The following is a 55,938-nucleotide window of genomic DNA, read 5'->3' as shown; positions in this document are numbered from 1 at the left end:
AGCTCCCGCAGATCCCCGGCCTCGACTCCTTCGCCGGTACGACGTTCCACTCCGCGCAATGGGATCACTCGGCGGACCTGCGCGGGCGGAACGTGGCGGTGATCGGGACCGGCGCGTCGGCGATCCAGTTCGTACCGCAGATCGCGCCGCAGGTGGCCCAGCTGGACGTGTACCAGCGGTCGGCCCCGTGGGTGACGCCGAAGCCGGACCGTTCGATCGGCAGCTGGGAACGCAAGTTGCACGAGCGATTCCCGGCCGGGCAGCGGACGATACGCAACGTCATCTACTGGGGTCTCGAAGGCCGCGGCGCCGGTTTCGCGGGCAACCCGAAGCTGATGAAAGGCCTCGAACTGCAGGCGCGACGGCACCTCCACAAGCAGGTCACCGATCCGGAGCTCTGCGCGAAGCTGACCCCGGACTACCAAATCGGCTGCAAGCGGGTGCTGATCTCGAACGACTACTACCCGGCACTCACCCGGCCGAACGTCAGCGTCGTCACCACCCCGATCGCACGAGTCACCCCGACCGGCGTGGTCACCACCGACGGCACCGAGCGGTCCTGCGACACGCTCGTCCTCGGCACCGGGTTCGCGGTCTCGGCCAACCTGACCCGGATGCCGATCCTCGGCAAGGACGGTGTCGACCTCGCCGAGCACTGGAAGCGCGACGGCATCGGCGCGCATCTCGGCATCACCGTCGCCGGGTACCCGAACCTGTTCCTGCTGGTCGGCCCGAACACGGTCCTCGGCCACTCCTCGATGGTGTTCATGATCGAGGCCCAGGTCCGCTACGTGATGCAGGCCCTGCACCTGCTCCGGCGCCGCGCCGCGACGTACGTCGAGGTCCGCGAGGAGGCGCAGGAACGGTTCGTGGACTCGATCCAGGGCGAGCTGGGCGACACCGTCTGGCAGTCCGGCTGCACCAGCTGGTACCTGGATGCGGCCGGGCGCAACTCGACGATCTGGCCGGAGTGGACCTGGTCGTACTGGCGCCGTACCCGACGACTCGATCCGGCGGACTTCGCCGTCGTCCATTAGGGGAAGCCCGGACTCCTCTAGTAGGAGTCCGGACCCTCGGATGTACGACCTTGGGATGAAGGAAAGACCGATCCGGAGGCCGATGTCCGGCAGGCTCCGGCGGAGCACTCTTGAGACATGGACATTCTTCAGATCGCAGGAGCGGCAGTCGTGGTGATCGGCATCGTCCTCACCGCACTGATCGCCATCATCCCGTCAGTCGTCGACCGCTAACCGACTCAGTCGGCGGAAAGATGGACCAGCAGGTCCTGCCGGGTCAGTACGCCCACCGGCTTTCCGTCGTCCAGGACCATCAGGGCGTCCCGACCCTCGAGCAGCTCGACCGCCTTGGTCACCGGTTCGCCGGCGCCCAGGGACGGCAGCGCCGGGTCCATGTGCTGCTCGACGATGTCCGCCAGCCGCGCCTTGCCGGAGTACAGGGCATCCATCAGCGTCCGCTCCGACACCGCGCCGGCCACCTCGGCCGCCATCACCGGCGGCTCCGCGCGGACGACCGGCATCTGGGAGACGCCGTACTCGCGCAGGATGGCGACCGCCTCGGCGATCGTCTCGTGCGGGTGGGTGTGCACCAGCGGCGGCAGGCTGCCGTCCTTGCCGGCCAGCACGTCACCGAGCGTGGTGCCCTGCTTGGCGTGCGCGAGGAAGCCGTACTGCGCCAGCCAGTCGTCGTTGAAGACCTTGGTCAGATAGCCGCGGCCGCCGTCCGGCAGCAGGACCACGATGACGGCTTCGGGGTCGTCGAGCTCGTGCGCGAGCCGGATCGCGGCCGCGGCCGCCATCCCGGCCGAACCGCCGACCAGCATGGCCTCCTCGCGGGCCAGCCGCCGGGTGAGCGCGAACGAGTCCGCGTCCGACACCTCGATGACGCGGTCGCAGATGTTCCGGTCGTAGGTCTCCGGCCAGAAGTCCTCGCCGACACCCTCGACCAGGTACGGCCGGCCGGTGCCGCCGGAGTACACCGAGCCCTCCGGGTCGGCGCCGACGATCTGGACGCGGCCGCCGGACACCTCCTTCAGGTACTTGCCGGTGCCGCTGATCGTGCCGCCGGTGCCGACGCCCGCGACGAAGTGGGTGATCTTGCCCTCGGTCTGCTCCCAGATCTCGGGCCCGGTGGTCTCGTAGTGCGAGCGCGGGTTGTTCTGGTTCGCGTACTGGTTCGGCTTCCAGGCGCCCTCGATCTCGCGGACCAGGCGGTCGGACACGTTGTAGTACGAGTCCGGGTGCTCAGGGGCGACCGCGGTCGGGCAGACCACCACCTCCGCGCCGTACGCCTTGAGCACGTTCCGCTTGTCCTCGCTGACCTTGTCCGGGCAGACGAAGACGCACTTGTAGCCCTTCTGCTGCGCGACCATTGCGAGCCCGACGCCGGTGTTGCCGGACGTCGGCTCGACGATCGTGCCGCCGGGCTTGAGCTCACCGGAGGCCTCCGCGGCCTCGATCATCCGGACCGCGATCCGGTCCTTCACGGAGCCGCCCGGATTGAAGTACTCGACCTTGGCGAGCACGAGGGACTTGGCACCGTCGGTGGTCTTGGACAGCCTCACCAGCGGTGTGTTGCCGACGAGGTCCAGGAGAGAGTCTGCGTAGCGCACGGTCTTAACTGTAGTGATATGCGTGGCATTCGGTAATTTGGCTTGCTTGTCCGTGACTGCGTGTAATGCTTGTACTTGTGAGTAGAGCCAGGGCAGCGAAGAAGCTGGCCCAGGCCGCAGCCTTCGGGGGCGGGGGACTCGGACTCATCGGTGCCACGTTGTACGGCGTACTGACCGCTGAGGCCGAGTACGCGAAGCGCGTGATCGGACCGATGCGCTACTACCCCACTCCGGGCGACGGTCTGTACGGCCGGCATCCAGGACATCCGATCACGTTCGCCATGCTCGGCGACTCGAGTGCGGCGGGGTACGGCACCGACTCGCCGGACGAGACGCCGGGGGTGTTGCTCGCCTCCGGGCTGGCCGACCTGGCCGACCGCTCGGTCCGGCTGGTCGACGTCTCCAAGACCGGAGCGAAGTCGACCGATCTCGCCGCGCAGGTGGACACCGCGCTGCTGGCCGGTCCGCACGTCGCCGTGATCCTGATCGGCGCGAACGACGTGAAGGCGAAGATGTCGCCGTCGACCTCGGTCCGCCTGCTCTCCAACGCCGTACGCCGGTTGCGCGCCGCGAACTGTGAGGTCGTGGTGGGCACCTGCCCGGACCTCGGGGTGGTTCCGCCGATCGTGCCGCCGCTGCGGTGGGTCGCCCGGTCCATGAGCCACCGGCTCGCCGCCGGCCAGACCATCGCGGTGGTCGAGGCGGGCGGCCGGTCCGTCTCGCTCGGCTCGCTGCTCGGCGAGGTGTTCCGTACCAACCCGTCGATGTGGGGCCGGGACAACTTCCACCCGTCAGCCACCGGGTACGCCGCCGCGTCCGCCGCACTGCTGCCGTCGGTGGCGGCCGCGATGGGTGTCGGGCCGGAGTCGTTCGTGCACCCGGAGCCGTTCCGTGGCGAGGCGATCCTGCCGATCGCGGAGGCCGCCGTCCAAGCGGTCCGCCGCGCCGGGACCGAGGTCGCGGCCACTGAGGTGGCCGGTCGCGAGCGTGGGCCACGGGGCCGTTGGGCCGCGTTGCGGCACCGCCGGCGGCACCCGAAGGCCGAGGTCGATCGCGTCGACGAGCCCGCGGAGGCGTCCCCCGAGACGGTGCCCGTCGGCCAGTAACTCTCGCAGTAGTGGGGGATTCGCCGGAGTGCCGTGGTTGTTGCTGAACTTGAGCGTCCGCTGAGCGGGGACTTTCATGTCGGGAGTCTTGCCTCCGGGCTGCCAGGTGGTGCACAGTCGATAACTACGCGGTACCCCGATGACGGGAGGCGAAGATGGGCTTGAACCACTCTGAGGAGACGCATCAGCGTTTGGTGGAGGCTGTGCCCAGATGCACCGGACGCGCAATGACCGAGTGGTTCCAGCTGATGAACGACGGACCGTCGTTCCTGCGCTTCGACGACAGAGTGCGATGGCTCTCCAGCGAGTACGCACTCGCTCATGGGCACGCGACCGCCATCGTCCACGAGTACGACCTGGTCAGAGCGCACCGGCGAATGGGCTGAGCCGCTAAGGAGACGAACTCAGAAGACCTGCCCTTTCAGGTGGAGGGGCAGGTCTTCTGCGTTCAGCCCGCCGTGATCGCCACCTCGTTCCCCTCCGGATCCGCCACCAGGTAAGGGTTTTCGGCCAGCACCCGCCCGCCCGCTGACAACGCTGCCTCGACCCGCGCCGTCACCAGCTCCTCCGGTACGACGAGTTCGAAGCGCACCCGATTCCGCTGCGACCGCGGTTCGTTCAGCTGTTGAAAGAAGAGCACCGGGTTCAGCCAGCGCGGGTCGTAGATGTCGGTGACATGCGGCCGCGTGTCCTGCTCGTAGCCCAGGAACTCCGTCCAGAACCGCCGTACCGCGGGGACGTCCATCGCGTCCAGCCCGAACTGCACGAACCGCAGCGGCGCCGGATCCGCCCGCAACCCCAGCTCCCGCGCCGCCTCCTCGACCGCCTGTGCCAACGCGACGAACTTCGGGTCGGCCCCGTCCTCGCCCTCCCACCGATCCTTCGCGCTGTCGACGGTCACGCCCTCCGGCCGTACGTCGATGCGCAGCGCGATGCCCGCGGCGTCGGCCAGCTCCGCCGCCTTCGTGACGAACGGCGCCGGCGTGGCGGTCGGGTAGAACACCATCGCCGCGAACAGCGCCTGCCAGTCGCTCGTCCCCGGGAGCGGATCGCCCGGGACCAGGTCGATCTCGTTCCCCTCGTCGTCGGCCACCATCACGCCGAACGCACCGGACGGCTCACGCCCCGTCGCCTCGTAGGCCTGCTGGACCACGTCCGACGGACGCACCACGTCGACGTGGATCCGGTTCCGCAGCGGCCGCGGCGTGTCCAGTCGCCGTACCGCGAAGCTCGGAGTGCGGTGCAGAGGGTCCTCGAGGGTCGCTGGGTAGCCGAGCGCGAGTTGCCAGAAGGACTGCACGGCGGGCGGATCCGTGGCCTCAAGGACGACGTTGAGCGTCTCCGCGGGCGATGGCGTCAGACCGAGTTCGCGGGCCGCTCGGGCGATCTCGTCGGTGACGTCGCGCACCTGGACTCCGTCGGCGCGGATGTCGAGGGCGGACGTCGTGGTGATCAGCGCGGCGCCCGCGGTGTGCGAGGGAGCGTCGTACCAAACGGTGGTCATGGAGACACCGTAGAACCGGAACCGGACGAACGGAGTCCGGAAAAGCCGGAAGGGCCGGCCCACCTGGACCGGCCCTTCCGTAGATCTGCTTCCGCGGGGTCAGTCGCCACCGCGGAGGATCGCGAGGATCCGCAGGATGTTCCAGTACAGCCAGACCAGCGTGACGGTCAGGCCGAACGCGGCCCGCCAGGCCTCGCTCTGCGGGGCGCCCTCGCGGACCCCGCGCTCGACCAGGTCGAAGTCGAGGATCAGGTTGAACACCGCCAGTCCGGCGCCGAGCGCGGCGAACAGCAGGCCCATCGGGCCCATTCCGGAGATCCCGGTGTTCAGGCCGAACAGGCTGAGGAGCAGGTTGACCACGAGCACACCGGCGAAGCCCATCGTGCCGATAATGACCATCTTGGTGAACTTCGGCGTCACCTTGATCGCGAAGTACTTGTACGTCGCCAGGGTCAGACCGGCCGTGATCATCGTGGCCAATACGGCCTGCACGATGATGCCGGAGTCACCGACCCAGCCGGCGATGAACTTGCTGCCGATCCCAAGGAACACGCCCTCGGCGACGGCGTACGCCATCAGCAGCGCCGGGTTCACCTTGCGGGAGAACGACAGCACCATGGCGATCGCGAACGCGACCAGCGCGCCGGCCAGGAACACCGGCGAGACCAGGGTGTCCGGGACCTTGTACCAGGCGAGCGCGGCGGCTGCCACGACCACACCGAGGGTGATCGCGGTCTTGACGATCACGTCGTCCAGCGTCATGGGGCGGCTCGCGGCCGGAGCCCCCTGGTACTGCTGCTGCGGCGGCATACCCGATCCGCCAGAGCCGTAGGGGCCCGACTGACCGTACGGAGCGGCCCCCGGATAGGCCTGGCCCTGGCCAGGCGCGAACGCACTCGACCGGTTCAGCACCGGGTTACTGCTCTGCATGTCTTCCTCCTGATGGCCCACATCCGGGGCCGTAGCGAGATACTACGGTCCCATCCTGAACAACATCTGAGAATCCCGTAGACATTCCGCACCGAAAATCAATCGCTTTCCGATGTATTTCCCGGCAATACAAAGGCGGGATCAGGCGTGCCGGTTGATGGGCTCCTGGGTGGACAGGGCGGCACCGACCTGGTCGGCCAGGGCGACCGCGACCAGGCGTTGTTCCAGGTCCGGGCGGGCCACCCGGGTGGCGGCAGTCAGCAGGAACCGGCCGCGGGTCTCACCGGCGTGCTGGACGGTGAGCTCGATCTCGGCGTTCGTCGGCAGGCCGTCACGCTCGACCTTCAGGACGTGTGCGCCGCGCGTCACCGAACCGTCCGGGTTCAGCCGCGGGACGTGGGTCTGATTGCTACCGGCAATGAACTTCACGCCGTCGATTCCAAGGACAGCGGTCAGCTCGGCGCGCACCTGCTCGATCAGGTCGTCGGCCGAGGCGCCGGTCGCGACCGCCTGCGAGGTGGTGATCACGCCGTCCAGGTAACCCCGCCGCCGGGACGCCTCAGCTTGTTGCCTGCGGCCCCAGATCGCGATCTGCGTGACCGCGAGGCCGATCACCAGCAGCAGCACGGCCTGCTCCACGTCGTTGCTGTTGTCGATCGCAAAGCTGTCGTACGGAACGGTCAGGAAGAAGTCGAACCACACCGCGCTGGAGATCGCCGCCACCACGCCCGCCAGCCGGATCCCGAACGCCGCGACGCCGACGATCACGACCACCAGCAACAGCGCGGCGTTCGCGTTGTCGAAATGTTCCCGGAACGGGATCAGCAGCGCGCAGACCGCCGGGGGCACGAGCAACGAGGCCGCCAGGACCGGGGCGCGGTAGTTCTCCACACCCCTATTGACGCGCACTATCCGACCCGGATCAACAGTTCTCACAAAGGTCTGACGTCCAAAACCCGGTGGTCGGTCGCGTGGCATCGACCTAGGTTGAAGTACGACCGCCTCGGGCTCGTGCGGGGCGGCGGTGACGACGAGGAGGACTTGATGGAGTTGTCGAAGGCCGCGGAGCAGAACCGGCTGTGGAACGCGGACGTCGCCGCCCGGTACGACACGCCGGGCAGCGGGATGTTGCGGCCGACGTGCTGAGGCCGACCGTGGATCGGTTGACCGAGCTCGCCGGCGGTGGGCGCGCGCTCGAGCTGGCGATCGGAACCGGGCGGGTCGCCGTACCGCTGTCGGAACGCGGGGTGCCGGTGAGCGGGATCGAGCTGTCGACCGCGATGCTCGACCAGCTGCGGACGAAGGCCGACGCGGAGACGATCCCGGTCGTCGTCGGGGACATGTCGACGGCCCGGGCGCCGGGTGAGTTCACGCTCGTCTACCTGGTGTTCAACACGATCTCGAACCTGCTCACGCAGTCCGAACAGGTCGCCTGCTTCCGGAACGCCGCCCGCCACCTCTCCCCCGGCGGGCGCTTCGTGATCGAGCTCTGGGTCCCCGAACTCCGCCGTCTCCCGCCCGGCATCCCCGCGACGGTCGGCATCGCCGATCCCGGCTACATCCTGCTGGACACGTACGACGTACTGCAGCAGCACGTCGTCTCGCACCACTTCCACTTCGGCGAGGGCACCGAGGCACAGCTCGACCGCACCCCGCACCGCTACATCTGGCCCGCCGAACTCGACCTGATGGCCCAACTGGCCGGCTTCACCCGCGAGTCCCGCCACGCCGACTGGAGCGGTTCCCCCTTCACCGCCGACTCGCCGTCCCACGTCACCACCTACCGACTCCCCACCACATAACGCAGGCTGGTGGGCATGATGTTCACTCATCTCGCCCCCGTCCTGAACGTCTCCGACCTGGCCGCCGAGCGAGCGTTCTACGAACGACTCGGACTGCCGGTGATCTACGAGGGTGAGGAATACCCGGACTTCATCGCGTTCGGAACCGACACGGTGCACTTCGGCATCCAGCAGGCGCCGGCGCCGAACGATCCGCCCAGCGTGCTCACCTGGCAGATCGCGGTCGCCGACGTCGATGCTGCCGCCGCACACTGCCGCGCGGCCGGGCTCGACTTCGAGGTCGAGCAGAACGACCCGGCGCCCGGCTGGAGGTACCGGCGCCTGTTGCTCCGCACGCCGAGTGGGTACCGGCTGGCCCTGGAGGGGCCGACCGAGTAGTTCTTGCGGTTGTGTCTCGGCCCTGGTGGGCACGGGGTCTGGGGTCGACTATGAGGGGATGGTGGGTCCCTCGGGTGGGGGATGTTCGGTGGGTGAGATCACCCGCTAGGGGGTTTGTGAAATCTTTCACGAGCCCTTAGCGTTGAAGTGAACATGAAGTCGGAGAACCACTCAGGGAGAGTGAACCGCATGACAGCCCAGGTGCCGCACATCCTCGTCGTCGGAGGCGGTTACGTCGGGATGTACACCGCGTACGGCCTGCGCCGCGCGGCCCGGAAAGGCAAGATCCGGGTCACCGTCGTGGACCCGCGGTCGGTGATGACCTACCAGCCGTTCCTGCCCGAGGCGGCAGCCGGTTCGGTGGAGCCGCGGCACGTCGTGGTGCCGCTGCGCAAGACCCTCAAGGGCTGCCGCGTGGTGACCGGCCGGGTGACCGGTATCGACCACGCCCACAAGGTCGCCAAGGTGCTGCCCGAGGAGGGCCCGGAGTACGAGCTCGCCTACGACCAGATCGTCGTCGCGCTCGGCTCGATCGCCCGGACCCTGCCGATCCCCGGCCTGGCCGACGAGGCGACCGGGTTCAAGAACGTCGAAGAGGCCATCGCGCTGCGCAACAAGGTCCTGGACCGGCTCGACGTCGCGTCGTCCCAGCCCGACCCGGCGCTGCGCAAGTCCGCGCTCACCTTCGTCTTCGTCGGCGGCGGGTACGCCGGTGTGGAGGCGTTCGCCGAGCTCGAGGACATGGCCCGCTACGCCACCCGCTACTACGACAACATCAACCCCGAGGACATGCGCTGGGTGCTCGTCGAGGCCACCGGGCGGATCCTGCCCGAGGTGGGTGAGGACCTCGGCAAGTACACCGTCGATGAGCTGCGCAAGCGGAACATGGACGTCAAGCTGGAGACCCGGCTGGAGTCCTGCGAGAAGGGTCACGTGATCCTCAGCGACGGCGACGAGTTCGACGCCGACACGATCGTCTGGACCGCCGGCGTGAAGGCGAACCCGGCGCTCGCCGCGACGGACTTCCCGCTGGACGAGAAGGGCCGGATCAAGACCCTGCCGAACCTGCGGATCGAGGATGTCGACGACGCCTGGACCGCCGGTGACAACGCCGCCGTACCGGACCTGACCAGCGAGACCGGTGCGTTCTGCGCCCCGAACGCGCAGCACGCGGTCCGCCAGGCGCGCCAGCTCGCGGCGAACATCCTCCGGGTCGTCGACGGGGAACCGCCGCAGGACTACAAGCACAAGTACGTCGGCTCGGTCGCGAGCCTCGGCCTGCACAAGGGCGTCGCCCAGCTGTACGGCGTGAAGGTGAAGGGCTGGCTCGCCTGGTTCCTGCACCGGACGTACCACGTGTCCCGCGTGCCTACTCTGAACCGGAAGGCCCGCGTCATCCTCGACTGGACGCTGGCGCTGTTCTTCCGCCGCGAGGTGACCAGCCTCGGCAGCCTGCAGACGCCGAACGAGGAGTTCCGCCGGGCAACGCAGTCCTGACCCACCACTGATCAGCCGGGCCCCCAACTCGCCGGGGGCCCGGCTCTTTTTCGTTGTGTCACCCTTGATTCCAGGAGTGTCTGGAGGGGGACATGAGTACTGCGGACCGTGGGGCATGGGTGCCGCCGCACTGGGTGAAATGGCTGGCCTGGAAGATCCATCGCGGCATCTACAAGATCAGCGGAGGCCGAGTCGGCCTGTCACGGCCCCGGGACCAGCGGTACGGCATGCTGCGTCTCACCGTCACGGGCCGCCGCACCGGCCAACCGCGCAGCGTCATGCTCGGGTACTACGAGGACGGACCGAACCTGGTCACGCTCGCGATGAACGGCTGGGAGGAACCCGAGCCCGCCTGGTGGCTGAACCTGCGCGCTCATCCCGAGGCGGAGGTCGTGCTCACCGACGGGACTCGGGCGGTGCTCGGCCGTGCGGCCGAGGGCGAGGAGCGGGTGCGGTTGTGGGAGCGCTGGCGGGAGATCGACCAGCACCTCGACGCCTGGGCGGCGCGACGCTCCAAGCCGACCGCGGTCGTCGTTCTCGAACCGCGCTGATTCCTGAGGGCTAGCCGTGTAGCAGGTCGGCGTCGTGGACCAGGAGGGCGACCTGGACGCGGTTGTTCAGGTCGAGTTTGGTGAGGATCCGGGAGACGTGGGTCTTCACGGTCGGGACGCTGAGATAGAGCGTGGCGCTGATCTCCGCGTTCGACTTCCCCTCGCCGACCGCGACGGCGATCTCGCGTTCGCGGTCGTTCAGGGCCGCGAGCCGCTCGAGGGCCTTGGTCTTGCGGTTGTCCTGACCGGAGTCGGCGACGCGGGTGATCAGGCGTTTGGTGACCGCGGGTGAGAGGACGGGCTGGCCGGCCGCGACCCGGCGTACCGACTCGACGATCTCGGCGGGTGGGGTGTCCTTGAGGACGAACCCGGCCGCGCCGGCGCGGAGCGCGCGCAGGACGTGTTCGTCGGCGTCGAAGGTGGTCAGGATGACGACCTCGGGCGCGCTCGGACGACGGCGTACCGTCTCGGTCGCGGTCAGACCGTCGGTTCCGGGCATCCGGATGTCCATCAGGATCACGTCCGGCGCGAGCTTGTCGATCAGCCCCTGAACGCCGGACCCGTCCCCGGCCTCGCCCACCACGCGGATCTCCTCGGCCCCACCCAACATCAACTTCAACCCGGCCCGCAGCAGAGGATCGTCGTCAACAATCAGCACCCGAATGGTCACGGCGCCCACGGTAACCAAGCGAAGAGGCGGAAGTCGCCTTCGGGGGTGCGGCCGTGTTCGACGCGACCTTCTACCAGGGAGGCGCGTTCGCGTAAGCCCTTCAAACCTTGGCCGTCTCCTCGTCTGCGGTCGGGAGCCGGGTTGCGCAGCTCCACGGACAATCCGTTGCCCGGGGCACCGGTCACGCTGATCGTGACCGGCTCGCCCGGCGCGTGCTTGACCGCGTTGGTCAGCCCCTCCTGGACGATCCGGTACGCCGTCCGCCCGACGTGCTCCGGCAACGCCCCAGGCGCGTCGAGCGTCAACTCGACCGGAATACCCGCCGCGCGCGACCCCTCCACGAGCGCGGGCAGATCCGCGAACGCCGGCTGCGGCAGCTCCCCGACCGGCGCCCGCAGTACGCCGATGACCTCGCGAAGGTCCTGCAGCGCCTGATGAGCACTCGCCCGGATGATCTCCGCGGCCCCCGCCACCTCTTCCGTCGACGCGTCCGACCGGTACGCCAGCGCACCGGCGTGCACGGTGAGCAACGACAACCGATGCCCGAGTACGTCGTGCATCTCGCGAGCGATCTCTTCCCGGGCCCGGAGCTGCGCCTGCTCCGCCTGCAGCGTCGCCACGGTCTCGGCGCGATCCGCCCGGTCCCGCAACGTCTGCAGGAGCTGGCGGCGGGACCGGATGTACAGCCCCCAGCCGGCGACGGCGACGTACATCGCCACCGCAGCGATGAGGATCGCCATCGGGTCGTCCTGCTTGTTGCGGACGTCGATGTAGATCAGCAGTGCGACGGCGTTGATCGCGAAGATGAACAGCGTGGTCTTGAGCGGCCGGTAGATGGCGACGCTCAGGATCAGGATCATCCCGGCGGCACCGGCGGCGTCCGAGAAGGTCGCGATCACGGCTCCGGCGACCGCCAGTTGCACCGGCCAGCGGCGACGGAACCAGAGGCTCAGGCACAACGCCATACCCGCGATGAAGTCGAGCGCGAGTAGTCCGGAGCTGACCGGGTCCTTCTCGCCGTCGTCGTACAGCAGCAGGCTGAACAGCACCGCGACGACGAAGACGAGGCTGTCGACGATCCAGTCGCGGGTACTGCGGCGACGGTTCGTGGACTCGGTCATGGATCGAATGTAGCGGTGCGTAAGCGTTCTCCGGGCCGATCCCGGGTGTCCGGATACCGAAGTCGGTGCGGTCGGCTACTTAGGTCGGCGGTAGGTTGCCGGGCATGAGTCAGCTCGCTGTCACCGTCATCGGCCCGGATCGCCCGGGGATCATCGCGGACGTCACCGAGGCCCTGGTCGGTACCGGGGTCAACCTCGAGGACTCCACGATGACGCTGCTGCGCGGTCATTTCGCGATGATGATCGTCTGCGCCGGGCCGGTCGACGAGGTGGAGACGGCCCTCGAGCCGTTGCAGGGCGAGCTGGTCATCACGGTGCGCGCGATCGGTCCCGAGCACGAGCACGCTCCGATCGGGGCGCCGTACATGCTGAGCGTGCACGGAGCGGACCGGCCGGGGATCGTGGCGGCGGTGACGCGGATGATCGCGTCCGCCGGCGGTACCGTCACGGACCTGTCGACGCGGCTGAGCGGCGGGCTGTACGTGCTGACCGCGGAGGTCGAGCTACCGCCGAGCGCCGACCTGGAGACGCTGAACCGGGCGCTCGAGATCACCGCCGAGGAGCTCGGCGTCGGAGTGACCCTGCGCGCGACGGAGAGCGACGAGCTGTGATCACCGACTGGTCCCCTGCCCGGCTGGACGTCGAGGGGCAGGTGCTGAAGGTTGTCCAGGCTCCGCACCCGGTGCTGGCCACCGAGGGTGCGCTCGTGGATCCGCTCGACCCGGAGATGATCCAACTCGCCGCGGACCTGGTCGCGACGATGCGAGTCTCCCCCGGCTGCGTCGGCCTCGCCGCGCCACAGGTCGGCGTCGCCGCGCAGATGTTCTCGCTGGACGTTTCCGAGCACCCGAAGACCCGTACGTGTCACGGCGTGTTCGTGCTCTGCAACGCGGTCGTCGTCGAGGCCTCGCGGAACGAGAAGGCGCGCGAGGGCTGCATGTCCGTCCCGGACTTCACCGGCGACGTCAAACGGGCGAGCCGCTTGACCGTGACCGGCGTACTGCCGGGGACGACCGACACGGTCACCATCACCACGGACGCGTTCGAGGCGCGGGCGCTGCAGCACGAGATCGATCACTGCAACGGCAAGCTCTTCCTGGACCGGGTCGCCGGCGCCCACGCCGTGTACCCCCGAAAGGTCTACCAGTAACGAGTACTCTCGTCCCGAGCCTCCAGCCCGGGTGGCGGAACGGCAGACGCAGCGAGCTTAAACCTCGCGGCCCTCACAGGCATACGGGTTCGAATCCCGTCCCGGGCACAAACGCTTCAGCCCCGCCGTACTCCGCGACCGCTTCCTTCGTCACTACGTTCCTCAGCGCGCCCACTCCGCGCGGCCCCACCCACCCCCGCCTCAGCGCCATACCTCCATCTGCGCGCTGTCGCGCGACCGACCGCCCCGCCCCACGCCCTCTCGGAATGGCTGAGCAAACCGCATCTATCGCGGCCTGGACCCCTCGCCGACCCAGACACCCAAAGGCGGCGGCAATGCGAAGTCTGCGCACTGGGTTTGGATCGCCTAGCCTGCTTGGAAGAGACGAATCAATTCGGGACTCGTGGAGAAAGTCAGTTGATTAGCGCGAGCGAGCCGCAGAACGGTGGCCGATTGCCCGGCCTCACCGTCCAACGGGTACTTCCAACCATCCTGTTACAAGCTCAGCTGATCGGCACACTCGAGATCGAGCCCTCGACAAACTGCCTGGTACTTCGCATGGCAGTCGGCACTGGGGTCGGTACCGGCGACAGACTCGTCGACGTCGACGTCGCTTGGCCGCCAGGCTGGAGCGTCGCGATCCGTGATGGCGTGGTTGCCCTGATCGATGGAACAGGGCAGACAGTTGCCGGCGTGGGCGACGAGGTGTGGGTTGGCGGAGGTTTTATGACCCCCGACCGGGCCGATGTCGTGCCGTGCACGGGGCACGACTCGGTATTCCAGGCGAGTGGGCTCTCGCGACCTTGAACCTGCGGCCCCGGCTTGGCGGGCGATGGAGCCCGGCGCCGCCGCGAGACGACATCCGTACATGTCGCTGTCGATGAAGCACGGAACTGCCGAGACCTGCGCTGCTCCCCGCGCCCTACGCAGGTAAGTGGTCCGGCTAGGCGGGGAAGGATTTCCAGTGGCCTTCTGAGATGACCTCTGTGGTGCCGTTGAGGACCTTGATGGCGGTTTGGTCGTCTATGGCGTAGGCGGGGCCGGTGATGTCGGCGGCCCATTGTTCTGCGTTGGCGAGGGTGTTGTTGGGCATTAGTTCGTGGTCCAGGTGGGGGTAGATCGAGAAGTCGACGACACCTAGGGTGCGGTCGTCGGGGGCGGCGGGCCAGTTGACGAAGTCTTTGCCGATGCGCGGGGTCATGACCATGCTGCCGGCGCTGAGTCCTACCCAGACTGTGTCGGGGAGCGACGGGAAGACCTCCGCCAGCCCTGACTCGCGCATCCAGTGGTTCAGGTACGTCGCGTCGCCGCCGTCCACCAGGAGTACGTCGGCCTCGCGGACCCACGGGACCCACCGCTCCTCGCCGATGCTGGGCAGTGCGGTGAGCTCCAGGACGCCCAAGGAGGCCCAGTCCAGGCTCGTCATGCTGTGCCACGGAGGTATGCCGGCGACGAAGTTGCGCACGGAGGGAGGCCCGAGCATCGGGTGGCCCCACTGCGCCGTGGGGATGCAGAGCGCGCGGGACTCGGAGATCGGCTTGCCCAGCAGATCGACGAGCGCATCGCGGATGCTCTCGTTCGTCACGCCGCCGGATGTGAGAAGAAGCTTCACAACGCCTCCCGAGTTGATTCGTGTGACAGGCACCGCGGACACGTCATCGCCTGACCCCTTATGTCTGTGGCGGCCTCGAACGGCCGCCATTCACCTGTACTACGCACACTACGGTCCGGATACGACAATCTCCGGAGCGTCGAATGTCGCGACCGGTTGTCGGCCTCATCCCGGGAGGGGGAGGACCCGGAGTACCGGAACTGGTCAGATGCGGGGATGACGACCCCACGTGAGGCCAGCGCCGCCGTTCGCGAGCAACACCGGGCCGCATTGGCGGACCTGCCGATGTCCGACACCGCCGACTTCGACGCGACCTCTCGGGGCCTGATCGCCGAGCTGCGTCCAGGCATCGTGCGGTCCACCGGCGGCGACGTGCTGTGGGACAACGACTCGTACGGCTTCCTGACCGGCGAGGCGCCCGACTCGGTGCACCCGAGTCTGTGGCGGCAGTCCCAACTCGTCGCGCGGCAAGGGCTCTTCGAGGTGGTCGAGGGCATCTACCAGGTCCGCGGGCTCGACCTTTCGAACATCACGTTCGTCGAAGGCGACACCGGGCTGCTCGTCATCGATCCGCTGATCTCGTCCGAGACGGCCGCCGCCGCGCTCGCCCTGTACCGCGAACACCGCGGTGACCGTCCCGTCCACGCGGTCGTCTACACCCACTCGCACGTCGATCACTTCGGCGGCGTGAAGGGCGTGGTCACCCAGGAGGACGTGACCGCCGGTCGCGTACGGATCATCGCACCGGAGGGTTTCACCGAACACGCCGTCTCCGAGAACGTCTACGCAGGCACGGCCATGGCCCGACGGGCCGGATACATGTACGGCGCTGCGCTGGCGCGCGGGCCGCGCGGGCAAGTGGGCGCCGGGCTCGGCCAGACCACCTCGACCGGGACGGTCACGCTGATCGCGCCGACCGACTTCGTCTCCACCACCGGCCACGAGGAGACCGTGGACGGGATCCGGATGACGTTCCAGATGGCACCCGACACCGAAGCGCCCGCGGAGATGCTCATCTACTTCCCCGATCGCAAGGCACTGTGCGCCGCCGAGGACGCCACCCACACGCTGCACAACCTGCTCACGCTGCGCGGCGCGCTGGTCCGCGACCCACACGGCTGGTCCCGCTATCTCACCGAGACCATCGACCTGTTCGGCGCGGACCTCGAGGTCGTCTTCGCCTCTCATCACTGGCCCACCTGGGGCAACGAGCGAGCGGTCGGCTTCCTGAGGCTGCAGCGCGACCTGTACGCCTATCTGCACGACCAGACGCTGCGGATGCTGAACCAGGGACTGACCGGTGCCGAGATCGCCGAACAGCTCCAGCTCCCGCCCGCCTTGGAGAACGCCTGGCACGCGCGCGGCTACTACGGCTCGGTCAGCCACAACGTGAAGGCGATCTACCAGCGCTACATGGGCTGGTTCAACGGCAACCCCGCCGAGCTCTGGCGGCACCCACCCATCGAAGCCGCCAAGCGGTACGTCGAGTTCATGGGCGGAGCCGACGCTGTCGTGGCCAAGGCCAAGTCGTCGTTCGACCAGGGCGACTTCCGCTGGGTCGCGGAGGTGGTCAACCACGTCGTGTTCGCGGAGCCGGACCACGCCGAGGCCCGCGCCTTGCTCGCCGACACCTACGAACAGCTCGGCTACGGCTGCGAGAACGGCACCTGGCGCAACTTCTACCTGTCCGGTGCGACCGAGCTGCGCGAGGGAAACTTCGGTACGCCGGCGCAGACCGCCGCGCTCGACATCATCGCGAATCTCAGCCCGTCGATGCTGTTCGACGCCCTCGCGATCCAGATCGACGGACCACGCGCCTGGGACGAGACGCTGACGGTCGACGTCGCCTTCGACGATCTCGACGAGCGCTATCGGCTCAGCCTGTCCAACGGCGTCCTCAGCTACAGCTCGGCTCCACAACGCGGAGCGGCCGACGCGACGCTGAGCATGCCTCGCGCGGCGCTGCCGGTTCTCGCCCAGCAGACGACCGATCCGGGTCAGCTGGCCGCGGCCGGCGTCAAGGTCGCCGGTGACGCGACAGTCCTCGGCCGGCTCTTCGGCCTGCTCGACCCCGGCGACCCGAACTTCAGCATCGTCACCCCCGACTAGCAGACACCCGACAAAAGCGACTTTCAGAGACCCGCGAGCGACTTCGCGCGGTTCAGGACTGCGTCCATCATGGGTGCGGTGAGTTTGCCGGTGAACGTGTTCTGCTGGCTGGGGTGGAAACAGCCGAGGACGGTGACTTCACCTTGCGGGGTTGAGATCCGGTGCTCCACGGCGTGGCCGAACTTGGGGCGCGGTCTGGGGATGGTCGCGCCGAGTGCGGCGAGGCCGGCGAGCAGGGCGTCGTACCCGAACTTGCCCAGGCAGACGATGGCCTGGGTGGTGGGTAGGACCAGTTCGAGTTCGCGGCGGAACCAGGGGCTGCAGGTGTCGCGTTCGGTCGGGGTCGGCTTGTTGGCCGGTGGGGCGCAGCGGACTGCGGCGATCATCCGGGTGCCGGTCAGGTGGAGGCCGTCGCCCGCGTGCTCGCTGGTGGGCTGGTTCGCCAGGCCCACGCGGTACAGGCTGGCGAAGATCCAGTCGCCGGAGCGGTCGCCGGTGAAGACCCGGCCGGTGCGGTTGCCGCCGTTGGCCGCCGGGGCCAGGCCGGCGATCACGATCCGCGGCGCGGGATCGCCCCAGCCGGGGATCGGGCGGCCCCAGTACGGTTGATCGGCGAAGGACTTGCGTTTGCCGACGGCGACCTCTTCGCGCCAGTCGACGAGCCGTGGGCAGGCGTGGCAGACCGAGACCCGGGCCTCCAGTTCCGCCAGGTCGTCGGTCGCCGCGAGCCGGACGACCTCAGGGGCATCGTGAGCCACCCGAGTACGGCGTACGGCGGGATCCTCCGGCCACCCGGTTCCGGGCGGCACCGGGCTGTCGAACAACTCACCGGTCAACGGGTGCGGAAGCTCCATCCGGTCAGCCTAAGCTCACCACGCCACCCACGTGGTTGCCGTCGTACCGCTGGCTGGTGGGAAACTTTTTGCCGCCTGGTGACCAATTGTTTCCCAGCAGAGGGTGATCAGGCGGCGAGTTCCTCCTCGCGGGGGTTCGGTACGGCGGCTGCGGGTGGGAGCGACGTACGGCGTTTGCCGGGGATGGCCAGCGCCAGTACGACGGCTGCGGCGGCGAAGGCGGAGAGCAGGAGGAACGTGTTGGTGAAGCCGGACTCGGCGGGTAGGCCGCTCGGCTGGGTGTGGGCGGTGATGATGGAGCTGGCGAGGGCCGTGCCGATCGAGCCGCCGATGGTGCGGATGTTGGCGTTCATGCCGGTCGCGGCGCCGGTCTGCTCGCGGGGCACGTTCTGGACGATCAGGCTGGTCATGGAGGCGTAGGCGAGGCCCAGACCGGTGCCGAACAGGGCGGTCGAGAGTGCGACCTGCCACGGGTGATCGTGGAACTCCGCGAACAGCAGCGCGGCGACCAGGTTCAGCGCGGAGCCCCAGACGACCTGCGCCTTCGCGCTGAACCGCGGCGCGAGCGGACCGCTCACCGACCCGGTGATGGCCATCGTGACCAGCATCGGCAGCATCAACAGACCGGCCTGCGTCACGCTCGACCCAAAGCCGAAACCAGCCGCCTTCGGGATCTGCATGAACTGCGGCACGAAGGCGTAGACGGCGAACATCGCGGCGCCGAACAGCAGCGCGACCAGGTTCGTGGTCCAGACCGCGGGCACGCGCATCATGCGCATGTCGATCAGCGGGTTCCGCGACCGCAGCTCGACCGTGATCCAGGAGGCGAACAGCACGACCGCGGCGGCGAGCAGACCGAGGGTCCGGAACGAGCCCCAGCCCCACGAACGGCCGGCGCTCAACGGGAGCAGCAGCGCGATCAGCCAGCCGGACAGCAGCGTGGCGGCGACCCAGTCGATGCGGCCCGGGACCCGGTTCGGGGACTCGGCGACGTAGCGCCGTACCACCAAGGTCGACAGCGCGACCACGATCATCGGGATCCAGAACAACCAGCGCCAGCCGAGCCCTTCGACGATCGGGCCGGCCAGCACGATGCCGAGACCGCCGCCGGCCGCGATGATCGCCGACACGACGCCGACGACCGACGGCACCCGCTCGGCCGGGAACTCGTCCCGGATGATCCCGAACGACAACGGGAACACGGCACCGCCGACGCCCTGGAAGACGCGGGCGGCGATCAGTACGCCGACATTCGGCGCGAGCGCGGCGATCAGGCAGCCGATCGCGAGCGCGACCAGCGCGATGAACAGCGTGCGCTCCTTGCCGACCATGTCGCCGATCCGGCCGAGCAGCGGCGTCGCGACCGAGACCGAGAGCAGCAACGCGGTGAAGACCCAGGTGACCGTGCTCGGGGTGGTGTGCAGGTCGTGCTGGATGACGGGCAGCGCCGGGCTCACCAGCGACTGCAACATCGAGAACGAGGCGACCACCGTGGCGAGCACCGCCAGGGTCAGCCGCGGGTTTCCAGACCTGATGACAGGCATGCAGAAGTCCTTCAGAACGGAGGTTTGCGCGCCGGGACCCCGGCGTGAGAGTTCCCCGGCCTGCTAAAGTCGAGGTGTGCCTCCACTATAGCGGAGGCAAGCCTCCGGTAACAACTGGCTAAGGTGAGCGAATGGTGAGCGATCAGAGCAGGCCCGCGCTGCGGGTCGACGTCCGGCGGCCGCAACGGGCGGACGCGCGGCGGAACTTCGACGCCCTGCTCGCCGCCGCCCGGGACGCGTTCGCGTCGAAAGGCGTCGACGCGTCCCTCGAGGACATCGCCCGCCAGGCCGGCGTCGGGATCGGCACCCTGTACCGCAACTTCCCGAACCGCCAGGACCTGCTCAACGCGGTCTACTTCGGCGAGATCGAGGAGCTGTGCATCGCCGCCGAGGACGTCGCGGAACTGCCGCCGTGGGAGGCACTGACCACCTGGCTGCACCGCTTCTTCGGGTACGCCGCGACCAAGCGCGCGATCTGGGAGTCCCTGAACCGCGAGACCGAGAGCTTCAAGGCCGCCCGCGCGGCGATGTACGCCGCCGGGACGCCACTGTTCGAACGCGCGCAAGAGGCCGGCGAGGCCCGTAAGGACGTGTCGTTCGACGACCTGCTCCGGATGGTCAGCGGTCTGACCGCAGCCGGCTTCGTCGACCAGGACCAACGCGACCGAGTCCTCACGATCGCGCTGGACGGCGTCCGTACCCGCTAACCCCGCACACCCCAACCGCCGCCGGGGCGGAAGTCCGGGGCGGAAGTCCGGGGCGGAAGTCCGGGGCGGAAGTCCGGGGCGGAAGTCCGGGGCGGGGCGGGGGCAGGACGAGGCAAGGCGGGCCGGGGCGCTGCAGCGCGCCAGGGCACCGGGTGGACACCGGATCCTGGGCCAGCGTCGGGGTGGTTACACAGGTTCCGGTGGGCTTGGACAGGTTATTGCCTGTGGCTGGACCCGGCTTCCTGTTCAGGCTTTGGGGTGTGGATGGTGCGGGTTAGGCCAGCGAGAGGGCGGTGCCGTCGAGGATGTCGTGTTCCGAGACGGTCAGGGTGTCGATGGGCAGGCGGTCCGCGAGGCGTTGGAGGATGAGGGCGCCGGCACCGATGACATCCACCCGGCCGGGGTGAATCGCGGGAATGCCGCGGTCCGCGCGCGTCGACGTGGTGAGCCAGCTTGTGGTGGCGCGCAACTGGTCGGCGGTGAGGCGGGAGTGGTGTACGGCGGTCCGGTCGTACTCCGGAAGCTCCAGCGCGACCGCCGCGACGGTGGTCGCGGTGCCGGCGACCGCGATCAGGCTGCGGGCCTCGGCGAGCGGGACCTTGGTGGCGTCGAGGAGCGCATCGATGTCGCGAGTGATCGCGGCGAGTTCCGCCGGGGTGGTCGGGTCGGTCCTGACGTGGCGCTCGGTGAGGCGGACGGAGCCGATGTCGAGGGACTGCGCCGCGATCACCCCGTTGGCGTCACCAAGGACGAGCTCCGTCGAGCCGCCGCCGATATCCGCGACCAGGTACGGCGCGGGCAGGTCGAGCGAGGTGGTGGCGCCGCGGAAGCTGAGTTCGGCCTCTTCCTCGCCGGAGATGATCTCGGGATCGACGCCGAGCCGGTCGCGGATGCCCGCGAGGAACTCGTCGCGGTTGCGCACGTCCCGGGCCGCCGAGGTGGCGACGAAGCGGACCCGAGTGGCACCCGACGCGCGGATGACCTCGGCGAACTCGTCACCGGCGGCGAACACGCGCTCCAACGCGGCGGGCGCGAACGCCCCGGTGGCGTCCACTCCCTCGCCGAGGCGGACGATCGTCATCCGGCGATCGACCTCGACGAGTTCCCCGTCGCTCAGGTCGGCGATGAGCAGGCGGATCGAGTTCGTCCCGCAGTCGATCGCCGCAACTCGCACCGCCGCCCGCCGCTGGACCGACGCCCCGAGCTCAGACACAGGGGCCTCGGCGGCCCCAGTCGTCGAGCGCCTCCAGGGCCTCGTCGCCGAGGGGGTTCACGCCGGGGCCGGCCGCCAGGGAGTGGCCGACCAGGACGTGCAGGCACTTCACCCGGTTCGGCATGCCGCCGGCGGTGATGCCGGCGATCTCCTCGACGTGTTCGATCGACTCGCGGTGCTCGAGGTACGCCTCGTGCGCGGCCCGGTAGCGGGCGGCGAGGTCCTCGTCCTCGGCGAGCCGGTCGGTCATCTCCTTCATCATCCCGGAGGACTCGAGAGTGCCGATCGCGGACGCGAGCCGGGGGCAGGTGACGTAGTACGTCGTGGGGAACGGCGTACCGTCGGGGAGCCGGGGCTCGGTCTCGACCACGTCGGGCAGGCCGCAGCTGCAGCGGTGCGCGATGGATCGGATGCCGCGGGCGGTCCGGCCCAGCTGCTGGCTGACTGCTTCTTGATCGGCGGAGCTGACGGTCACCTGGTTACCTTAGGTGACGGCGTCAGGATCGGTAGCGGGGTGGGCTTCGCCGCGGTCGGCGGCGTCACCGGCGCGGGTGGCTTCCCGGCGCCCTCCACGCTCCCCCAGAGCTTGGTGTACCAGGTCGGCTGCTGCGTGTTCGTCGTACCGTCCGCGGGCGTCGACGGCTCCGGCGGGGCGCCGACCGGTTTCCCGTCCGCGCCGATCACGCGGTACCCGACCTCGCCGGGCATCACCCAGCCGAGCCGCTGCCGCGCCTGCGCCTTCACGTAGGCGTCGTCGTCCCAGCGGGCGATCTCGTCGTTCAGTTCGCCGACCCGCTTCTGCCGGTCGGCGATCTCCTGGTTCAGCGCGCTGATCTGCTGGTGCTGGTCGAACCAGACCCGCAGGCTCTGCGCGTAGGACACGATCAGCGCCCCCAGCACCAGCAGTACGACGGCCGCGCGGCCGGTCAGGTTGCGGGACCCGCGGGTGCGCTCCGGTCCGGCCTGCGGACCCGCCGTACGGCGCTTCGGCTGGTCGCCCCGCCGGGCCGGTGGACGCGACTGGTTCCGGCTCGACGGACGCGAGCCGGGGCGTGCACCGGAATCCCGACGGGACGGCATACCTGAACCTCCCAAAAATCAGACGCAGTCGTCAGCCCTGGAAGCGCGGGAAGGCCGAGCGACCGGCGTACGTCGCCGCGTCGTCGAGCTCCTCCTCGATCCGGAGCAGCTGGTTGTACTTCGCGGTGCGGTCGGACCGGGCCGGGGCGCCGGACTTGATCTGGCCACAGTTGGTCGCGACCGCGAGGTCGGCGATCGTGGTGTCCTCGGTCTCGCCGGAACGGTGGCTCATCATGCAGGTGAACCCGTTGCGGTGCGCCAGGTCGACGGCGTCCAGGGTCTCGGTCAGCGAGCCGATCTGGTTCACCTTGACCAGCAGGCTGTTCGCCGACTTCTCGGTGATACCGCGCTGCAGCCGCTCCACGTTGGTGACGAACAGGTCGTCGCCGACGATCTGGATCTTGTCGCCGAGCTGACCGGTCAGGCCCTTCCAGCCCTCCCAGTCCTCCTCGTTCAGCGGGTCCTCGATCGACACGATCGGGTACGACGCCACCAGGTCGGCGTAGTAGGCGATCATCTCGTCGGCGGACTTCTTGCCGCCCTCGAACGCGTACACGCCGTCGGTGTGGAACTCGCTCGCCGCGACGTCCATCGCCAGCGCGATGTCCTTGCCGGCCTGCAGACCGGCCTTCTCGATCGCGGTGATGATCAGGTCGAGCGCGTCGCGGTTGCTCGGCAGGCTCGGGGCGAAACCGCCCTCGTCACCCAGGCCGGTGGACAGGCCGCGCTCCTTCAGCACCGCCTTCAGCGCGTGGTAGACGCCCGCGCCCTGCATCAGGGCCTCGCCGTACGTCGCCGCGCCGATCGGGGCGATCATGAACTCCTGCACGTCGACGTTGCTGTCCGCGTGCGCGCCGCCGTTGAGGATATTCATCATCGGCACCGGCAGGACGTGCGCGTTCGGGCCGCCGACGTAGCGGAACAGCGGCAGGCCGGAGCTGTCCGCGGCGGCCTTCGCGACCGCCAGGCTGACGCCGAGGATGGCGTTCGCGCCCAGCTTGGCCTTGTTCGGGGTGCCGTCCAGGTCGAGGAGCGCGTGGTCGATCAGGCGCTGCTCGTGGACGTCGTACCCGACGATCTCCTTGTCGATGTCCTCGAGGATCGCGGTGACGGCCTTCTGCACGCCCTTGCCGCTGTACCGCTCCTTGTCGCCGTCGCGCAGCTCGACAGCCTCGAACTGGCCGGTGGACGCGCCCGACGGGACGGCCGCGCGGGCGACGGTGTCGTCGTCGAGCAGAACCTCGACCTCGACAGTGGGGTTGCCGCGCGAGTCGAGGATCTCGCGCGCGCCGACGGCCTCGATGGTGGCCACATTGACTCCCAAATTCTCGATGACGAATCGCTCCTGAGCCTAGTCCCCAGACCAGCAGGCTCAGTGGACCGCGTCGACCCTAACAATCGCATCCGCAGGTACCTCGCGCGTCAGTAACACTCCGTTGGGCGCCCGATAGACCGCCAAATCCGCGCAATCCACGCCCAGCAAGACTTCTACGCTCGTCCGCCGCCCGACCGGACTGTCCTTCGACGGCGCCAGATGCACGTGGGTACGGCGTCCCGCGTTGAGCCCCTCCCGCTGGATTGCGAGCAGCGCGACGCGATTCGTGCCGTGCCACAGGAGATCGTCGGGATATACCCGTTCCCAACTGTTCTCCAACCCTTCACGTGTCACGGGCATCCCCGCCAGTGAATGCCCCTGACACGCTCGGATCCGGTCTCCGTCCACCTGTAACCGATGTTTGTCGTTCTCACGCACAGCGACGTCCAACCGGTCACGGCTCAGGCTGAGCAGCGTGAGTACGTCGGAGATCGTTGCCCACCCATCCGTACTCATCGTGAGCCCGCGCTCACCTGCCGTGTGGCGGAGCAGGCGGGAGATCGCTCGGCTGTCACGGCTCACGCCAGCGCCCTCCTGAATTCGTCCACCCGCTCGTCGCGGTCCGGTCGCGAGATCACGTAGTACCGCACCGGTGGGAGGTCCTTGACCGGGATCTTCCGGACCGTGCTCGTGGTCTTGACCGAGCCGTTGACGACGGCCGGTCCTATTCCGAGACGGACGAAGTGGACCAGCAGTTCCCACCCTTCCGCCTCCACGGCGACGGACCAGCGCAGGCCTTGGTCCAGCATGCTCCGCTCGAGCTGCTGCCGGTGCGGGCGATCCTTCGGCGGTACGACGAGTGCTTCGTCCTGCAGGTCTTTCAGCCGTACCGTGCGCCGCCCCGCCAGACGGTGACTCTTCGGAGTGATCAGCACTTGTGGGGCCTGGGTGAGCAGCGTGCAGTCGAGATCGTCCGGTGGGATGCCGAGCGCGGTGACGCCGATGTCGGCCGAGCCGTCCCGGACCGCGGCCAGGGTCGCTGTTGCGTCGCCGGTCCGCAGGCGGAGCTCGTGTCCGCGGCTGAGTACGCGCTTGAGCGCGTCGCCGAGCAGATACAGGTAGGTGCCCGAGCCCGCGATCAGGACGAGCGGTCGGGGCGGTGCGGCGTCGAGCGTGCGCAGGAAGTCGGCTGCGCGGTCGCGACTGTCGTTGGCAAAGGCAGCGAGCCGCTCCCCCGCCTCGGTCAGCTGCAACTGCCGGCCGACCTTCACGTACAGCTTGGTGCCGAGCCGCGTTTCCAGCTTGCGGATCCGGGCATGCAACGCGGGCTGACTCACGTGCAGCTCCGCAGCCGCCCACGTGAAGTTCCGCTCCACCGCGAACACCACAAACGCCCGCAGATCCTCCGCCACCAGTTCCATCACCACAAACTATAGCTATGTCGATAAGAACTAGTTCTCCCCGATAGCTCAAGCGCGCAGGCTGAAGGTATGAAGAGATTGGGAATCGACATCGGGCGCGTGATCATCGACGGATCATCCGGTCCCGGCGACACGGCGTTCTTCTCCGGCGACACCGCGGCGATGCTGCGAACTCCCGCCGTACCAGGGGCTTTCGAGGCGATCGCGCGGTTGGTGCCGCTGTTCGACGAGGCGTGGCTGGTGTCGAAGTGCGGGCCGCGGATCCAGCAGCGGTCGCTCGAATGGTTGCGGCATCACCGCTTCTTCGAGCGGACCGGCGTACCGGCCGGCAACGTGCGGTTCTGTTTGCGGCGGCCGGAGAAAGCCGTGCACTGTGCGGAGCTTGGGATCACGCACTTTGTCGATGACAAGGCGGATGTGATCGCCGCGATCAGCGCGGTGGTGCCGCACCGCTACCTCTTCAGGGAGTGGAGAGCGACAGAGGTGGCGGTGCTCGGTGACCTGCGGGCCGAACGGGCGGCCCGCGCCGGATAGATGTACAGCTAACGCTTCGTGGTGTCGCTCAGCACCACGTCACGAGGACATTGCATTCTGGCGCCGCACTGGATGCGGCTGCTGGGGTGGCGACGCCGCCCAGGGCCAGGATCGCCAGTCCGGCCATCACGATCAGCTTCTTCATTGTTCCTCCTTCCCGCGACTAAGGTGGGCGTCATTCTCGCCACGAATCGGTCAGAAAACCATGGCTGAGCCCGATCTGGTGCAGTCCGCCTACAGCCCGAACGAGCGACGGGCGTCCGCGAGGCCCTTCTGGTTCTCGGCCGGCGAGGTGATGCCGACGCGGACGTCCTCGGTGCAGCGCCAGGCGAAGTACGCCGCTTGTACGGCGTACCGAACCCGGAGAAAGGTGTCGAGCCCGCGGTGCACTTCGTCGGCCAGATCGGGGCGTCTGGCAACGTACGAGGGGACGATGTGGGCTGAGCCGTTGTACATCACCGCCGACGCGACGTCGTACAGGATCGGGCCGTGCATGGCGGCGCCCCAGTCGATGAGCGCGAGTCCGCCGTCCGGCTGCCGCAGGAAGGCTTCGGCCGCCGGGTCGCCGTGCAGGCCGGACCAGGACAGGTCGTCGAGCGCGAGCGCGTCCGAGACGGCAGCCTCGCAGGCGGGACGGATCCAGGGCTCGAAGTCCAGGTAGTCCCCCCAGTCAGTGACGATCCCGAGCCAGGACTCCAGGTCGCCAGGCTCCCGCGCCGACAACTCGTGCACCTGCCCGAGCAGACCCCCGATGGCCCGCTGATCAGCCTCGGCGCGGCCGAGGGGTGTACCGTCGACGAACTCGAGCACGCCGACCACACGACCGTCGACCCGCTCGGCGATCCGGCCCGCTGAACTCCGCAGCGGCCGGCCGGTCGTCACACCGACACGGTCGAGCCGCTCGGCGAGCTCCAGCCCCGGCGCGAACCCGTTGTCGCGCCCGTCGACCGTCTTGACCACCACCCGCCACCCAGCACCGGCCGCCGCCCAGGTGAACGACCCCATCCCACCCTCGAGCGGCTCAACCGACGACGGCGTCAGCCCCCAGTGCTCCCGCAGTACCTCGGCGACGTCCATCCCCACACCCTGTCAGCCGACGGCTCGGGGCGCCGCTGAATTTCCCGATGGCGGGCTATTTCACCGCTGGCGCCCTGCAACGCGTCATCGGTGAAACAACCCGCTAGCGGTCAGCTTCGGCGGCCCGGATCTCGTCGGTGAGGGCGGTGATCGCGGTGCGGAGCGCCTGTTCGGCGTCGATGCCGCGGGCGCGGGCCTCGCGAACGATCTCCAGGAGCTGCTCGCCGACGTCCGAATCACCGGCGACGGGCGGTTCCGCCGGAAGGACCTTGGCAGCGCGGCCGAGGACCTTGTCGGCCAGGGCCAGCGCCGGGAGGGCCAGCGGGATGCCCTCGAGAACGGAGGAACGCTGCTTCTCGGCGGCCTTGATCGACTCCCAGTTCGCCTCGACCGCGGCCGCGTCCTTGGCGTCGACCGTGCCGAAGACGTGCGGGTGCCGCCGGATCAGCTTCTCGACGATGCCGCCGGCCACGTCGTCGATCGTGAAGCCCTCGTCGGGATCGTCCTCCGCGACCCGGGAGTGGAACGCGACCTGCAGCAACAGGTCCCCCAGCTCCTCGCGCAGGTGCTCCCGGTCCCCGGTGTCGATCGCCTCGAGCGTCTCGTACGTCTCCTCGAGCAGGTACTTCGCGAGGCTCTCGTGCGTCTGCTCCTGGTCCCACGGGCAGTTCCGCCGCAGGCGATCCATCACGCGCACCAGATCGATCAGCCGCGCGCCAGGCACGTCGTACGACCCGTGCAGAATCTCCACCGCGTACGACGGCTCGCGGACCAGCTCGTCGGACACGACGCGGAGCAGGCCCGGCTCGCCGTCGTCACCGGTCAGCCAGACGACTTGTCGCCCTTCGGCCGCCGCAGCGGACAACCACGTCCAGGCGGCGGCGACCCCGGACTCGACCTGCGTGACGACCAGACCGGAACCAATCACGGCCTGGACGTCGGGCCGGTCCGGACCGCCCGCGGCGCCGATCTCGTCGGCCGCTTCGAGCGCCTGCCAGGTCGCGCGGGTCAGCAGCCCGGGAGCGACGCGAGGACTCGTGAGGACGACCTTGATCCCGCCGGCGGGCTGGTCAGGCATCCGCAATCAGCCCTGGCCCTGCTGCTGTTGCGCGGCGTTCTCGGCGGCCTTGCGCTTGGCGGCGGTCTGCGGGGACTCCTGGGACAGCGACCCGGAGATGCTGGTGTCCAAGGTGCCGTCGGTCCACTTGCCGAACCGCGGCGCGACGGTCACGTCGATGCTCTTCGCCGCCTCCCGGAGCGCGAGCACGCCCTGCTGCAGCTTGGTCTGGTTCTGCAGGTCCTGGATCGAGCCACCGGCGAGCTTCACGGTGACGACCGAGGAGGTCCCGACCGCGTTCAGGAAGTCCCGGGTGAGCGGGTCGCTCTGGAACTTCTGGAACGCCGCCTCGTCGCCGCCGACCGCGGCCCGGGCCGCCTCGCTGGTCTCCGCGGGGCTGACCGAGATCGACTTCTCCTGCTGCACCTCCGCGGTCAGCGCGTTGCTGACCAGCGTGTTCAGCGCGGCGTTCGCGTTGAAGTTCTGCCCGAGGGCCGTGGTGACCGCCCGCGAGGTCTGGTCGACGTCGCTGATGCTGATCTCGGTGCTGCCGACGACGGCCGCCGCACCCGGGTGGGTACCCGCCGCGCATCCACCGGTCAGCAGCACGATCGCTGCCACCGTACCGAGTGCCCGAAGCCGTGTGCTCACCGAATCTCCTCGTATCTCTTCAAGGGTTTCACGCCGGCACCACGATAGGTTCGGCGATCACGTCGTCGATCAACCGGGTGCACCACTGCAGCAGCTCCTGGTCACGCAGCGGCTGCCCACCGATCTGCCTGGTCGCAGGTCTCGGCACCAGAATGGTATGCAGTTGCGGCTTCACCAGACTCTTCGGGTACAGCCTGTTGAGCCTGAGCACCTTCGAGTCGGGCAGCTCGACCGGCCCGAAACGGATCATGTTTCCCTGCAGTGTGACGTCGTGCAGCCCCGCCCGGCGGGCGTGGTTGCGGAACTTCGCCACCTCAATCAGGTTCAGCACCGCCTGCGGAATGTCGCCGTACCGGTCGTGCAGCTCCTCGACCAGCTCGGCGATGCCTTCCTCGTCGCGGACGGCCGCGAGCCGCTGGTACATCTCCAGCCGCAGCCGCTGCGACGGGATGTAGTCGTGTGGGAGGTGCGCGTCGATCGGCAGCTCGATCTTGACCTCGGGCTCCTCGGCCTGGGTGTCACCGCGGTACTCCGCGACCGCCTCGCCGACCAGCCGGACGTACAGGTCGAAGCCGACGTCCGCGATGTGCCCGGACTGCTCGCCACCGAGCAGGTTGCCCGCGCCGCGGATCTCCAGGTCCTTCATCGCGACCGCCATACCGCCGCCGAGGTCGGCGTGCTGGGCGATCGTCGCCAGCCGGTCGTGCGCGGTCTCGGTGAGCGGCTTCTCGGGCGGGAAGAAGAAGTACGCGTACGCGCGCTCCCGGCCCCGGCCGACGCGGCCGCGGAGCTGGTGCAGCTGGGACAGGCCGAGCAGGTCGGACCGTTCCACGATCATCGTGTTCGCGTTCGAGATGTCGATCCCGGACTCGACGATCGTCGTACACACGATCACGTCGGACTGCTTCTCCCAGAAACCCTGGATCACCTGCTCGAGGTGATGCTCCGGCATCTGGCCGTGCGCGACCGTCACGCGCGCCTCCGGCACGAGCTGGCGGATCCGGGCGGCCGCCTTCTCGATCGTGTTCACCCGGTTGTGGACGACGAAGACCTGGCCCTCACGGAGCAGCTCGCGCCGGATCGCCGCGGTCACCTGGTGCTCGTCGTACGCGCCGACGAAGGTCAGCACCGGGTGCCGTTCCTCCGGCGGGGTCGCGATCGTGGACATCTCGCGGATACCGGTGATCGACATCTCCAGCGTTCGCGGGATCGGCGTCGCGGACATCGTCAGTACGTCGACCGCGGTACGCAGCCGCTTCAGCTGCTCCTTGTGCTCGACGCCGAACCGCTGCTCCTCGTCGACGATCACCAGCCCGAGATCCTTGAACGCGACCTCGCCACTGAACAGCCGGTGCGTCCCGATCACCACGTCGATCGACCCGTCGGCCAGACCGTTGACGGTCTCCTTGGCCTCCTTGTCGGTCTGGAACCGCGACAGCGGCGCGACGTTCACCGGGAACGCGGCGTACCGCTCGGCGAAGGTCGCGTAGTGCTGCTGCACGAGCAGCGTCGTCGGCACCAGTACGGCGACCTGCTTGCCGTCCTGCACCGCCTTGAAGGCCGCGCGGACCGCGATCTCGGTCTTGCCGTAGCCGACGTCACCGCAGACGATCCGGTCCATCGGCATGACGCGCTCCATGTCGTGCTTCACGTCGTCGATGGTGGACAGCTGGTCGGGCGTCTCCACGAACGGGAACGCGTCCTCGAGCTCACGCTGCCACGGGGTGTCCTTGGCGAACGCGTGCCCCTTGGTCGCCTGGCGGGCGGCGTACAGCTTGATCAGCTCGCCGGCGATCTGGCGGACGGCCTTGCGGGCGCGGCCCTTGCGCTTGGCCCAGTCGCCGCCGCCCATCTTGTCCAGGGTCGGCTGCTCGCCACCGACGTACCGGGTGACCTGGTCGAGCTGGTCGGTCGGCACGTACAGCCGGTCGCCCGGTTGGCCGCGCTTGCTCGGCGCGAACTCGATCACGACGTACTCGCGGGTGGCCTTCTGGCTGCCCGAGCCGACGGTGCGCTGCATCATCTCGACGTACCGGCCGACGCCGTGCTGCTCGTGCACGACGTGGTCGCCGGGCTGCAGCTCGAGCGGGTCGATGGTCTTCTTGCGGCGCGACGGCATCCGTTGCTGGGAACGGCGTTCGGCCGCCGAGCGCTGGCCGGCCAGGTCGTTCTCGGTGAGTACCGCGAACTTGATGCCCTCGGCAATGAACCCGTGATCCAGCTGGCCCTGCGAGATCTGCACGACGCCGGGCTCGGGGATCTCCTCGATGCCCTCGACCACCCGCGCCGCGAGCTCGGCCTCGGCCAGCACCTCGGCCAGCCGTTGCGCGGGACCGTGGCCCTCGGTGACGGCGACGACGCGCCAGCCGTCACGCAGCCAGCCCCGGATGTCCTCGATGGCCGCGGCGGTCTGACCGAGGTACGGATCAACCTCGCGCACCGCCAGCTGACGGCTGGTGACCGCTCCGGACTCCGTGTCGATGTCGAACGCGACCCGCTCGCCCATCGAGTCCCGCAGTTCCGCGGTGTCGTCGACCGGCGCCGCCGCGAACGGCGACAGGCTCCACCAGGCCAGGCCCCGGGTCAGCGCCTGCGACCGGACGTCGCCGAGCGACATGTACGCCGCCGCGCCCAGGTCGATCGGAGCCTCGCCACCACCGGCAGCCGCGGCCCACGACGCCTCCAGGAACTCCTGGCTGGTCGCGACCAGGTCATGCGCCCGGGCCCGGACCCGCTCGGGGTCGCTGACCACCACGTGCGTACCGGCCGGCATCAGGTCGACCAGCAGCTCCATGTCGTCGACGAGCACCGGCGCGAGCGACTCCATACCCTCGACGGCATGCCCCTCGGCGAGCTTCTCGAACAGCTCGGCCAGCTCGGGGTGTTCCTTCGCCAGTTCGGCGGCCCGGGCGCGCACCTCGTCGGTCAGCAGCAGCTCACGACAGGGCGGCGCCCACAGTCCGTGCTCGGCGATCTCCAGCGAGCGCTGGTCGGCGACCGCGAAGTACCGGATCTCCTCCACGTCGTCGCCGAAGAAGTCCACCCGCAGCGGGTGCTCCTCGGTCGGTGGGAAGACGTCGATGATGCCGCCGCGGACCGCGAACTCACCGCGCCGCTCGACCAGGTCGACCCGGTGGTACGCCGCCGCGGCGAGCCGCTCGACGACGTCCTCGAGCTCGACGGTGTCGCCGACGTGCAACTGCACCGGCTTCAGGTCCGCCAGCCCGGCGACCTGCGGCTGCAACACCGATCGCACCGGCGCGACCAGGATCTTGATCGGGCCGGTGGTCTCGTCGGACGGATCCGGGTGCGCGAGTCTCCGCAGTACGGCGAGCCGCCGGCCGACCGTGTCGGAGCGCGGCGACAGGCGCTCGTGCGGGAGCGTCTCCCAGGCCGGGTAGTAGGCGACCGAACCGGGCTCGTCGACCAGGCACTGCAGCGCCTCGGTGAGCTCCTCGGCCTCGCGGAAGGTGGCGGTGACCGCGAGCACCGGGCGATCGGCGCCGTGCTGCTGCGCGGCCAGGGCGGCGAGTAGCACCGGGCGGACCGGCATCGGCGCGCTCAGGTCGAGGGTCGTGACGGCGTCCCCGCGGGCGTCACGAACAGCCTCGGCGACCACCTTGTCGGTGATCAGCGTCTCTACGAGACCGCTCAGCTTCACGAGTTGTACCGCCCTTGGGTCGCGTCGAGGCCGTCGGTCATGAGGCACTCCACCGCGTCCGCGGTCCGGTCGACGGCGAACGGAAGATCCTTGCGTTCGGTCGAGGAGAACTCGTTCAGCACGAAGTCAGCCGGTGCCTGGCGGCCCGGCGGACGACCCACACCGAACCGAACTCGATAGTACTCACCGGTGCCAAGCGACTTCCGCAGCGACTTGAGCCCGTTGTGGCCGTTGTCGCCACCGCCGAACTTGCACCGCAGGACGCCGAAGTCGATGTCCAGCTCGTCGTGCACGACCACCAGATTGGTCGGGTCAAGCTTGAAGAACTTCAGCAGCCCGGAGACCGGTCCGCCGGATTCGTTCATGTACGCGCGGGGCTTGGCCAGCACCGTCCGCAGGCCGCTGATCCGGGTCTCGATCACCTCGGCCTTGACCTGCTTGCTCTGCTTCCACTTGCCGCCGGTCCGAGCGGCCAGCTCGTCGGCCACCAGGTGCCCGATGTTGTGCCGGGTGCGGGCATAGGAAGGGCCGGGATTCCCCAGTCCGACGACCAACCACACGTCGTCCGCCACGGATCCCGGCCCTCCAGAAGGTATGTGCTGCGGCAGAGGTTACTCGGCCGCGGCGGCCACCGGCTCCGCGGTCTCCGGCTCGTCGCGCTCGATGCCGGCCTCGGCCTCCGCCTCGGCCAGCTCCGCCTCGGCCTGCTCGGCGGTCTGCTGGGCGGTGATGTTCACGATCAGGGTGTCCGGTTCGATCGCCAGCGTGGTCCCGGTCGGCAGGGTCAGGTCGGAGGCGTGGATCTGCGCGCCGACCTCGAGGCCCTCGATGGAGACGGTGACGCCGTCCGGAATGTGGGTCGCCTCGGCCTCGACCAGGATGCTCTGGGCTTCCAGGACGACCAGGGCGTCGCTGACGGCCTCGCCCTCGAGGTGGACCGCGATGTCGACCTGAACCTTCTCGCCACGGCGGACGATGACCAGGTCGACGTGCTCGATGAAGCCCTTGATCGGGTCGCGCTGGACCTGCTTCGGCAGCGCCAGGTGCGACTCGCCGCCCTCGACCTCGATCATCAGCAGGGCGTTCGCGGTCTTCAGGGCCAGCATGGTGTCGTGACCGGGCAGCGTGATGTGCACCGGGTCACTGCCGTGGCCGTAGAGGACGGCGGGAACTTTGTTCTCCCGGCGGATTCGGCGGGCAGCCCCCTTGCCGAACTCCGTACGCGATTCGGCTTGGATCTTGACCTCGGCCACGACTGAACTCCTCAAAAGCGTTGCGGTGATCTGTTGTCTGGGTGGAACTCGGCTGCAACCTCAGCGGGCGCCTGCTGACCCCGGAGAAGGCGTCAGGCAACGAACCACCGCGTCGATCACGGAGCCGCGCCCAACAACTCTCGGGGGGCGTCCCTCGCCGAGGCAACCAAAACAGTCTACCCACGAGCGCGGCCAGACGGGAAATCCGTACGCCGCAGGTGCTTTGTCCCGTGCGCGACGGCGTACCCGGTGACCGGTTTTCCCCGACGCTGGCGGACCACCTCTTCGATACGTTGCCGGGGTGATTTCCTTCCTGGCGGCGCTGGTCCTGCTCATCCCGGTAGTCACGCTCTGCGGCGTGATCTGGCTGGTGGTCTGGTCGCAGCGACGGCGCAAGGAGGCGGCGATGCGGCGGGCCTCGCAGGTGGCGGCGGTCGGCTGGCAACTGGTCCCGCCGAACCAGTGGCTGGTGCAGGTCGCGGGCACGCTCTTCCCGTCGAACGGTGAGGTCGCGGCGGCGTACGCCGGGGAGTTCCGGGATCGCGGACTGTGCGTGTTCGACTACACCTATGTGACCAGCAACGGGAAGACACAGACGTCGCACACCGTGCAGTTCGTTGCCCTGAACCTCCCGGTCGCGCTGCCGTCGATGACGGTGATGCACGAGACCGGCCTGCGGCGGATGTTCCGCGGCCACGACCTCGAACTGGAGAACGCGGAGTTCAACGAGCGCTTCCGGGTCGAGTGCGACGACGACCGGTACGGGTCGGCGGTCATGCACCCGCGCATGATGGAGTGCGTGATGCTGAACCCCGGCCTGGAGTGGATGATCGCCGGGAACGCGTTGGTCAGCTGGGGCCAGGGTGCGTTCGAGGTGCCGGACGTCCTCGCCCGGGCCGAGGCGATGACACGGTTCATCGAGCTGCTCCCGCCGTTCGTCCTGCGTGACTACGGGCAACCGACGTACCGATGATCGTCACGATCGTTGTTCTCTGCCTGATCGCGGTCGGGCTTCTGTTGCTGTACCTGCGGTCGCTGCACCGTCGCCGTACCTTCCTCGACGAGCGGCTGCGGGCCGCGGCGGGGCACGGCTGGCACCCGGCGCCGACCGATCCCTGGCTGGCGGGGATCGCCGAGCAGTTGTACTCCGGGCAGGGATCCGCCGAGCGGATGGTCGCGGGCCAAGGGATCCGGGCGCTCGATTTCACCTACAGCGCGAGCAGTACGGCGACCGCGGCCAAGTGTCACGTGATCGCGTACGACCTGCCGTGTGCGCTGCCTCCGCTCGCGGTCCTGCAGAAGAACCCGCTGGTGGCGAGCCAGGAGTTCGAAAGCACACGGTTCAACCAGCAGTTCACGGTCGAGGCGGACGATCCGCGGTACGCGAGCGCTGTGGTCAACCCGCAGTTGATGGAGCTCCTGACCGACCGATTCCCCTATGTGCAATGGCGGATCGAGGGGCGCGCGCTCGTCACCTGGGGGCTCGGTTACTGGACCGTGCCGGCGGTCGCCGAGGCGGCGTTCCTGTTCGGCCGGATCGTGGACCTGATTCCGCCGTTCGTGATCGAGGACTACGGGATCAGGTGAGTTTGGTCCACACCTGGCGCAGCGCACGGGCCGCGTCGCCTTCGAGGCCCGCGTCGTCGAGGGTCTCGGCGAGCTCGTCGAATTCCGGGCCCCAGCGCCACGCCACGCTGCGCAACCGCTCGGGAAGCTCCGGATCCTGCAGCGAACCGGCATCCGCCCGCACCTGCTGCGCCGTGAGCGCATCCGTCACGCCGTGCTTCTCGGCCAACTGGAACGCGAGCACCGCCAGCGCCGCCTTGCCCTTGTTGTAGAGCGCGTACGACGACTTCGCCGCACTGGCAGCACCGGGCTCGGACCCGACCACCATCGGGGTGACCGCCGTGCCGGCCCACAAACCGGCGACGTCCTCCGCCTGCGCGCCCGACAACATCAGATGCGTCGGGCTGGGCCCACCGGTCGGAGGCGGGCCGACCACGCCGGCGTCGACGAAACTCGCATCCGGTACGGCGGCCTGGGCTTCGCGCAGGGAGATGGGGGACAGCGGGTTCGCCTCAACGTAGGTCCCGCGGAAGCCCGCGGCGCCGACCTGCTTCGCGATGTCCACCGCGCCTTGTGGAGCACACGAGCAGAGGACGACGTCGGCCAGTGCGATCGCGTCCGCGAACGGCGTACCGATCAGGCCGGCTTCGTCGGCGCGGGTCTTCGTTGCCTCACTGCGGCCGTCCGGGACCCAGTGCACCTCGTGTCCGGCAGCCACCAACTGCGCGGCGAGCTGCGAGCCCATGGCGCCGGGATGGAACACAGTGATTCGCCTGGGGATTCGCATGGGGCGTCCGATCCTCGATCCGGTCAGTCACCACCAAACCTATGTCAGTCACCGTGCGGCCCGAGCCGTTGCCTCCGCGTCGGAATCAGGGGCAGCGTGGAGGGCAATAGCGGCTCACAGGGGGAGGAATTGATGAGTGAGAACGCGATCGGGCGCCGGCAGGCGCTGAGGGGCGCGGGAATGGCCGCGGGTGGTGTCGCGGTCGCCGGCCTGGCTACGGCCGCACCGGCGATGGCGGACAGCGGCAACGGCCCGACGGGCAGCTGGTTGTGCACACGGCAGGACGACGGCACGACGGCCAAGATCCGGTTGGTCCTGAGTTTCAGCGGCGGTGACGTGTTCCTGTCGCACGACATCAGCCCGGCCGGACCGCCGTTCACTGGGACCTGGGCGTCGAAGGGCAAGTCGTTCCAGGCGACCTTCTGGACCGGGAACGCCGGCGGCCCGGGGCAGTCGGTCGGGCCTACTGCCCGGGTGCGGGCGCGGGGCTCGGTGTCGCACGGGAAGCTGACGGCGAGGTACCAGTTCACGGTGTTCGCGCCGAACAGTGACACTCACGTCATCCAGTCCGGCACCGGGACGGTGACCGGGCGCCGGATCAGCGCCTGATCATGACAATGCTCGGCGCCGGACCTGGTGTGGTCCGGCACCGAGCGTTGCCCAGGCGCGGGTGGTGTTGAAGCGGGTGGTGGTCAGGCGCGGCCGTCGAAGAGGCTGGTGACCGAGCCGTCCTCGAAGACCTCCCGGATCGCCCGGCTGATCAGGGGTGCGATCGACAGCTCCGTGAGCTTGTCGAACCGGCGGTCCTCGGCGATCGGCAGCGTGTTGGTGACGATCACCTCGCTGGCCTGGCAGTTCTTCAGCCGGTCCACCGCCGGGCCGGACAGGATCGCGTGCGTGGCCGCGATCACCACGCCCGCGGCGCCCTCGGTCATCAGCGCGTCGGCGGCCTTGGTAATCGTGCCGGCGGTGTCGATCATGTCGTCGACCAGGATGCAGACCCGGCCCTTGACCTCACCGACGACCCGGTTGGCGACCGTCTCGTTCGGCCGGTCGATGTCGCGGGTCTTGTGGATGAACGCCAGCGGCGCGCCGCCGAGCCGGGCGGACCACTGCTCGGCGACCTTGATCCGGCCGGCGTCCGGCGAGACCACGGCCAACTGCTGGTCGCCGTACTTCTCCGCGACGTAGGTGCTCAGGATCGGGAGCGCCATCAGGTGGTCCACCGGGCCGTCGAAGAAGCCCTGGATCTGCGACGTGTGCAGGTCCACGCAGATCAGCCGGTTGGCGCCCGCGGTCTTGAACAGGTCGGCCATCAGGCGGGCCGAGATCGGTTCGCGACCGCGGTGCTTCTTGTCCTGCCGCGCGTAGCCGTAGAACGGGAGCACCACGGTGATCCGCTTGGCCGACGCCCGCTTCAGCGCGTCGACCATGATCAGCTGCTCCATGATCCACTCGTTGATCGGCGAGGTGTGGCTCTGGATCACGAACGCGTCGCTGCCCCGGACCGACTCCTCGAACCGGACGTAGATCTCGCCGTTGGCGAAGTCGTACGCCTGCGTCGGGACCAGTCCCGAGCCGAGCTCCTCGGCGACCTCCTCCGCCAGCCCGGGATGGGCCCGGCCGGAGAAAACCATCAGGTTCTTCTCGGTGGTTCGTTTCATCCCACTCATCGCCCGCGCCTCCCGTTGTCCTGTCGCGTCTACTGCTCGCCGGACCGGTCCGGCGTACCGGACTGGTCGTCGGCCTTGTCACCGGTGGGGTCACCGCTGGAGTCACCGGCCTGCTCGGCGAGTGCTGCCTCGGCCGCCGCGGCGGTCTTGGTGCCGGGTCGCTTGCGCTCCACCCAGCCCTTGATGTTGCGCTGCCGGCCGCGGGCCACCGCGATCTCGCCCGGGCCGACGTCCTCGGTCAGCGCGGTACCGGCCGCCAGGTACGCACCGTCGGCGATGGTGCGCGGCGCGACCAGCACCGAGTTGCTGCCGATGAACGAGTGCTTCCCGACGTGCGTCGGGTGCTTCGCGACACCGTCGTAGTTCGCGAAGATCGTGCCGGCGCCGATGTTCGCGCCCTCGCCGATCGTCGCGTCCCCGGCGTACGTCAGGTGCGGCACCTTGGCGCCGTCGCCGATGGTGGAGTTCTTGGTCTCGACGAAGGTGCCGATCTTGCCCTTGACGCCGAGCTTGGTGCCCGGGCGCAGGTACGCGAACGGGCCGACCGAGGCACCGTCGCCGATCACCGCGAGTGACCCGTGGGTCCGGATGATCGTGGCGTTCTCGCCGATCTCCAGGTCGGTCAGGGTGGTGTCCGGACCGATCGTCGTACCGCTGCCGACCGTGGTGGCGCCGTGCAGCTGGGTGTTCGGCAGCAGGGTGACGTCCCGGGCCAGGTCGACGGTCTGGTCGACCCAGGTGGTGTTCGGGTCGACGATCGTCACGCCCGCACGCATGTGCTTGGTGAGGGTACGGCGGTTCAGCTCGGCACGGAGCGTGGCGAGCTGGACGCGGTCGTTGACGCCCTCGGTCTGCATCGCGTCGGCGGTGACGTGCGACCCGACCCGCTTGCCGTCGTTCCGGGCGATGCCGAGGACGTCGGTCAGGTACAGCTCGCCCTGGGCGTTGTCGGTGGTCAGTCGGCTGAGACCGTCACGCAGGGTGATCGCGTCGAACACGTAGATCCCGGCGTTGATCTCGTCGATCGCCCGCTGCTCCGGGGTCGCGTCCTTGTGCTCGACGATCGCGGCGACGGTGCCGTCCGCGCCCTGCACGATCCTGCCGTACCCGGTCGGGTCCGGGACCCGGGCGGTCAGCACGGTGACCGCGTTGCCGTCCTTGTCGTGGGCGGCGACCAGGTCGTGCAACGTCTCTGCCTCGAGCAGCGGGACGTCACCCGACGTGACGATCACGGAGCCGTCGAAGCTGTCCGGTACGGCGGTCAGACCCGCGCGTACGGCGTCGCCGGTGCCGAGCTGCTGCTCCTGGACGGCGGTCCGGGCGTCCGGGTCGACGCTCCTGAGGTGGTCCTCGACCAGCTCGCGGCCGTTGCCGACCACGACGACGAGGTGTTCGGGGTTCAGCGCCCGGGCGGTCACCACGGCATGCCCGACGAGACTGCGCCCGCCGATCTCGTGCAACACCTTCGGGGTCGCCGATTTCATCCGGGTTCCCAGACCAGCGGCCATGATGACGACCGCCGCGGGGCGATGGGAAGTCACGCGGTCTTCTCCTCGAGTTCCCTGCGAGTTTCTTTCAACAAGTATCAGCATGGGCACCCGATGCAGTGCCCGCGCAAGCCTACTTCCTCATCAGATGAGCCTCCCCCCGGGTACAAGGAGAGCGATTTCACTTTCCACGACCGGGAGGGATCAGCCTCATGGAGCGCATCGACAAGCCGGCGAGCGGGCCGGAGCGGGAGATCGTGGTCGGCTGGCTCGAGTTCCACCGGGACGCACTCCGGGCGAAGTGCGCCGGCCTGGACCCCGACCAGCTGGTACGCCGCGCCGTACCGCCGTCGGCGTTGTCGCTGCTGGGCCTCGTGCGGCACCTGGCGGAGATGGAGCGGGCGTGGGGCGGGTACGCACTCGGGCCGCAGACCGCGATGGTGCCCGTCTGGGGCGACTACACCGACGACGGGCCGGACTGGGACTTCGATGTGAACCCCTCGATGGTGGACGAGTCGATGGCGGTCTGGGCGACGGAGCGCGACCGGACGGATACGGCGCTGGCGGCGTACGCCGACCTCGACGCGGTCCCGCCCGGGAACGGGATGAGCGTGCGGTGGAACCTGCAGAAGCTCCTGCAGGAGTACGCGCGGCACAACGGGCACGCCGACCTCCTCCGGGAGGCAATCGACGGGGAGACCGGGGAGTAACCGGACGTCGACGCTGGGGCCGGCGACCCGGGTAATCTCGAAGTACCCGGGGGGAACGATCGAGGAGCCGTGAACGCGGGGACCGAAGACAGCGCAAGCTCGACCGGACCGGCCCTGTCGGCCGACCGGCTGAGCAAGCGTTTCGGCGACCGGGTGGCTTTCGACGACGTCACGTTCGAGATCGGGTACGGCGAGGTCTTCGGGTTCCTCGGGCCGAACGGTGCGGGCAAGACGACGACCGTACGGACCCTGGGCACGTTGCTCGCGCCGACCTCCGGGTCGGCCACTGTCGCGGGACTCCGACTGACACCGGACAACGGCGTCGAGATCCGCCGGCGGATCTCGATCATGCCCGAGTCGCCCGGCCTGTACCTGCGGCTGAGCGTGCTGGAGAACCTGCGGTGCTTCGCCGATCTGTACGAGGTGCCCGCCGCACTGGAGCGGATCGACCACGTGCTGAGCGCGGTGCACCTGACCGATCGGGCCCACGATTCCTGTGGCTCCTTGTCGAAGGGCCTTCGGCAGCGGGTCGCACTGGCCCGGGCGCTGCTGAACGACCCTCGCGTGCTGTTCCTCGACGAGCCGACCTCCGGTCTCGATCCCGTCGCCGCCCGCGGGGTGCACGACCTGATCGACGATCTCCGGCACCGCGGCGTCACGATCTTCCTCACCACACATCGCCTGGACGAGGCCGAGCGCCTCTGCGACCGGGTCGCCATCCTGAACACGACGCTGCGCACCATCGGCCGGCCGGCGCAGTTACGCGACGAGCTCTTCGCACGGACGCTCACCGTGCGTACGGCGGCCCCGATCCACGACCCGGATCGGGTCTTCCGCGGCCTCCGAGGCGTCACCGGCTGGCATGCCGGCAGCGCCGCGACGTACGTGCTGACCGTGACGGATCCGGAGCTGGCGGCACCGGACGTGACCCGGGCCCTGGTGAAGGACGACGCGGACGTGCTCTCGATCAGCGCCTCACACCACTCGCTCGAGGACGTCTACCTGGAGCTCGTCACCAACGACGTCCAAGCGGGCCGGTCATGAGGCTCAACCGCAGACTGGTCCGCGCGATCATCGCCAAGGAACTGCGCGAGTTCCGGCGGAACCGATCGCTCGTGGTCGGGATGGCAATCATTCCTGTCATCTTCTCCGTCCAGCCCCTGGTCGCGGTCTTCGCGCTGAGTTCGTCGGCATCGGAGGCACTGAGGCACGAACACGTGCTCTTGTACCTGCTCGGCATTCCGGCTCTCGTGCCGTCCATGGTGGCCGCGTACGCCGTGGTCGGCGAGCGCGAGCAGGGCACTCTGGAGCCGTTGCTCACGACACCGATCCGCCGCGAGGAACTGCTGCTCGGTAAGGCTCTCGCGACGTTTCTCCCCGCGACCGGTGTCGCGTACGGCGTCTACATCCTGTTCCTCGCCTGCGTAGGGCTTTTCGCCCAGCCCGGGGTGGCCGCGGCGCTCATCCGCCCGTCCGACCTGCTCGCCCAACTGGTGTTCACACCGTTGCTGGCCGGGTGGTCGATCTGGGTGGCCATCGTCATCTCCACCCGGTCCAACGACGTCCGCGTGGCGCAGCAACTCTCCACGTTGGCCAGCCTGCCGTCAGTCGTCCTGACCACTCTGGTCGCCCTGAACGTCATCGAAACGTCCCGGCTCCTGGCGGTGCTGGCGGCGGCAGCCTTGGTGGCGCTGAACCGGATCGGCTGGCGGGTGTCATCAGTGGCGTTCGACCGGGAACGGCTGATCACGGGCACGAAGTCCTGACCCGCGTTACACCCGGATCTCTGCGACCCTCGGATCATGGCCCTCACTCTCGGAGCAATCATCCTGAACGTCCCGAAAACCGGCCCCGCCGCGGAGTTCTGGCGCGAAGCCCTCGGCTTCACCGGCCAGCCCGGCAACCCCGACTTCCTGCTTCCGCCGGCGAACGCCCGCCCCACCCGCCTGCACCTCGACGAAACCGACCAGACCCACCTCGACCTCTGGGTCGACCACGAGACGTCAACCCTGGAATCCGAAGTGGCCCGTCTCATCGCCCTCGGCGCCGTACGCGTCGAGGACTGGACCTACCCAGCCGACGCCGACTTCGTCGTCCTCAAATCCCCCGACGGTACCGTCTTCTGCATCATCGACTGAGCAGTGCGGTGACTTGTGGGGTGTTGTAGAAGCGGGCCGTCAGCGGGAGGTGGCTGTCGCGGTCGTACGGGTCGTTGTCGTGGGCGTTGCTGATGATGAGCGAGTACGCGCAGCGGTAGAGCAGGAGTTGTTCGGCGTCGTACCCGAGGTTCGTCGCGAACGTTTCGTCGAAGGCTGCCTCGACCTCGCGGCACCGGGGCGACCACAGATCGATCACGCTGGCGGCCGCGGCGGCGTCGAACACCGGGTCGCCAGGCATCGTCAGCAGGCCGAGGTCGAGCACCGTGACGGGACGGAGGTTCTCGTCGACCAGGATGTTCCCGGCCGTCACGTCGCCGTGGACCAGCCGCGTCTCCGGCTCCTTGATCTCCGCCAGCAACGCGAGGAGCCTGTCCAGCTTCGGCTCGAAGTCGTCGATGACGGCGCGCAGCTGATCCGCGGACTTCTCGGCCCGCCGACGAACCAGACCCGCCAGCGCCTCGTTCCACGAAACCCCTACCGGCCGGAACGGATCCGCCTCGTCCAGCACGGTCATCCGGTTGAGCACCGGCGGAGCATCCACCTGCGCGAGGGCCGCGAGTACCTCGACAACACAATCCCGCACCCGCTCCCAGCCGGGCTCCCCGAAAGCCGGCGCCACCGTGTGCAACGGGACCCCGGGCAACTCCGCCTCGACCGTCACCCAATACGGCCCCGGCCGATGAACCTCCAGCATCCGCGGCGTACGAAACGGCAGTCGTCCGTCGAGCGCGGCGTACAACTCCCCCAACCGCCGCAATTCGCTCTCGCCGGCGTGGAACCACACCTTCGCGATCCGCTCGTCGCCGAGCCGATAGACCGCCCCCTCCATCCCGATCGCGAGCTGCTCCGCTCCGGCGTACCCGAGCACCCGAAGCTGCTCCTCCAGAACGGCGTCCGACAACGGCATACGCGACCTCTCCCTGAACGGCTGGCCCCAGCGACCCTAGCCGCGCGGGTTGCCCGTCGCAGCTCGATTAACGGCTCGGATTGTCGGTGGGGCGTGGGATTGTTCGGGGATGGGTGAAGCGTTCGTCGACGTCGGGGACGTCACGTTGTTCGTGCGGGAGCTCGGCGTGCGGAGCGCGAAGCCTTCGGTGGTGGTGATTCATGGCGGGCCGGATGTCGGGCACGGGTATCTCGTGCCCGGGTTCGAGCCGTTGGCCCGGGATCACCACGTGGTGCTGTTCGACTTCCGCGGGTGCGGGCGGAGCACGCGGGGGTTGCCCGCGGACGACCTGCAGCCGGAGTACGTCGTACGGGATGCGCACCGGCTGATCGACAAGCTCGGGCTCGAGACGGTCGACCTGGTCGGGTTCTCGACCGGTGGGCGAGCGGCGATCCAGTTCGTGGACAAGCATCCCGAGCAGGTACGCCGGTTGGTGCTCGCGTCAACGTCGGCGTACGGCGCTGCGGACCACGCCCGTTACCTCGCGGACTTTGACGAGTACCACCGTCGCCAGGCCATCGAGGACGCGGCGAACGGTGCCCTGCGCAACTCGACCGTGTTCGTCTGGGACCTCGACCTGGCGCCGGCGTACCTGCAATTGCTCGAGTCCCTCGGCACGGACCTCGGCGACTGGTCCTTCGAGCGTGCTGTGAAGGGCCTCATACATCCGTGGTTCTCCGGCGATCCCGAGCAGATCCTGCGCGACTTCGCGAAGCCGGTCCTGGTCCTGCACGGCGCGCAGGACATGGGTTTCCCCGTCCAGGTCGCGCATCGCCTGCACGCCGCCGTACCCAGGAGTCAGCTGGCCGTCATCCCGGCACCGCCCACATGTGCCACTTCGAGCAGCCGGAGACATGGGCGAACCACATCGCCGCGTTCCTGAACGCCGACGACTCGTAACGTCCCCCACCAACGCGTCCGGTCAGCTGAGGAACGCGCGCAGGTCGTGATCCCCTTCCTGGAAACTGGCGTGCAGCCAGCGCTGCTGGTCCTCGTTCAGACTCCCCCAGGCGGTTTTCAGTACCTGCGTCGGCTTCCGCTCCGGATCTCGCGCGAGCCCCGGCACCAGAGCGGTGCAGATCTCGGCCAGCCGCCGGATCTGCTCCTGGTACTCGTCCGTCGGAAACACGCCACTCTGCGTCGGCTGTCGCTTGTACGACATCTGCCCGATCGCCGTGACGGCCTCTTCAACTGCGTACGCAACCGCGGCCGCAGCCGCGTCCTCCCAGCGTCGCTCTTTCCTCCCCATCCGCCCATCGTCGAACCCGCACCCGTCCCCCGCAAGCCCATGCCCTTAAATCCCGTGCTCATGCGGGTCATCGGGGTACGCACCCACCACGGGGACCTCTTCGCCAGCAGGGCCATCACAACCATCGAGAGACCGGTGAGGATGCCCGGCGCGGCCATCGCGGCGCACCAATCTCCAGCCGATTCCGCCAAGTGCTCCGCACCAGCGGTTCAACTGGTAGATCGCCTGTCACCACAGAAGCCCCTCGGCCGGCTGAGTAGTCACAATCGTTTCCGGGCGTACTCATCCTCCGCAACAGAACCGCACCAACCTGCATCTTCCCTGCTTCGGATCACCGGGTGTGCCTGCCAATGCGTAAGCTCCCGTGTCGTGCAGGCGACGCGGCTCGATCTGGAGCGGATTCGTGCGGTACGGCGGCTTGTCGACCCGGTGTTCCTCGACACTCCGCTGTACCGATGTGAGGCGCTCGAACTGGGCTGCGAGCTCAGCATCAAGCTCGAGACAGCGAACCCGGTCCGCAGTTTCAAAGGCCGCGGTACCGAGGTCGTCGCGAGTCAGCTCGCCGCCGGCGACTCGCGAGCCGTGGTGTGCGCGAGCGCCGGCAACCTCGGGCAGGCGCTCGCCTGGTCGGGACGCCGCCGCGGCCTCGACGTCACCGTCGTCGCCTCCCGCTTCGCGACCAAGGCCAAGCTCGACCGCATCCGCTCCCTCGGCGCCACCCTCGAACTAGTCGACGGCGACCACGAACTCGCCCGCGACCGAGCCGCCGAGATCGCGCAGTACGCCGGGATCCGCCTCCTCGAAGACAGCCTCGACCTCGAAACCTGCGAAGGCGCCGCAACTATCGCCCTCGAACTCGTGGAGACGTGGTCAAGGCGTGACGACTGCCCCAGGGGCGACGCGGGGGCGAGGGGCGACTGCGCGTCGGACGGGAGTTTGCTCGCGGACAGTGAGGCCGGGCGGCCTGTGGTGTTGATCGCGCTCGGGGGTGGGGCGATGGCGACTGGTGTGGGTTATGTACTGAAGATGCTCGCCCCGGAGGTCGAGGTGATCTGCGTCCAGCCGCTCGGCGCACCTGCGATGACGCATTCCTTTCACCAGCGCCGCGTCGTCACCACCGACACGATCGACACCATCGCCGACGGCGTCGCCGGCCGGCGTCCGATCCCGGAAGTACTCGACGACCTCCTCGTCGTCGCGGACGACGCCGTCCTCGTGCAGGAAGCCTCGATCATCACCGCCATCCGCCTACTCCACGACCACGCCGGCCTCATCGTCGAACCCTCAGCCGCTCTCGGCGTCGCCGCAATCCTCGAAGACCGCAACCGCTTCGCCGGCCGCCCCGTCACAACCATCATCTGCGGCAACAACATCGACCCCGAAACCCACCGCCACTGGATCAACCTCTGAAGGCACGCCTTCTACTGACGGAGCTCTTCGACAACAACAGCCGGCTTCCATAGGAGTACTTCGTCGTACAGCTGGCCGCCTCGGTCGTGGAACCCGTCGGGCATCCGGCCCCACTCGCGGAACCCGAGACCGACGTACGCGCGCTCGGCATTGGTCCCACCGCGGCAACTGACCTCGAGCACCGAGCATCCCCACGCGTTCGCCTGCGAGCCGGCTGCGTCGACGATCTGCCGCGCAAGCCCCGTTCCGCGCGCAGCCGGGACAATCACGAACCCACCAAGCTTCGCCCGATGCCCACGCATCCGATGCGCGAGCCGCTCCACCGTGGTCATCCCCACCACGCCACCCTGGTTCTCCGCGACCAGGAAGCAGAACTCGCTCCCCCGTTCCCGCTCAACCGCCGACTCCACCAGCTCGGTGGTCTCCTCGATCGTCAACCCACACAGCCGATTCTCGTGAAGGCTCTCTACATCTTTCAGACGCACCCGCCGGACGATCATCCACCCGACAATAGCCATTCGCTCACGTAATTCCAGCCAAAGGGATGACGAGATGCAGCAGACTAAGGCCCGTGCCTGTACAAGACATCCACATCCGTCCAGCCCGACTCGAGGACGGCGAGCTCGTGTGGCCGCTCGCCGAGGCGTTCGCCATGTCGTTCACTCCCGAACGGACTGCCTTCGACGCGACGTGGGCGCAGCTGGTCGACGTACCGGACACGCTCTTGCTGGTCGCCGAGACCGGTGACGGCGGGATCGTCGGGTACCTGCTCGGCAACTGCCACCTCACGTTCCTCGCCAACGGCCCCGTCGCGTGGGTCGAGGAGATCATGGTCGACCAGAATCTCCGGCAGTCCGGCATCGGCCGCCTCCTGATGGAGCACGCCGAGAAGTGGGCCCAGTCCGCGGGCGCGCCGTACCTCGCCCTCGCCAGCCGCCGAGCCGGCCCCTTCTACCTCGCCCTCGGCTACGAAGACTCAGCCACCTTCTACCGAAAAACGCTCGCCTAGCCAGTCCGCCAGGCCGCCGACTGCCCCACTCCCGATGTCCCATCTCAGAACCGTAGTCACCCCCGCGCCCGCTCCGGCGAGTCATGGGATACTCGCGGACTGTGGAAGAGCTCCTGGCAGCGGACGCCGACGGATCGGCGCTGCTCAGCTTTGATCGGCTCGGGGAAGACGAACTCGGTGGGCTGGACCCGGCCGTGCCGCTCACGGCCTCGCTCGTGGTGCTGTGGTGCCGGGGCGAGTGCCTGATGGTGTTCAACAGGTTCCGGAAGGCGTGGGAGCTCCCCGGCGGGATGCTGGATCCGGGCGAGTCGGCGCGGGACGCCGCGATCCGCGAACTCGATGAGGAGAGCGGCCAGCGCGCGGACTCCCTCGAATTCGCCGGCGCCGCACGGATCCGGGTCGCGCCCGACCAGCGGCGCGAGTTCCTGGCGATCTACCGCGGCGAGATCGCCACACCGCAACCGTTCACACCGAACGACGAGATGTCCCACAGCACCTGGTGGAACCCGAGCGAGCCCCTCAAGGACCTGCTCCCCATCGACGCCGCCCTCGCCATCCTCTGCGCCTGAACGCTGGTACGCCGAGGTAAAGGCGCGCGGGCATCGCCTCAGCGGGCGATCATGATGCGATGCCCGAAAAGCACTCACGTCTCGTACCTGGCGGCCGAGCCTTCTACCTGACCGAACGCCTGTGGGAGCTGTCCGCCGGCCTTCCCGTCGAGTCGGTACCGATCGACACCATCGCCGCGTTCGACGAGGACTGCTGGTTCGGCGGCGCCGCGGTCACCTGCCGCATGGTCGCCCGCCACGCCGGCCTCATCCAGAAAGCCGACCTCAGCTACCCCGTCATCCTCTCCGCCGACGGCCGCCTGATGGACGGCGGCCACCGAATCTCCAAAGCCTGGATCAACGGCCAATCCACCATCAAAGCCGTCCGCTTCCAAACCGACCCAGACCCCGACTACTACGAGTGGGACCCAGCCCAGCCCACACCTGCCGACGACTAGGCAAATCGCTTTGCCGGTGGCGGCCCAGGACGGCATCATCACTCGAATGCCGACGCCACCAGCCCTAGCGATCTCCGGCCCTCCCGGAGTCGGGAAGACCTCGGTCGGCTGGCGAGTCTTCGACCGCTGCATCGACCTAGATCTCGCACCGGCTTTTGCGGACCTGGATCTGCTGGGCGCGGCCTGGCCGGCTCCCGACGACGACCCACATCACTCGCGCCTGAAGGCAGCCAACTTGGCTGTCGTGTGGTCGAACTACGTCAAGGCAGGCAGCCGTCGCCTCATCATCGCCGGAGTCGTCGAGGACCTCCACGAACTGCAACAACTCGAACACGCCACCGAAGGCCCCGTCGTGCTCTGCCGTCTCGACGCCCCAGACGCCGAACTCGCCCAACGAATCCACAACCGCGGCCGCGAGAGCGAACACAACGTCAACCAGCTCATCACCCGCGCCTGCGAACTCTCCACCCAACTCGCCACAAACGACATCAGCAACTGCGTAGTCAAAACCGCAGCACGCACCATCGACGAGGTAGCCGACGAAGTCCTCGACCGGTGGAGGACGTTCAGGCTCGCCTCGTAGCGAATTGGTCGGCGGTGATCAGGAACTGGCGGTAGAAGCTGCCTTGACCCATGTACTCGCCACCGGCACCCGTCCCGGTTTCGGTCATCCCGAGCCGCCGGAGAATCGTCACCGATCCGCGATTGGCATCGAGCGCCTCGGCCCAGATCTCGGAGAGCCCCAACGTGCCGAACCCGTAGCTGAGACCGGCTGCAGCGGCGGCTGTGCCGATTCCGCGGCCCCACAGGCGTCGTTCCCCAATGACGAACCCGAGCTCGAGGCGTTCTGCGCCCTTCCCGTGCAGATCTACATAGCCCGCCAGGCTGCCGGCGACCTCCGCGCCCAGCCGCCGCAAGTCCGAGGGTGGCTGCGCGATCAGCCTACGATGGAAGGCCAGGCGTTCATCCAGGCCGAGCGCGATGGTCCAGTCCGCGGCACGACAGAACTGTTCATCGTCGCCCCAACCAGCGACGGTCGCCGCGTCATCCGCAGTGAGCGGGCGCAGCCGAACCTCGAGGTTCACCCGGCCAATCTACTCAGCGCTCAGTAGTGACGTGCGAGCAAAAACCCCGGCTCGGGGACTCCAGAGCCGGGGTTTTGGGTTGCTCCCCCGCCAGGTTTCGATCCTGGTCTTCGAGATTCAAAGTCTCGCGGGCTGCCGATTACCCCACGGGGGATCGTGGTTGCCGGGACAGTTTGCCACGAGTGGGGTGGATGACACGCTCAGGGGTTCCTTACCTACGGGGCCGTAGGTTACGGTGGCGTAGGTAAGGACCCCCTGAGCCGAGGGAAGACACACATGACTCCACCCGCCGTTGCCACGCCCGACGCGCCCACCCGGACCGCGCCCGCCGTCGAGGACGTGCACACCGGGACGCTCGGTGGTGAACAGAAGAAGGCCTGGGAGCAGGTCGCGCTCGCGCTGTTCATCGGTATCCCGTTCCTGGCGGTGCTGGCGGCGGTGCCGATCGCGTGGGGCGGGTTCCTCGGCTGGCGGGACGTGGTCCTGGCTGTGGTGTTCTACACGATCGCCGGGCACGGGATCTCGATCGGTTTCCACCGGCTGTTCACGCACAAGTCGTTCAAGCCGAACCGCGCGACGAAGTACATGCTCGCGATCGCCGGCTCGCTGGCGATCGAGGGACCGGTGATCCGCTGGGTGGCCGATCACCGCAAGCACCACAAGTTCTCCGACCGCGACGGCGACCCGCACAGCCCGTGGAAGTACGGCAACAGCCTCGGAGCGCTGTCCAAGGGCTTCTTCCACGCGCACGTCGGGTGGTTGTTCGACACCGAGCAGACTCCGCAGCGGCAGTACGCGCCGGACCTGCTGAAGGACAAGGACATCGTCCAGGTGTCGCGGATGTTCCCGCTGCTGGTGACTGTCTCGCTGCTCGCGCCGGCGATCATCGGCGGCCTGTGGTCGTGGTCGATCGAGGGCGCGTTGACCGCATTCTTCTGGGCCAGCCTGGTCCGGATCGCGCTGCTGCACCACGTCACCTGGTCGATCAACTCGATCTGCCACACGATCGGCGACCGGCCGTTCAAGAGCCGCGACAAGTCCGGCAACGTGTGGTGGCTGGCGATCCTGAGCCAGGGCGAGTCGTGGCACAACCTGCACCACTCCGACCCGACCTGCGCGCGGCACGGCGTACTGCGTGGGCAGCTCGACACGTCGGCGCGGTGCATCTGGTTCTTCGAGAAAATGGGCTGGGTCAGCGACGTCCGCTGGCCGGTCAGGGAGCGCCTGGAGGCCCGCCGGGCCGACGCGACGCCCCGCACCTTGAAGGCGGCCTGACCGTAATTCCCGCACCCGCAACACCTGAGTACGGCATGATGCTGACGTGATCTCGACGTGACGGAACCCAAACCGCGGCGGTCCGGCCGGATCCGGATGACGAGTGCCGAGCGTCGCGAACAACTCATCACCATCGCCCGCGGCCTGTTCGCCCAGAAGGGGTACGAGGCCACCTCGGTGGAGGAGATCGCGGCGCGCGCCGAGGTCTCCAAGCCGGTCGTGTACGAACACTTCGGCGGCAAGGAAGGCCTGTACGCCGTCGTCGTGGACCGCGAGGTACGGGCGCTCCTCGACGGTGTCACCCAGTCGCTGACCGCAGGCCGGGCGCACGAACTCGTGGAGCAGGCCGCGCTCGCGCTGCTCGACTACATCGAGAACAACTCCGACGGTTTCCGGATCCTGGTCCGGGACTCCCCGGTCGGTTCGTCGACCGGTTCGTTCATCTCGATCCTCAGCGACGTCGCGACCCGGGTCGAGCACATCCTGGCGGAGAACTTCAAGCGCCGCGGCCTGGACCCGAAGAACGCGCCGATGTACGCCCAGATGCTGGTCGGCATGGTCGCGCTCACCGGCCAGTGGTGGCTCGACGCCCGCAAGCCGAAGAAGCCCGACGTCGCCGCGCACCTCGTCAACCTGGCCTGGAACGGCCTGTCCGGCCTCGAACCCAAGCCCACCCTGTCGACGCGCCCGCACAAGTAGGCGTACCGAAGAACGGGTAGTGGTCCGGGCTCCGGTCATTCCGCACGCCTGGGGCCGGCGGCACCTAGCCAGGCGGAGGCGACCACTACCCGTCGTTCGGTACGCAACACCCTGGTCGTACGCCGACATCCGACTGTGGACTGACCCCTCGCAGCGGGCGGCCCCGTACCCTGGCTCGCATGACGGGGATCTTGACCGCGCGGCCGCTGCCTGCCCGGAGCAGGGCGTTCGACCTGTTCCTCGCCGGCGGGCTCTGCGTGACGTTCGGGTTCCTGTCGCTCGCCCAGGCGCACTTCGGCGGCATCCTCGCGTTCGGCATGCTGGTCCCGCTGATCTGGCGCCGCACGCACCCCGAACTGGTCTTCTTCGGCGTCTGCTCGGTCGCCGTCGTGCAATGGCTGGCCGGCGTCGAGCTGCAACCGGGCAACCTCGGCCTGCTGGTCGCGCTCTACGCGATCACCGTGTACGGCGACGTACGCCTGAGCCGCATCGCCCTCGGGATCGGCGGCCTCGGCGTCCTGATGGCGACCTCCCGCTACTGGGCGAGCTCGGACTGGAAGCAGCAGGTCACGATGATGGTCGCGCTCGGCGCGGTCGTCTTCGGCGTCTGGGCGTTCGGCGAGCGCCGCCGGACCCGCGGGCTGTACGTCAACCAACTCGAGGAGCGGGCCGCCCAGCTCGAGCGTGACCGCGACCGCGAGGCGAAGCTGGCTGTCAGCAACGAGCGGACCCGGATCGCCCGCGAGATCCACGATGTGGTCGCGCACGGGTTGTCGATCATGATCGTCCAGGCCGACGGCGGTCTGTACGCCGCGGACCAGTCCCCCGAGGCGGCGAAGAAGGCGCTCGCGACCATCGGCGACACCGGCCGCGCGAGCCTGACCGAGATGCGCAAGATGCTCGGCCTGCTCAAACAGGACGAGCAGAACGAACTGGATCCGAACCAGCCGCGCCCGCAGCCCGGCGTCTCGTCGCTGCCGGAGCTGATCGAGAACGTCCGGGAAGCCGGGCTGGCCGTCAGCTACGACGTCACCGGCCAGCCCCGCGACCTGCCGGCCCTGCTCGGCCTCACCGCGTACCGGATCGTGCAGGAGGGGCTGACCAACACCCTGAAACACGCCGGGCCGGGAGCGCGGACCTCCGTCACCTTGGACTTCGGTCGCGAGATGCTGATCGTGGTGGTCACCGACGACGGCCGCGGTGCCGGCGTCGCGCCGAGCTCGGACCCGGGTCACGGCCTGGTCGGGATGCGGCAGCGCGCCTCGGTCTCGGGCGGTACGGTGAGCGCCGGACCGAAGGCGGGCGGCGGTTACGAGGTGATCGCCAAGCTGCCGTACAACCTGCCGACTGGAGAGTGATGGACGACGTGATCCGGGTGTTCCTGGTGGACGATCAGGAACTGGTCCGAGCGGGATTCACGATGCTGGTCGACTCCCAGGCGGACATGCGCGTCGTCGGTCAGGCGGGTGACGGCGGCGAGGCGGTCGAGAAGATCCAGGTCACCGCGTGCGACGTCGTACTGATGGACGTCCGGATGCCGCGACTGGACGGCGTCCAGGCCACCCAGCAGCTGCAGTCGTTGCCGCAGGCCCCCAAGGTGATCGTACTGACCACCTTCGACCTGGACGAGTACGCGTTCGCCGCGATCAAGGCCGGCGCGGCCGGCTTCCTGCTCAAGAACACCCCGCCCGCGGACCTGCTGAGCGCGATCCGCCAGGTGTACTCCGGTGACGCGGTGGTCTCCCCGAGTACGACGAAGCGGCTGCTGGAGCACTTCGCCGGCGCACTGCCCGACACCGAGACCGAACGGCCGGACCTGGCCGAGCTGACCGCCCGCGAGCGCGAGGTGCTGATCGAGGTCGCCCGCGGCCTGTCGAACACCGAGATCGCCAAGCTCTTCACGTTGTCCGAGGCAACGGTGAAGACGCATATCGGCCGGATTCTCGCGAAGACCGGCCTGCGGGACCGGGTCGCGCTCGTCGTCCTGGGGTACGAGACCGGGCTCGTCCGGCCGACCAAGTAATACCCAGGTAGGACGCGGAGTCCCCACTCTGGTCCGACGTACGCAGGGCTCGCGTTCACTAACTTTTGGTTCACCATCGGGTTTGAACCAAGGAGTGACATGAGCTTGCAGACCGGGGAGCTTGCGGCCGGGCGGCTGCCGCAGGACGGGGAGCCGCGGACCGCGATCCGGGCGCACGAGCTGCGCAAGGTGTACGGACAGGGCGACACCGCGGTCGCCGCGCTCGACGGCGTCTCGGTCGACTTCGGCGTCGGCCAGTTCACCGCGATCATGGGCCCGTCCGGGTCCGGCAAGTCGACACTGATGCACTGTCTGGCCGGGCTGGACACCCCGACCGGCGGCCAGGTACTGCTCGGCGAGACCGAGCTGACCCAGCTGCCCGACGCGGAGCTGACCAAGATCCGCCGGGACCGGATCGGGTTCGTGTTCCAGTCGTTCAACCTGCTGCCGATGCTGACCGCGAAGGACAACATCCTGCTGCCGCTCGAGCTCGGGAACCGCAAGCCCGAGCAGCAGTGGCTCGGCACGCTGATCGACGTACTCGGGTTACAGGACCGGCTCACGCACCGGCCGTCGGAGTTGTCCGGCGGTCAGCAGCAGCGGGTCGCGGTCGCGCGTGCCCTGGTCGGCCGGCCGGAGGTCGTGTTCGCCGACGAGCCGACCGGCAACCTGGACTCGCGGTCCGGGGCCGAGGTGCTCGGCTTCCTGCGCCGCTCGGTCCGCGAGTTCGGCCAGACCGTGGTGATGGTGACCCACGACCCGCTGGCGGCGTCGTACGCCGACCGCGTCGTGATGCTTGCCGACGGCAAGCTGGCCGGCGAGCTGCGGCAGCCGACCCCGGAGAGCGTCCTGGACGCGCTGCGCCAGCTGGGGGCCTGACGTGCGACGCTCCATCCTCTCCTCGCTGCGCGCCCACCTGGGCCGCCTGATCGCCGCCTGCCTGGCGATCGTCCTCGGGGTCGGTTTCGGGTCGCTCGCGATGATCGTGCACGCGTCCGCGTCGCACGGCGTCGACGAGACGATCGGTGCGCAGTACAAGGGGGTCGACGCGGTCGTCTCCACGGGCAACGCGACGATCTCGCCGGACGACATCGCGAAGGCGCAGAAGATTCCGCAGGCCGCGTCGGTCGTCACGCTGACCACCGCCTTCCTGCAGGCGTCGTACCCCGGTCTGGTCCGCCCGACGTCACTTCCGATCGACGCGCTGTACGACACCACCCACATCTCCGGTCCCGGGACCTCGTCCGGCCGGTTGCCCACCGCAACCAACGAGATCGCGCTGCCGGCCCGGACCGCCGCCAAGCACAAGGTCTCGGTGGGCCAGACGCTGCGGATCAGCTCGTACGACGACAAGTCCTGGAACGTCACCGTGGTGGGCCTGCTCGACGACTCGAAGTCCGTCGGTACGGCGGCCGCGGTCGCGACGCCCGCGGCGGTGAAGGTCTTCGAACCGGGCGCGTACACCCGCGCGATCGCGATCGCCGGCAAGCCCGGTGTCACCGAGCAGCAGCTCGCGGACGCCGCGCAGGCCGCGGTGTCGAAGGACCTGCGGACCTACACCGGTACGGCGTACATCCAGCACGAGGTGGAGGGCTTCACGCACGGCATCGACGTACTCGGTGGTGTGTTCGGGATGTTCGCCGTGATCGCGCTGTTCGTCGCCTGCCTGGTGATCGGCAACACGTTCACGATCGTGATCGCCCAGCGCACCCGCGAGATGGCGTTGCTGCGCTGTGTCGGCGCGTCCCGGCGACAGGTGTTCTCCTCGGTCCTGGCCGAGGCGGCCGTGGTCGGCGCGATCGCGTCGGCGATCGGTGTGGTCTTCGGGGTCGCGCTCTCCGCGCTGGCGCTGGCGCTGTCCCGCGAGTTCGACTGGGGTATCCCGGCCGTCCCGTTGCATCTCGATCTGTCGTCGGTGTTCCTGCCGCTGCTGCTCGGTACGGTCGCCACGCTCATCGCCGCCGTCGTACCGGCCCGGCGCGCGACGAAGGTGGCCCCGCTGGCCGCGCTGCGTCCCGAGGCTACTCCGGCGGCCGGGTCGAAGGCCGGCGTACTGCGCCTGGTCCTGGGCTTCCTGCTGCTCGCGGGCGGCGGTCTGCTGCTCGCGGCGGGAGCGTCGCAGAGCCAGGTCTTGCTCGGTGTCGCGGGTGGCGGGCTCTCGTTCCTCGGGGTCCTCGCGATCGGTTCACTGCTGGTGCCGGCGTTGATCCGCCTGATCGGCGCGCTCCCGGCCCGAGGTGGTGGCGTACCCGCCCGGATCGCCGTCGCGAACGCGGTCCGGAACCCGAAACGTACGGCGGCCACGACGTCCGCCCTGCTGATCGGGGTCACGCTGATCAGCCTCACCTGTGTCGGAATCGCCTCGGTGCGCAGGACCTTCGACGTGTCGATGGACGGGCAGTATCCGGTCGACCTGATGGTGACGACGTACAACGAGAAGATGCCGGCCGGCGCGGAACAGCAACTGCGCGACATCAAGGGCATCACGCAGGTCGTCCCGATCAGCAAGGTGACCGTGAACGCCGGCGGCCAGGAGCTCCCGGTCACCGGGATCGACCCGAAAGCGGCCGGCTCGGTGATCCACAACCCGGATCTGGCCAACAAACTCGAGCCGGGGACGGCGCTGCTGGACCACTCGACGATGGTCCTGCTGCAGGTCGAGAGCGGCGTCCCGGTGACGATCGTCGCGGGGAAGCACAAGCTGCTCATGAAGGCGAAACTGGCAACCGGGCTCGGACCGATCACGGTGACCTCGAGCGACCTCGCGAAGCTGGCGCCGAACGCGGCGGTGACCGGGTACTGGCTGGCGTCGGATCCGAAGGCGAACGGCTCACAGGTGATCGAAGCCGTCCAGCAGTCGATCCCGACCGTGAAGGACCTGAGCGTCGAGGGCGGTCTGGCCGAGCGGACCAGCTACACGAAGATCTTCGACGTCCTGCTGATCGTCGGGATCGGTCTGCTCGGGGTCTCGGTGCTGATCGCGCTGGTCGGCGTCGGGAACACGCTCAGTCTGTCGGTGCTGGAGCGGACGCGGGAGAACGCACTGCTCCGGGCGATGGGGTTGTCCCGAGGCCAGCTACGCCGGATGCTCGCCGTCGAGTCGTTGCTGATGGCACTCGTCGCGGCCGGTCTCGGGATCGTGCTCGGCCTGATCTACGGCTGGACCGGGACGAGTGCGCTGATGGGCGGCCAGACGGTCGACGGTGGTGTCGAGTACGCCGTACCCGGGAAGCTGCTGATCGCAATCGCCGCCATCGCCGCGGTCGCAGGCTTGCTCGCCTCGGTCCTGCCCGCTCGCCGGGCGGCGAAGGTCGCACCGGCCGGCGCGCTGGCCACCGAATAACACCGAGTAAGAGCAGGGGGCGGGGGCGGGCGGAGGGGGCGCGGGCTGGGGCACCCCGACGCTCAGTTACAAAGACTCGCAGGGT

General features: G+C 68.8%; 60 protein-coding genes and 2 tRNA genes (1 of these 62 only partly in view). 33 read left to right on the top strand and 29 right to left on the bottom strand.

Features of this window, described 5'->3' with window-relative positions; translation table 11 throughout:
* A protein-coding gene (locus ACWGID_RS23115; RefSeq protein WP_452199667.1) for a flavin-containing monooxygenase crosses the window boundary here: on the top strand, positions 1-1,037 show its 3' portion. Its footprint begins 415 nt before the window's first position; only the last 1,037 of its 1,452 coding nucleotides appear in the window; its start codon lies beyond the left edge, outside the window; its stop codon occupies positions 1,035-1,037.
* 218 nt (positions 1,038-1,255) lie between these two features.
* On the opposite strand, the gene ACWGID_RS23110 is transcribed toward ACWGID_RS23115, so the two are convergent.
* On the bottom strand, positions 1,256-2,629 hold the full coding sequence (locus ACWGID_RS23110) for a cystathionine beta-synthase (protein ID WP_452199665.1): 1,374 nt from the start codon (positions 2,627-2,629) through the stop codon (positions 1,256-1,258).
* 77 nt (positions 2,630-2,706) lie between these two features.
* On the opposite strand from ACWGID_RS23110, the gene ACWGID_RS23105 reads away from it, so the two are divergent.
* Positions 2,707-3,735 (top strand): SGNH/GDSL hydrolase family protein, encoded by a 1,029-nt coding sequence (locus ACWGID_RS23105; RefSeq protein WP_452199663.1) that lies wholly within the window; start codon positions 2,707-2,709, stop codon positions 3,733-3,735.
* A 155-nt stretch (positions 3,736-3,890) separates the two neighbouring features.
* Positions 3,891-4,121 carry a DUF4287 domain-containing protein gene (locus tag ACWGID_RS23100; protein WP_452199661.1) on the top strand — a complete coding sequence of 77 codons (231 nt, stop codon included), beginning with the start codon at positions 3,891-3,893 and terminating at the stop codon, positions 4,119-4,121.
* Positions 4,122-4,183: 62 nt separating this feature from the next.
* Here the strand turns inward: ACWGID_RS23100 and ACWGID_RS23095 are convergent, their stop codons facing one another.
* From ACWGID_RS23095 to ACWGID_RS23085, 3 genes are all read right to left on the bottom strand, one after another.
* Complete coding sequence (locus ACWGID_RS23095) at positions 4,184-5,239, bottom strand: VOC family protein (RefSeq protein WP_452199659.1); 1,056 nt, start codon at positions 5,237-5,239, stop codon at positions 4,184-4,186.
* A 99-nt stretch (positions 5,240-5,338) separates the two neighbouring features.
* Complete coding sequence (locus ACWGID_RS23090; protein ID WP_452199657.1) at positions 5,339-6,169, bottom strand: Bax inhibitor-1/YccA family protein; 831 nt, start codon at positions 6,167-6,169, stop codon at positions 5,339-5,341.
* A gap of 141 nt (positions 6,170-6,310) precedes the next feature.
* Positions 6,311-7,060, bottom strand: coding sequence for a DUF4118 domain-containing protein (locus ACWGID_RS23085; RefSeq protein WP_452199655.1), 750 nt, complete (start codon positions 7,058-7,060; stop codon positions 6,311-6,313).
* A 96-nt stretch (positions 7,061-7,156) separates the two neighbouring features.
* Between ACWGID_RS23085 and ACWGID_RS23080 the strand changes: the two genes are divergently transcribed.
* The 5 genes from ACWGID_RS23080 (at position 7,157) to ACWGID_RS23060 (ending at position 10,397) form a co-directional block, all read left to right on the top strand.
* Entirely contained in the window at positions 7,157-7,315 is a 159-nt protein-coding gene (locus tag ACWGID_RS23080; RefSeq protein WP_452199653.1) for a hypothetical protein, read from the top strand.
* A gap of 8 nt (positions 7,316-7,323) precedes the next feature.
* The gene (locus ACWGID_RS23075) at positions 7,324-7,971 is read left to right on the top strand and encodes a class I SAM-dependent methyltransferase (protein WP_452199652.1); all 648 of its coding nucleotides are present in this window, start codon (positions 7,324-7,326) and stop codon (positions 7,969-7,971) included.
* 15 nt (positions 7,972-7,986) lie between these two features.
* On the top strand, positions 7,987-8,349 hold the full coding sequence (locus ACWGID_RS23070) for a VOC family protein (RefSeq protein WP_452199650.1): 363 nt from the start codon (positions 7,987-7,989) through the stop codon (positions 8,347-8,349).
* A 189-nt stretch (positions 8,350-8,538) separates the two neighbouring features.
* A complete protein-coding gene (locus ACWGID_RS23065; protein ID WP_452199649.1) occupies positions 8,539-9,846 on the top strand; it encodes an NAD(P)/FAD-dependent oxidoreductase in 1,308 nt (435 codons plus the stop codon).
* A gap of 92 nt (positions 9,847-9,938) precedes the next feature.
* Positions 9,939-10,397 (top strand): nitroreductase/quinone reductase family protein, encoded by a 459-nt coding sequence (locus ACWGID_RS23060; RefSeq protein ID WP_452199647.1) that lies wholly within the window; start codon positions 9,939-9,941, stop codon positions 10,395-10,397.
* 10 nt (positions 10,398-10,407) lie between these two features.
* On the opposite strand, the gene ACWGID_RS23055 is transcribed toward ACWGID_RS23060, so the two are convergent.
* Positions 10,408-11,067 carry a response regulator gene (locus ACWGID_RS23055; RefSeq protein WP_452199645.1) on the bottom strand — a complete coding sequence of 220 codons (660 nt, stop codon included), beginning with the start codon at positions 11,065-11,067 and terminating at the stop codon, positions 10,408-10,410.
* Positions 11,064-12,188, bottom strand: a complete 1,125-nt coding sequence (locus ACWGID_RS23050; protein WP_452199643.1) for a sensor histidine kinase — start codon at positions 12,186-12,188, stop codon at positions 11,064-11,066. The genes ACWGID_RS23055 and ACWGID_RS23050 overlap by 4 nt, the downstream gene beginning before the upstream one ends.
* Positions 12,189-12,292: 104 nt before the next feature.
* Between ACWGID_RS23050 and ACWGID_RS23045 the strand changes: the two genes are divergently transcribed.
* The 3 genes from ACWGID_RS23045 (at position 12,293) to ACWGID_RS23035 (ending at position 13,446) form a co-directional block, all read left to right on the top strand.
* A complete protein-coding gene (locus tag ACWGID_RS23045) occupies positions 12,293-12,799 on the top strand; it encodes a glycine cleavage system protein R (protein WP_452199641.1) in 507 nt (168 codons plus the stop codon).
* Entirely contained in the window at positions 12,796-13,338 is a 543-nt protein-coding gene (gene def / locus ACWGID_RS23040) for a peptide deformylase (protein WP_452199639.1), read from the top strand. Before ACWGID_RS23045 ends, def begins: the two co-directional genes overlap by 4 nt.
* A gap of 25 nt (positions 13,339-13,363) precedes the next feature.
* Positions 13,364-13,446, top strand: a tRNA-Leu gene (locus tag ACWGID_RS23035).
* Positions 13,447-14,281: 835 nt separating this feature from the next.
* Here the strand turns inward: ACWGID_RS23035 and ACWGID_RS23030 are convergent.
* The gene (locus ACWGID_RS23030; protein WP_452199637.1) at positions 14,282-14,950 is read right to left on the bottom strand and encodes a Type 1 glutamine amidotransferase-like domain-containing protein; all 669 of its coding nucleotides are present in this window, start codon (positions 14,948-14,950) and stop codon (positions 14,282-14,284) included.
* Positions 14,951-15,166: 216 nt separating this feature from the next.
* Here ACWGID_RS23030 and ACWGID_RS23025 point away from each other — a divergent pair, with 216 nt between their 5' ends.
* The gene (locus ACWGID_RS23025; RefSeq protein WP_452199635.1) at positions 15,167-17,059 is read left to right on the top strand and encodes an alkyl/aryl-sulfatase; all 1,893 of its coding nucleotides are present in this window, start codon (positions 15,167-15,169) and stop codon (positions 17,057-17,059) included.
* Between the two features lie 23 nt (positions 17,060-17,082).
* Here the strand turns inward: ACWGID_RS23025 and ACWGID_RS23020 are convergent, their stop codons facing one another.
* Together ACWGID_RS23020 and ACWGID_RS23015 are read right to left on the bottom strand one after the other, a co-directional pair.
* On the bottom strand, positions 17,083-17,913 hold the full coding sequence (locus tag ACWGID_RS23020) for a uracil-DNA glycosylase (RefSeq protein ID WP_452199633.1): 831 nt from the start codon (positions 17,911-17,913) through the stop codon (positions 17,083-17,085).
* Positions 17,914-18,020: 107 nt separating this feature from the next.
* On the bottom strand, positions 18,021-19,457 hold the full coding sequence (locus ACWGID_RS23015) for an MFS transporter (protein ID WP_452199631.1): 1,437 nt from the start codon (positions 19,455-19,457) through the stop codon (positions 18,021-18,023).
* 131 nt (positions 19,458-19,588) lie between these two features.
* Between ACWGID_RS23015 and ACWGID_RS23010 the strand changes: the two genes are divergently transcribed.
* Entirely contained in the window at positions 19,589-20,164 is a 576-nt protein-coding gene (locus tag ACWGID_RS23010; RefSeq protein ID WP_452199629.1) for a TetR/AcrR family transcriptional regulator, read from the top strand.
* Between the two features lie 274 nt (positions 20,165-20,438).
* Here ACWGID_RS23010 and ACWGID_RS23005 read toward each other — a convergent pair whose 3' ends face one another.
* From ACWGID_RS23005 to ACWGID_RS22980, 6 genes are read right to left on the bottom strand one after another with little or no spacing between them, the layout of a single operon-like run.
* Positions 20,439-21,377 carry a Ppx/GppA phosphatase family protein gene (locus ACWGID_RS23005; protein WP_452199627.1) on the bottom strand — a complete coding sequence of 313 codons (939 nt, stop codon included), beginning with the start codon at positions 21,375-21,377 and terminating at the stop codon, positions 20,439-20,441.
* Entirely contained in the window at positions 21,370-21,852 is a 483-nt protein-coding gene (locus ACWGID_RS23000; RefSeq protein ID WP_452199625.1) for a DUF501 domain-containing protein, read from the bottom strand. Before ACWGID_RS23000 ends, ACWGID_RS23005 begins: the two co-directional genes overlap by 8 nt.
* Positions 21,849-22,457, bottom strand: a complete 609-nt coding sequence (locus ACWGID_RS22995) for an FtsB family cell division protein (RefSeq protein WP_452199623.1) — start codon at positions 22,455-22,457, stop codon at positions 21,849-21,851. The genes ACWGID_RS23000 and ACWGID_RS22995 overlap by 4 nt, the downstream gene beginning before the upstream one ends.
* A 31-nt stretch (positions 22,458-22,488) precedes the next feature.
* On the bottom strand, positions 22,489-23,769 hold the full coding sequence (gene eno / locus ACWGID_RS22990) for a phosphopyruvate hydratase (protein WP_452199621.1): 1,281 nt from the start codon (positions 23,767-23,769) through the stop codon (positions 22,489-22,491).
* Positions 23,770-23,829: 60 nt separating this feature from the next.
* On the bottom strand, positions 23,830-24,354 hold the full coding sequence (locus ACWGID_RS22985; RefSeq protein WP_452199619.1) for an RNA 2'-phosphotransferase: 525 nt from the start codon (positions 24,352-24,354) through the stop codon (positions 23,830-23,832).
* Positions 24,351-25,193, bottom strand: coding sequence for a LysR family transcriptional regulator (locus tag ACWGID_RS22980; protein WP_452199617.1), 843 nt, complete (start codon positions 25,191-25,193; stop codon positions 24,351-24,353). The genes ACWGID_RS22985 and ACWGID_RS22980 overlap by 4 nt, the downstream gene beginning before the upstream one ends.
* Before the next feature lie 69 nt (positions 25,194-25,262).
* Here ACWGID_RS22980 and ACWGID_RS22975 point away from each other — a divergent pair, with 69 nt between their 5' ends.
* Positions 25,263-25,727 carry a hypothetical protein gene (locus ACWGID_RS22975; RefSeq protein ID WP_452199615.1) on the top strand — a complete coding sequence of 155 codons (465 nt, stop codon included), beginning with the start codon at positions 25,263-25,265 and terminating at the stop codon, positions 25,725-25,727.
* A gap of 234 nt (positions 25,728-25,961) precedes the next feature.
* Here the strand turns inward: ACWGID_RS22975 and ACWGID_RS22970 are convergent, their stop codons facing one another.
* The 6 genes from ACWGID_RS22970 to ACWGID_RS22945 form a co-directional block, all read right to left on the bottom strand.
* Positions 25,962-26,804: a phosphotransferase enzyme family protein gene (locus tag ACWGID_RS22970; protein WP_452199614.1), complete on the bottom strand. Its 843-nt coding sequence runs from the start codon at positions 26,802-26,804 to the stop codon at positions 25,962-25,964.
* A gap of 103 nt (positions 26,805-26,907) precedes the next feature.
* Positions 26,908-27,882 (bottom strand): MazG family protein, encoded by a 975-nt coding sequence (locus tag ACWGID_RS22965; RefSeq protein WP_452199612.1) that lies wholly within the window; start codon positions 27,880-27,882, stop codon positions 26,908-26,910.
* Positions 27,883-27,888: 6 nt separating this feature from the next.
* Positions 27,889-28,512 (bottom strand): hypothetical protein, encoded by a 624-nt coding sequence (locus ACWGID_RS22960; RefSeq protein WP_452199610.1) that lies wholly within the window; start codon positions 28,510-28,512, stop codon positions 27,889-27,891.
* Positions 28,513-28,540: 28 nt separating this feature from the next.
* Positions 28,541-32,173, bottom strand: coding sequence for a transcription-repair coupling factor (gene mfd / locus ACWGID_RS22955; RefSeq protein WP_452199608.1), 3,633 nt, complete (start codon positions 32,171-32,173; stop codon positions 28,541-28,543).
* Positions 32,170-32,745, bottom strand: coding sequence for an aminoacyl-tRNA hydrolase (gene pth, locus ACWGID_RS22950; RefSeq protein WP_452199606.1), 576 nt, complete (start codon positions 32,743-32,745; stop codon positions 32,170-32,172). The genes mfd and pth overlap by 4 nt, the downstream gene beginning before the upstream one ends.
* A 39-nt stretch (positions 32,746-32,784) precedes the next feature.
* Positions 32,785-33,426, bottom strand: a complete 642-nt coding sequence (locus ACWGID_RS22945; RefSeq protein ID WP_452199604.1) for a 50S ribosomal protein L25/general stress protein Ctc — start codon at positions 33,424-33,426, stop codon at positions 32,785-32,787.
* Positions 33,427-33,727: 301 nt separating this feature from the next.
* On the opposite strand from ACWGID_RS22945, the gene ACWGID_RS22940 reads away from it, so the two are divergent.
* Both ACWGID_RS22940 and ACWGID_RS22935 read left to right on the top strand, forming a co-directional pair.
* A complete protein-coding gene (locus ACWGID_RS22940; protein ID WP_452199602.1) occupies positions 33,728-34,399 on the top strand; it encodes a DUF3137 domain-containing protein in 672 nt (223 codons plus the stop codon).
* Positions 34,396-35,013 (top strand): hypothetical protein, encoded by a 618-nt coding sequence (locus tag ACWGID_RS22935; RefSeq protein WP_452199600.1) that lies wholly within the window; start codon positions 34,396-34,398, stop codon positions 35,011-35,013. Before ACWGID_RS22940 ends, ACWGID_RS22935 begins: the two co-directional genes overlap by 4 nt.
* Here ACWGID_RS22935 and ACWGID_RS22930 read toward each other — a convergent pair.
* On the bottom strand, positions 35,006-35,779 hold the full coding sequence (locus ACWGID_RS22930) for a DUF1932 domain-containing protein (protein WP_452199598.1): 774 nt from the start codon (positions 35,777-35,779) through the stop codon (positions 35,006-35,008). The two genes, ACWGID_RS22935 and ACWGID_RS22930, sit on opposite strands and share 8 nt — an antisense overlap.
* A 132-nt stretch (positions 35,780-35,911) precedes the next feature.
* Here ACWGID_RS22930 and ACWGID_RS22925 point away from each other — a divergent pair, with 132 nt between their 5' ends.
* Positions 35,912-36,388, top strand: a complete 477-nt coding sequence (locus tag ACWGID_RS22925; protein ID WP_452199596.1) for a hypothetical protein — start codon at positions 35,912-35,914, stop codon at positions 36,386-36,388.
* Between the two features lie 83 nt (positions 36,389-36,471).
* Here the strand turns inward: ACWGID_RS22925 and ACWGID_RS22920 are convergent, their stop codons facing one another.
* Positions 36,472-37,452, bottom strand: coding sequence for a ribose-phosphate diphosphokinase (locus ACWGID_RS22920; protein WP_452199594.1), 981 nt, complete (start codon positions 37,450-37,452; stop codon positions 36,472-36,474).
* 29 nt (positions 37,453-37,481) lie between these two features.
* Positions 37,482-38,993, bottom strand: coding sequence for a bifunctional UDP-N-acetylglucosamine diphosphorylase/glucosamine-1-phosphate N-acetyltransferase GlmU (gene glmU / locus ACWGID_RS22915; protein WP_452199593.1), 1,512 nt, complete (start codon positions 38,991-38,993; stop codon positions 37,482-37,484).
* 158 nt (positions 38,994-39,151) lie between these two features.
* Between glmU and ACWGID_RS22910 the strand changes: the two genes are divergently transcribed.
* The 4 genes from ACWGID_RS22910 (at position 39,152) to ACWGID_RS22895 (ending at position 41,787) form a co-directional block, all read left to right on the top strand.
* Positions 39,152-39,649: a DinB family protein gene (locus ACWGID_RS22910; RefSeq protein WP_452199591.1), complete on the top strand. Its 498-nt coding sequence runs from the start codon at positions 39,152-39,154 to the stop codon at positions 39,647-39,649.
* Positions 39,650-39,718: 69 nt separating this feature from the next.
* A complete protein-coding gene (locus ACWGID_RS22905; RefSeq protein WP_452199589.1) occupies positions 39,719-40,693 on the top strand; it encodes an ABC transporter ATP-binding protein in 975 nt (324 codons plus the stop codon).
* A complete protein-coding gene (locus tag ACWGID_RS22900; RefSeq protein ID WP_452199587.1) occupies positions 40,690-41,415 on the top strand; it encodes an ABC transporter permease in 726 nt (241 codons plus the stop codon). The genes ACWGID_RS22905 and ACWGID_RS22900 overlap by 4 nt, the downstream gene beginning before the upstream one ends.
* Positions 41,416-41,451: 36 nt before the next feature.
* Entirely contained in the window at positions 41,452-41,787 is a 336-nt protein-coding gene (locus ACWGID_RS22895) for a VOC family protein (protein ID WP_452199585.1), read from the top strand.
* Here the strand turns inward: ACWGID_RS22895 and ACWGID_RS22890 are convergent.
* Positions 41,777-42,715, bottom strand: a complete 939-nt coding sequence (locus ACWGID_RS22890) for a phosphotransferase family protein (RefSeq protein ID WP_452199583.1) — start codon at positions 42,713-42,715, stop codon at positions 41,777-41,779. The two genes, ACWGID_RS22895 and ACWGID_RS22890, sit on opposite strands and share 11 nt — an antisense overlap.
* Positions 42,716-42,824: 109 nt before the next feature.
* Between ACWGID_RS22890 and ACWGID_RS22885 the strand changes: the two genes are divergently transcribed.
* Positions 42,825-43,637 (top strand): alpha/beta fold hydrolase, encoded by an 813-nt coding sequence (locus ACWGID_RS22885; RefSeq protein ID WP_452199581.1) that lies wholly within the window; start codon positions 42,825-42,827, stop codon positions 43,635-43,637.
* Positions 43,638-43,676: 39 nt separating this feature from the next.
* Here the strand turns inward: ACWGID_RS22885 and ACWGID_RS22880 are convergent, their stop codons facing one another.
* Positions 43,677-44,003: a hypothetical protein gene (locus ACWGID_RS22880; RefSeq protein WP_452199579.1), complete on the bottom strand. Its 327-nt coding sequence runs from the start codon at positions 44,001-44,003 to the stop codon at positions 43,677-43,679.
* 369 nt (positions 44,004-44,372) lie between these two features.
* On the opposite strand from ACWGID_RS22880, the gene ACWGID_RS22875 reads away from it, so the two are divergent.
* Positions 44,373-45,413 carry a threonine ammonia-lyase gene (locus ACWGID_RS22875; protein WP_452199577.1) on the top strand — a complete coding sequence of 347 codons (1,041 nt, stop codon included), beginning with the start codon at positions 44,373-44,375 and terminating at the stop codon, positions 45,411-45,413.
* An 11-nt stretch (positions 45,414-45,424) separates the two neighbouring features.
* Here ACWGID_RS22875 and ACWGID_RS22870 read toward each other — a convergent pair whose 3' ends face one another.
* Positions 45,425-45,850, bottom strand: coding sequence for an N-acetyltransferase family protein (locus tag ACWGID_RS22870; protein ID WP_452199575.1), 426 nt, complete (start codon positions 45,848-45,850; stop codon positions 45,425-45,427).
* 134 nt (positions 45,851-45,984) lie between these two features.
* Here ACWGID_RS22870 and ACWGID_RS22865 point away from each other — a divergent pair, with 134 nt between their 5' ends.
* The 4 genes from ACWGID_RS22865 (at position 45,985) to ACWGID_RS22850 (ending at position 48,011) form a co-directional block, all read left to right on the top strand.
* Positions 45,985-46,422: a GNAT family N-acetyltransferase gene (locus tag ACWGID_RS22865; RefSeq protein ID WP_452199574.1), complete on the top strand. Its 438-nt coding sequence runs from the start codon at positions 45,985-45,987 to the stop codon at positions 46,420-46,422.
* A gap of 101 nt (positions 46,423-46,523) precedes the next feature.
* Positions 46,524-46,991: an NUDIX hydrolase gene (locus ACWGID_RS22860; protein ID WP_452199572.1), complete on the top strand. Its 468-nt coding sequence runs from the start codon at positions 46,524-46,526 to the stop codon at positions 46,989-46,991.
* 59 nt (positions 46,992-47,050) lie between these two features.
* Positions 47,051-47,428 carry a hypothetical protein gene (locus tag ACWGID_RS22855; protein WP_452199570.1) on the top strand — a complete coding sequence of 126 codons (378 nt, stop codon included), beginning with the start codon at positions 47,051-47,053 and terminating at the stop codon, positions 47,426-47,428.
* 46 nt (positions 47,429-47,474) lie between these two features.
* Positions 47,475-48,011 carry a hypothetical protein gene (locus tag ACWGID_RS22850; RefSeq protein ID WP_452199568.1) on the top strand — a complete coding sequence of 179 codons (537 nt, stop codon included), beginning with the start codon at positions 47,475-47,477 and terminating at the stop codon, positions 48,009-48,011.
* Here the strand turns inward: ACWGID_RS22850 and ACWGID_RS22845 are convergent.
* A complete protein-coding gene (locus ACWGID_RS22845) occupies positions 47,995-48,513 on the bottom strand; it encodes a GNAT family N-acetyltransferase (RefSeq protein WP_452199566.1) in 519 nt (172 codons plus the stop codon). The genes ACWGID_RS22850 and ACWGID_RS22845 overlap by 17 nt on opposite strands.
* Before the next feature lie 82 nt (positions 48,514-48,595).
* Positions 48,596-48,667 (bottom strand) — tRNA-Gln (locus tag ACWGID_RS22840).
* A gap of 122 nt (positions 48,668-48,789) precedes the next feature.
* Between ACWGID_RS22840 and ACWGID_RS22835 the strand changes: the two genes are divergently transcribed.
* From ACWGID_RS22835 to ACWGID_RS22810, 6 genes are all read left to right on the top strand, one after another.
* A complete protein-coding gene (locus ACWGID_RS22835) occupies positions 48,790-49,788 on the top strand; it encodes an acyl-CoA desaturase (protein ID WP_452199564.1) in 999 nt (332 codons plus the stop codon).
* A gap of 57 nt (positions 49,789-49,845) precedes the next feature.
* Positions 49,846-50,487, top strand: a complete 642-nt coding sequence (locus tag ACWGID_RS22830) for a TetR/AcrR family transcriptional regulator (protein ID WP_350281329.1) — start codon at positions 49,846-49,848, stop codon at positions 50,485-50,487.
* Between the two features lie 179 nt (positions 50,488-50,666).
* Positions 50,667-51,845, top strand: a complete 1,179-nt coding sequence (locus ACWGID_RS22825; RefSeq protein WP_452199561.1) for a sensor histidine kinase — start codon at positions 50,667-50,669, stop codon at positions 51,843-51,845.
* Positions 51,845-52,510 (top strand): response regulator transcription factor, encoded by a 666-nt coding sequence (locus tag ACWGID_RS22820; protein WP_452199559.1) that lies wholly within the window; start codon positions 51,845-51,847, stop codon positions 52,508-52,510. The genes ACWGID_RS22825 and ACWGID_RS22820 overlap by 1 nt, the downstream gene beginning before the upstream one ends.
* Positions 52,511-52,609: 99 nt before the next feature.
* Positions 52,610-53,389 carry an ABC transporter ATP-binding protein gene (locus ACWGID_RS22815; RefSeq protein WP_452199557.1) on the top strand — a complete coding sequence of 260 codons (780 nt, stop codon included), beginning with the start codon at positions 52,610-52,612 and terminating at the stop codon, positions 53,387-53,389.
* Between the two features lies 1 nt (position 53,390).
* Entirely contained in the window at positions 53,391-55,853 is a 2,463-nt protein-coding gene (locus ACWGID_RS22810) for an ABC transporter permease (protein ID WP_452199555.1), read from the top strand.
* The last annotated feature ends 85 nt before the right edge of the window (positions 55,854-55,938 follow it).

The organism is Kribbella sp. NPDC054772, from assembly GCF_053611945.1.
Note: the sequence above shows the minus strand (reverse complement) of the source record. Positions and strands in the feature narration are given on the sequence as shown.

Coding starts and splice junctions, on each gene's coding strand:
- ACWGID_RS23065 (WP_452199649.1), top strand. CDS start 8,539: ATGACAGCCCAGGTGCCGCACATCCTCGTCGTCGGAGGCGGTTACGTC.
- ACWGID_RS22855 (WP_452199570.1), top strand. CDS start 47,051: ATGCCCGAAAAGCACTCACGTCTCGTACCTGGCGGCCGAGCCTTCTAC.
- ACWGID_RS22935 (WP_452199600.1), top strand. CDS start 34,396: ATGATCGTCACGATCGTTGTTCTCTGCCTGATCGCGGTCGGGCTTCTG.
- ACWGID_RS22975 (WP_452199615.1), top strand. CDS start 25,263: ATGAAGAGATTGGGAATCGACATCGGGCGCGTGATCATCGACGGATCA.
- ACWGID_RS22825 (WP_452199561.1), top strand. CDS start 50,667: ATGACGGGGATCTTGACCGCGCGGCCGCTGCCTGCCCGGAGCAGGGCG.
- ACWGID_RS22850 (WP_452199568.1), top strand. CDS start 47,475: ATGCCGACGCCACCAGCCCTAGCGATCTCCGGCCCTCCCGGAGTCGGG.
- ACWGID_RS22980 (WP_452199617.1), bottom strand. CDS start 25,193: ATGGAACTGGTGGCGGAGGATCTGCGGGCGTTTGTGGTGTTCGCGGTG.
- ACWGID_RS23070 (WP_452199650.1), top strand. CDS start 7,987: ATGATGTTCACTCATCTCGCCCCCGTCCTGAACGTCTCCGACCTGGCC.
- ACWGID_RS22895 (WP_452199585.1), top strand. CDS start 41,452: ATGGCCCTCACTCTCGGAGCAATCATCCTGAACGTCCCGAAAACCGGC.
- ACWGID_RS22965 (WP_452199612.1), bottom strand. CDS start 27,882: ATGCCTGACCAGCCCGCCGGCGGGATCAAGGTCGTCCTCACGAGTCCT.
- ACWGID_RS22925 (WP_452199596.1), top strand. CDS start 35,912: ATGAGTGAGAACGCGATCGGGCGCCGGCAGGCGCTGAGGGGCGCGGGA.
- ACWGID_RS22815 (WP_452199557.1), top strand. CDS start 52,610: ATGAGCTTGCAGACCGGGGAGCTTGCGGCCGGGCGGCTGCCGCAGGAC.
- ACWGID_RS22835 (WP_452199564.1), top strand. CDS start 48,790: ATGACTCCACCCGCCGTTGCCACGCCCGACGCGCCCACCCGGACCGCG.
- ACWGID_RS22995 (WP_452199623.1), bottom strand. CDS start 22,457: ATGCCGTCCCGTCGGGATTCCGGTGCACGCCCCGGCTCGCGTCCGTCG.
- ACWGID_RS23095 (WP_452199659.1), bottom strand. CDS start 5,239: ATGACCACCGTTTGGTACGACGCTCCCTCGCACACCGCGGGCGCCGCG.
- ACWGID_RS22880 (WP_452199579.1), bottom strand. CDS start 44,003: ATGGGGAGGAAAGAGCGACGCTGGGAGGACGCGGCTGCGGCCGCGGTT.
- ACWGID_RS23050 (WP_452199643.1), bottom strand. CDS start 12,188: ATGACCGAGTCCACGAACCGTCGCCGCAGTACCCGCGACTGGATCGTC.
- ACWGID_RS23010 (WP_452199629.1), top strand. CDS start 19,589: ATGGTGAGCGATCAGAGCAGGCCCGCGCTGCGGGTCGACGTCCGGCGG.
- ACWGID_RS22900 (WP_452199587.1), top strand. CDS start 40,690: ATGAGGCTCAACCGCAGACTGGTCCGCGCGATCATCGCCAAGGAACTG.
- ACWGID_RS22890 (WP_452199583.1), bottom strand. CDS start 42,715: ATGCCGTTGTCGGACGCCGTTCTGGAGGAGCAGCTTCGGGTGCTCGGG.
- ACWGID_RS23015 (WP_452199631.1), bottom strand. CDS start 19,457: ATGCCTGTCATCAGGTCTGGAAACCCGCGGCTGACCCTGGCGGTGCTC.
- ACWGID_RS22970 (WP_452199614.1), bottom strand. CDS start 26,804: ATGGACGTCGCCGAGGTACTGCGGGAGCACTGGGGGCTGACGCCGTCG.
- ACWGID_RS22930 (WP_452199598.1), bottom strand. CDS start 35,779: ATGCGAATCCCCAGGCGAATCACTGTGTTCCATCCCGGCGCCATGGGC.
- ACWGID_RS22920 (WP_452199594.1), bottom strand. CDS start 37,452: ATGAGTGGGATGAAACGAACCACCGAGAAGAACCTGATGGTTTTCTCC.
- ACWGID_RS22885 (WP_452199581.1), top strand. CDS start 42,825: ATGGGTGAAGCGTTCGTCGACGTCGGGGACGTCACGTTGTTCGTGCGG.
- ACWGID_RS22820 (WP_452199559.1), top strand. CDS start 51,845: ATGGACGACGTGATCCGGGTGTTCCTGGTGGACGATCAGGAACTGGTC.
- ACWGID_RS23060 (WP_452199647.1), top strand. CDS start 9,939: ATGAGTACTGCGGACCGTGGGGCATGGGTGCCGCCGCACTGGGTGAAA.
- ACWGID_RS23025 (WP_452199635.1), top strand. CDS start 15,167: ATGACGACCCCACGTGAGGCCAGCGCCGCCGTTCGCGAGCAACACCGG.
- ACWGID_RS23090 (WP_452199657.1), bottom strand. CDS start 6,169: ATGCAGAGCAGTAACCCGGTGCTGAACCGGTCGAGTGCGTTCGCGCCT.
- ACWGID_RS22910 (WP_452199591.1), top strand. CDS start 39,152: ATGGAGCGCATCGACAAGCCGGCGAGCGGGCCGGAGCGGGAGATCGTG.
- ACWGID_RS23100 (WP_452199661.1), top strand. CDS start 3,891: ATGGGCTTGAACCACTCTGAGGAGACGCATCAGCGTTTGGTGGAGGCT.
- ACWGID_RS23045 (WP_452199641.1), top strand. CDS start 12,293: ATGAGTCAGCTCGCTGTCACCGTCATCGGCCCGGATCGCCCGGGGATC.
- ACWGID_RS23020 (WP_452199633.1), bottom strand. CDS start 17,913: ATGGAGCTTCCGCACCCGTTGACCGGTGAGTTGTTCGACAGCCCGGTG.